Source organism: Pseudomonas sp. F-14 TE3482, from assembly GCF_053629455.1.
On sequence record NZ_JBRJII010000001.1, the window covers coordinates 5,693,385 to 5,750,320 of the forward strand.

At 58.6% G+C, this 56,936-nt stretch carries 53 protein-coding genes, 1 tRNA gene and 1 pseudogene (2 of these 55 cut by a window edge); 14 read left to right on the top strand and 41 right to left on the bottom strand.

What is annotated here, in order from left to right; genetic code table 11:
• The 8 genes from AB7M26_RS25660 to ppsA all read right to left on the bottom strand — a co-directional run.
• A protein-coding gene (locus tag AB7M26_RS25660; RefSeq protein WP_123496403.1) for an OmpA family protein crosses the window boundary here: on the bottom strand, window positions 1–916 show its 5' portion. It extends 119 nt beyond the left edge of the window; the window shows 916 of its 1,035 coding nt (coding positions 1–916); its start codon is at window positions 914–916; the stop codon falls past the left edge of the window.
• 107 nt (window positions 917–1,023) lie between these two features.
• Complete coding sequence (sigX, locus tag AB7M26_RS25665) at window positions 1,024–1,614, bottom strand: RNA polymerase sigma factor SigX (protein WP_032830573.1); 591 nt, start codon at window positions 1,612–1,614, stop codon at window positions 1,024–1,026.
• A gap of 86 nt (window positions 1,615–1,700) precedes the next feature.
• A complete protein-coding gene (locus tag AB7M26_RS25670; RefSeq protein ID WP_007902078.1) occupies window positions 1,701–2,525 on the bottom strand; it encodes a mechanosensitive ion channel family protein in 825 nt (274 codons plus the stop codon).
• 2 nt (window positions 2,526–2,527) lie between these two features.
• On the bottom strand, window positions 2,528–2,776 hold the full coding sequence (locus tag AB7M26_RS25675) for a hypothetical protein (RefSeq protein WP_007902080.1): 249 nt from the start codon (window positions 2,774–2,776) through the stop codon (window positions 2,528–2,530).
• A 63-nt stretch (window positions 2,777–2,839) separates the two neighbouring features.
• Entirely contained in the window at window positions 2,840–3,835 is a 996-nt protein-coding gene (locus AB7M26_RS25680; protein ID WP_123496401.1) for a zinc transporter ZntB, read from the bottom strand.
• Between the two features lie 25 nt (window positions 3,836–3,860).
• The gene (gene rraA / locus AB7M26_RS25685; RefSeq protein ID WP_123496399.1) at window positions 3,861–4,352 is read right to left on the bottom strand and encodes a ribonuclease E activity regulator RraA; all 492 of its coding nucleotides are present in this window, start codon (window positions 4,350–4,352) and stop codon (window positions 3,861–3,863) included.
• Between the two features lie 174 nt (window positions 4,353–4,526).
• Window positions 4,527–5,516 (bottom strand): alpha/beta fold hydrolase, encoded by a 990-nt coding sequence (locus AB7M26_RS25690; protein WP_123496397.1) that lies wholly within the window; start codon window positions 5,514–5,516, stop codon window positions 4,527–4,529.
• Window positions 5,517–5,709: 193 nt separating this feature from the next.
• Window positions 5,710–8,085, bottom strand: coding sequence for a phosphoenolpyruvate synthase (gene ppsA, locus AB7M26_RS25695; RefSeq protein ID WP_123496395.1), 2,376 nt, complete (start codon window positions 8,083–8,085; stop codon window positions 5,710–5,712).
• A gap of 174 nt (window positions 8,086–8,259) precedes the next feature.
• Here ppsA and ppsR point away from each other — a divergent pair, with 174 nt between their 5' ends.
• Window positions 8,260–9,078 carry a posphoenolpyruvate synthetase regulatory kinase/phosphorylase PpsR gene (gene ppsR, locus AB7M26_RS25700; RefSeq protein ID WP_123496393.1) on the top strand — a complete coding sequence of 273 codons (819 nt, stop codon included), beginning with the start codon at window positions 8,260–8,262 and terminating at the stop codon, window positions 9,076–9,078.
• Between the two features lie 134 nt (window positions 9,079–9,212).
• On the opposite strand, the gene prpD is transcribed toward ppsR, so the two are convergent.
• The 6 genes from prpD to AB7M26_RS25730 all read right to left on the bottom strand — a co-directional run bounded on the left by prpD (window position 9,213) and on the right by AB7M26_RS25730 (window position 17,886).
• Window positions 9,213–10,697, bottom strand: a complete 1,485-nt coding sequence (gene prpD / locus AB7M26_RS25705; protein ID WP_123496391.1) for a 2-methylcitrate dehydratase — start codon at window positions 10,695–10,697, stop codon at window positions 9,213–9,215.
• A 209-nt stretch (window positions 10,698–10,906) separates the two neighbouring features.
• Entirely contained in the window at window positions 10,907–12,097 is a 1,191-nt protein-coding gene (prpF, locus tag AB7M26_RS25710; protein ID WP_123496389.1) for a 2-methylaconitate cis-trans isomerase PrpF, read from the bottom strand.
• 70 nt (window positions 12,098–12,167) lie between these two features.
• Window positions 12,168–14,762: a Fe/S-dependent 2-methylisocitrate dehydratase AcnD gene (gene acnD / locus AB7M26_RS25715; RefSeq protein ID WP_123496387.1), complete on the bottom strand. Its 2,595-nt coding sequence runs from the start codon at window positions 14,760–14,762 to the stop codon at window positions 12,168–12,170.
• Between the two features lie 206 nt (window positions 14,763–14,968).
• Complete coding sequence (gene prpC / locus AB7M26_RS25720) at window positions 14,969–16,096, bottom strand: bifunctional 2-methylcitrate synthase/citrate synthase (RefSeq protein WP_123496385.1); 1,128 nt, start codon at window positions 16,094–16,096, stop codon at window positions 14,969–14,971.
• Window positions 16,097–16,279: 183 nt separating this feature from the next.
• Window positions 16,280–17,170: a methylisocitrate lyase gene (gene prpB / locus AB7M26_RS25725; RefSeq protein ID WP_063343005.1), complete on the bottom strand. Its 891-nt coding sequence runs from the start codon at window positions 17,168–17,170 to the stop codon at window positions 16,280–16,282.
• On the bottom strand, window positions 17,167–17,886 hold the full coding sequence (locus tag AB7M26_RS25730; protein WP_177319500.1) for a GntR family transcriptional regulator: 720 nt from the start codon (window positions 17,884–17,886) through the stop codon (window positions 17,167–17,169). The genes prpB and AB7M26_RS25730 overlap by 4 nt, the downstream gene beginning before the upstream one ends.
• A 301-nt stretch (window positions 17,887–18,187) precedes the next feature.
• Between AB7M26_RS25730 and rloA the strand changes: the two genes are divergently transcribed.
• The 4 genes from rloA to pabB all read left to right on the top strand — a co-directional run bounded on the left by rloA (window position 18,188) and on the right by pabB (window position 22,862).
• Window positions 18,188–18,724, top strand: a complete 537-nt coding sequence (gene rloA, locus AB7M26_RS25735; RefSeq protein WP_007902103.1) for a retropepsin-like aspartic peptidase RloA — start codon at window positions 18,188–18,190, stop codon at window positions 18,722–18,724.
• A gap of 5 nt (window positions 18,725–18,729) precedes the next feature.
• Entirely contained in the window at window positions 18,730–20,265 is a 1,536-nt protein-coding gene (gene rloB, locus AB7M26_RS25740; RefSeq protein WP_123496383.1) for an osmotic stress tolerance membrane protein RloB, read from the top strand.
• A complete protein-coding gene (locus AB7M26_RS25745; RefSeq protein ID WP_123496381.1) occupies window positions 20,265–21,251 on the top strand; it encodes an alpha-L-glutamate ligase-like protein in 987 nt (328 codons plus the stop codon). The genes rloB and AB7M26_RS25745 overlap by 1 nt, the downstream gene beginning before the upstream one ends.
• A 273-nt stretch (window positions 21,252–21,524) precedes the next feature.
• The gene (gene pabB / locus AB7M26_RS25750) at window positions 21,525–22,862 is read left to right on the top strand and encodes an aminodeoxychorismate synthase component I (RefSeq protein WP_123496379.1); all 1,338 of its coding nucleotides are present in this window, start codon (window positions 21,525–21,527) and stop codon (window positions 22,860–22,862) included.
• Between the two features lie 110 nt (window positions 22,863–22,972).
• Here the strand turns inward: pabB and thrH are convergent, their stop codons facing one another.
• Complete coding sequence (thrH, locus tag AB7M26_RS25755; protein ID WP_008074130.1) at window positions 22,973–23,590, bottom strand: bifunctional phosphoserine phosphatase/homoserine phosphotransferase ThrH; 618 nt, start codon at window positions 23,588–23,590, stop codon at window positions 22,973–22,975.
• 174 nt (window positions 23,591–23,764) lie between these two features.
• Between thrH and AB7M26_RS25760 the strand changes: the two genes are divergently transcribed.
• A complete protein-coding gene (locus AB7M26_RS25760; RefSeq protein ID WP_008074131.1) occupies window positions 23,765–24,505 on the top strand; it encodes a phosphoadenylyl-sulfate reductase in 741 nt (246 codons plus the stop codon).
• Window positions 24,506–24,625: 120 nt separating this feature from the next.
• Here the strand turns inward: AB7M26_RS25760 and AB7M26_RS25765 are convergent, their stop codons facing one another.
• On the bottom strand, window positions 24,626–25,549 hold the full coding sequence (locus tag AB7M26_RS25765; protein ID WP_123496377.1) for a LysR family transcriptional regulator: 924 nt from the start codon (window positions 25,547–25,549) through the stop codon (window positions 24,626–24,628).
• A gap of 124 nt (window positions 25,550–25,673) precedes the next feature.
• Between AB7M26_RS25765 and AB7M26_RS25770 the strand changes: the two genes are divergently transcribed.
• Window positions 25,674–26,420: a 3-oxoacyl-ACP reductase family protein gene (locus AB7M26_RS25770; RefSeq protein ID WP_123496375.1), complete on the top strand. Its 747-nt coding sequence runs from the start codon at window positions 25,674–25,676 to the stop codon at window positions 26,418–26,420.
• Window positions 26,421–26,531: 111 nt separating this feature from the next.
• Here the strand turns inward: AB7M26_RS25770 and AB7M26_RS25775 are convergent, their stop codons facing one another.
• Window positions 26,532–27,227, bottom strand: a complete 696-nt coding sequence (locus AB7M26_RS25775) for an HAD-IA family hydrolase (protein WP_123496373.1) — start codon at window positions 27,225–27,227, stop codon at window positions 26,532–26,534.
• 257 nt (window positions 27,228–27,484) lie between these two features.
• Between AB7M26_RS25775 and AB7M26_RS25780 the strand changes: the two genes are divergently transcribed.
• Both AB7M26_RS25780 and AB7M26_RS25785 read left to right on the top strand, forming a co-directional pair.
• Window positions 27,485–32,362 carry an RHS repeat-associated core domain-containing protein gene (locus AB7M26_RS25780; protein WP_123496371.1) on the top strand — a complete coding sequence of 1,626 codons (4,878 nt, stop codon included), beginning with the start codon at window positions 27,485–27,487 and terminating at the stop codon, window positions 32,360–32,362.
• Window positions 32,359–32,754 (top strand): hypothetical protein, encoded by a 396-nt coding sequence (locus tag AB7M26_RS25785; RefSeq protein WP_123496369.1) that lies wholly within the window; start codon window positions 32,359–32,361, stop codon window positions 32,752–32,754. Before AB7M26_RS25780 ends, AB7M26_RS25785 begins: the two co-directional genes overlap by 4 nt.
• A 38-nt stretch (window positions 32,755–32,792) precedes the next feature.
• On the opposite strand, the gene AB7M26_RS25790 is transcribed toward AB7M26_RS25785, so the two are convergent.
• From AB7M26_RS25790 to AB7M26_RS25825, 8 genes are all read right to left on the bottom strand, one after another.
• Window positions 32,793–33,140, bottom strand: a complete 348-nt coding sequence (locus tag AB7M26_RS25790; RefSeq protein WP_123496367.1) for a hypothetical protein — start codon at window positions 33,138–33,140, stop codon at window positions 32,793–32,795.
• A gap of 101 nt (window positions 33,141–33,241) precedes the next feature.
• Entirely contained in the window at window positions 33,242–33,466 is a 225-nt protein-coding gene (locus AB7M26_RS25795) for a hypothetical protein (RefSeq protein ID WP_063342996.1), read from the bottom strand.
• 108 nt (window positions 33,467–33,574) lie between these two features.
• Window positions 33,575–33,745, bottom strand: a complete 171-nt coding sequence (locus tag AB7M26_RS25800; RefSeq protein WP_007902135.1) for a hypothetical protein — start codon at window positions 33,743–33,745, stop codon at window positions 33,575–33,577.
• Window positions 33,746–33,873: 128 nt separating this feature from the next.
• The gene (locus AB7M26_RS25805; RefSeq protein ID WP_123496365.1) at window positions 33,874–34,299 is read right to left on the bottom strand and encodes a glycine zipper domain-containing protein; all 426 of its coding nucleotides are present in this window, start codon (window positions 34,297–34,299) and stop codon (window positions 33,874–33,876) included.
• A gap of 187 nt (window positions 34,300–34,486) precedes the next feature.
• Window positions 34,487–34,852 carry a hypothetical protein gene (locus AB7M26_RS25810; RefSeq protein ID WP_007902140.1) on the bottom strand — a complete coding sequence of 122 codons (366 nt, stop codon included), beginning with the start codon at window positions 34,850–34,852 and terminating at the stop codon, window positions 34,487–34,489.
• Between the two features lie 349 nt (window positions 34,853–35,201).
• Window positions 35,202–35,396 (bottom strand): hypothetical protein, encoded by a 195-nt coding sequence (locus AB7M26_RS25815; RefSeq protein WP_123496363.1) that lies wholly within the window; start codon window positions 35,394–35,396, stop codon window positions 35,202–35,204.
• A gap of 144 nt (window positions 35,397–35,540) precedes the next feature.
• Complete coding sequence (locus AB7M26_RS25820; protein ID WP_007902143.1) at window positions 35,541–35,861, bottom strand: YbjQ family protein; 321 nt, start codon at window positions 35,859–35,861, stop codon at window positions 35,541–35,543.
• Between the two features lie 254 nt (window positions 35,862–36,115).
• Window positions 36,116–36,205, bottom strand: a tRNA-Ser gene (locus AB7M26_RS25825).
• A gap of 308 nt (window positions 36,206–36,513) precedes the next feature.
• Here AB7M26_RS25825 and AB7M26_RS25830 point away from each other — a divergent pair.
• The 3 genes from AB7M26_RS25830 to AB7M26_RS25840 all read left to right on the top strand — a co-directional run bounded on the left by AB7M26_RS25830 (window position 36,514) and on the right by AB7M26_RS25840 (window position 39,258).
• Window positions 36,514–37,203, top strand: coding sequence for a crotonase/enoyl-CoA hydratase family protein (locus AB7M26_RS25830; protein ID WP_123496361.1), 690 nt, complete (start codon window positions 36,514–36,516; stop codon window positions 37,201–37,203).
• Between the two features lie 214 nt (window positions 37,204–37,417).
• The gene (locus AB7M26_RS25835) at window positions 37,418–38,140 is read left to right on the top strand and encodes a lysophospholipid acyltransferase family protein (RefSeq protein WP_008073003.1); all 723 of its coding nucleotides are present in this window, start codon (window positions 37,418–37,420) and stop codon (window positions 38,138–38,140) included.
• A 146-nt stretch (window positions 38,141–38,286) separates the two neighbouring features.
• Window positions 38,287–39,258, top strand: a complete 972-nt coding sequence (locus tag AB7M26_RS25840; protein ID WP_123496359.1) for a magnesium and cobalt transport protein CorA — start codon at window positions 38,287–38,289, stop codon at window positions 39,256–39,258.
• 91 nt (window positions 39,259–39,349) lie between these two features.
• Here the strand turns inward: AB7M26_RS25840 and AB7M26_RS25845 are convergent, their stop codons facing one another.
• The 3 genes from AB7M26_RS25845 to AB7M26_RS25855 form a co-directional block, all read right to left on the bottom strand.
• The gene (locus AB7M26_RS25845; RefSeq protein WP_123496357.1) at window positions 39,350–40,084 is read right to left on the bottom strand and encodes an amidotransferase; all 735 of its coding nucleotides are present in this window, start codon (window positions 40,082–40,084) and stop codon (window positions 39,350–39,352) included.
• Between the two features lie 107 nt (window positions 40,085–40,191).
• Window positions 40,192–42,336, bottom strand: coding sequence for a 3-hydroxyacyl-CoA dehydrogenase NAD-binding domain-containing protein (locus AB7M26_RS25850; protein ID WP_429386703.1), 2,145 nt, complete (start codon window positions 42,334–42,336; stop codon window positions 40,192–40,194).
• A gap of 24 nt (window positions 42,337–42,360) precedes the next feature.
• Window positions 42,361–43,566, bottom strand: coding sequence for an acetyl-CoA C-acetyltransferase (locus tag AB7M26_RS25855; RefSeq protein ID WP_429386706.1), 1,206 nt, complete (start codon window positions 43,564–43,566; stop codon window positions 42,361–42,363).
• A gap of 636 nt (window positions 43,567–44,202) precedes the next feature.
• Between AB7M26_RS25855 and AB7M26_RS25860 the strand changes: the two genes are divergently transcribed.
• Window positions 44,203–45,024, top strand: a complete 822-nt coding sequence (locus AB7M26_RS25860) for a c-type cytochrome (protein ID WP_429388953.1) — start codon at window positions 44,203–44,205, stop codon at window positions 45,022–45,024.
• A 122-nt stretch (window positions 45,025–45,146) separates the two neighbouring features.
• Here the strand turns inward: AB7M26_RS25860 and AB7M26_RS25865 are convergent, their stop codons facing one another.
• The 9 genes from AB7M26_RS25865 to AB7M26_RS25905 all read right to left on the bottom strand — a co-directional run bounded on the left by AB7M26_RS25865 (window position 45,147) and on the right by AB7M26_RS25905 (window position 53,307).
• Complete coding sequence (locus tag AB7M26_RS25865; RefSeq protein WP_123496349.1) at window positions 45,147–45,956, bottom strand: transglutaminase family protein; 810 nt, start codon at window positions 45,954–45,956, stop codon at window positions 45,147–45,149.
• Entirely contained in the window at window positions 45,953–46,903 is a 951-nt protein-coding gene (locus tag AB7M26_RS25870; protein WP_010456611.1) for an alpha-E domain-containing protein, read from the bottom strand. The genes AB7M26_RS25865 and AB7M26_RS25870 overlap by 4 nt, the downstream gene beginning before the upstream one ends.
• Before the next feature lie 12 nt (window positions 46,904–46,915).
• The gene (locus AB7M26_RS25875) at window positions 46,916–48,325 is read right to left on the bottom strand and encodes a circularly permuted type 2 ATP-grasp protein (RefSeq protein ID WP_007902187.1); all 1,410 of its coding nucleotides are present in this window, start codon (window positions 48,323–48,325) and stop codon (window positions 46,916–46,918) included.
• Window positions 48,326–48,712: 387 nt separating this feature from the next.
• Window positions 48,713–49,054 carry a ribonuclease E inhibitor RraB gene (locus AB7M26_RS25880; protein WP_007902188.1) on the bottom strand — a complete coding sequence of 114 codons (342 nt, stop codon included), beginning with the start codon at window positions 49,052–49,054 and terminating at the stop codon, window positions 48,713–48,715.
• Window positions 49,055–49,269: 215 nt separating this feature from the next.
• Window positions 49,270–49,503, bottom strand: coding sequence for a hypothetical protein (locus AB7M26_RS25885; protein ID WP_008073014.1), 234 nt, complete (start codon window positions 49,501–49,503; stop codon window positions 49,270–49,272).
• A gap of 305 nt (window positions 49,504–49,808) precedes the next feature.
• On the bottom strand, window positions 49,809–50,000 hold the full coding sequence (locus AB7M26_RS25890; RefSeq protein WP_007902193.1) for a PLDc N-terminal domain-containing protein: 192 nt from the start codon (window positions 49,998–50,000) through the stop codon (window positions 49,809–49,811).
• Window positions 50,001–50,083: 83 nt separating this feature from the next.
• Window positions 50,084–50,614, bottom strand: coding sequence for a hypothetical protein (locus AB7M26_RS25895; protein WP_008076371.1), 531 nt, complete (start codon window positions 50,612–50,614; stop codon window positions 50,084–50,086).
• Window positions 50,615–50,820: 206 nt separating this feature from the next.
• Window positions 50,821–51,339 (bottom strand): ankyrin repeat domain-containing protein, encoded by a 519-nt coding sequence (locus tag AB7M26_RS25900; protein ID WP_123496347.1) that lies wholly within the window; start codon window positions 51,337–51,339, stop codon window positions 50,821–50,823.
• Between the two features lie 129 nt (window positions 51,340–51,468).
• A complete protein-coding gene (locus tag AB7M26_RS25905) occupies window positions 51,469–53,307 on the bottom strand; it encodes a long-chain-acyl-CoA synthetase (RefSeq protein ID WP_429377302.1) in 1,839 nt (612 codons plus the stop codon).
• A gap of 322 nt (window positions 53,308–53,629) precedes the next feature.
• On the opposite strand from AB7M26_RS25905, the gene AB7M26_RS25910 reads away from it, so the two are divergent.
• Complete coding sequence (locus tag AB7M26_RS25910; RefSeq protein WP_007898807.1) at window positions 53,630–53,908, top strand: DUF3509 domain-containing protein; 279 nt, start codon at window positions 53,630–53,632, stop codon at window positions 53,906–53,908.
• Window positions 53,909–54,036: 128 nt separating this feature from the next.
• On the opposite strand, the gene AB7M26_RS25915 is transcribed toward AB7M26_RS25910, so the two are convergent.
• The 4 genes and pseudogenes from AB7M26_RS25915 to aroC form a co-directional block, all read right to left on the bottom strand.
• Window positions 54,037–54,582 (bottom strand): 1,2-dihydroxy-3-keto-5-methylthiopentene dioxygenase, encoded by a 546-nt coding sequence (locus AB7M26_RS25915; RefSeq protein ID WP_429377305.1) that lies wholly within the window; start codon window positions 54,580–54,582, stop codon window positions 54,037–54,039.
• 9 nt (window positions 54,583–54,591) lie between these two features.
• Window positions 54,592–54,684, bottom strand: a pseudogene (locus tag AB7M26_RS25920) (methylthioribulose 1-phosphate dehydratase); the annotation flags it as partial.
• 35 nt (window positions 54,685–54,719) lie between these two features.
• On the bottom strand, window positions 54,720–55,862 hold the full coding sequence (locus tag AB7M26_RS25925; protein ID WP_185022104.1) for an MFS transporter: 1,143 nt from the start codon (window positions 55,860–55,862) through the stop codon (window positions 54,720–54,722).
• An 84-nt stretch (window positions 55,863–55,946) separates the two neighbouring features.
• A protein-coding gene (gene aroC, locus AB7M26_RS25930) for a chorismate synthase (protein ID WP_123496340.1) crosses the window boundary here: on the bottom strand, window positions 55,947–56,936 show its 3' portion. Its footprint extends 102 nt past the window's final position; the window shows 990 of its 1,092 coding nt (coding positions 103–1,092); its start codon lies beyond the right edge, outside the window; it ends in the stop codon at window positions 55,947–55,949.

Consider the following 56,936-nt stretch of genomic DNA (forward strand, 5'->3'; position numbering starts at 1 on the left):
ATTCAACACCGTACTGGTTGGTCAGAACGTTCTTAACGGCGTTTGCACGACGCTCGGACAGTTTCTGGTTGTAAGCGTCAGGACCGACGGAGTCAGTGTGACCTTCAACAGTAGTAGTGGTGGATGGGTACTGCTTCATGAAGTCAGCCAGGTTCTTGATGTCGCCGTAGCTGTTAGGCTTGACTACCGACTTGTCGAAGTCGAACTTCACGTCCAGCTCAACACGAACAACTTCAGCAACTGCTGGGCAGCCATCAGCGTCAACAGTTACGTTGGCTGGGGTGTCCGGGCACTTGTCAACGTTGTCGCAAACGCCATCGTTGTCGCTGTCAGCGCAAACTTCAGCTGGTGCTGGGACTGGAGCAGCAGCAGGCTTGGAGCCGCCACCGAAGTTCACACCGATACCGACGCTAGGAGCCCACTCGGTGTCGCCCTGGTCGATGTTGTATTGAGCTTCAACGCCAGCACGGGCGTAGAAGTTGTCGGTGAAGTACAGCTTGGCACCGCCGCCAACGTTGGCGAAGGTGGAACCGTTACGACCACCGGAACCGTTCTGACCGATGCTCTGGTCGGAGAAGCCAGCCGATACGTATGGACGCAGCATGTCGCCCGGGTTGTTGAAGTGGTACAGAGCATCCAGAGCGGTGTTGGAGCCCTTGATGTTACGGCCATCTTCGGAACGTGCGTTGTGCACTTCGTCGTAGGCCAGACGCAGTTCAACGTCGTCGGTCAGGAAGTAACCGATCGAACCGCCGAACAGGTTGCCGTTGTTCTTGAAGTCACGAGCGCTATCGAACATTTCTTTCTTAGCGAAGCCTTCGATTTCAACTGCGCCTTGGCCTTGTGCCAGAGCGCCGAACGAAGTGGCAGCAATAAGAGAACCAATGGCCAAGCCCAAGGTGTTTTTCAGTTTCATCCGTTAAATCCCCATCTGGTGATTGTGAAGCAGTCCCGCAAACCGGGGGACAACTCGGCGGCAAGTCTATCAGAACTTGCCTACACGTAAGAGATATTTGCGCCGAACTAAGTTTCAGCAATGCCTGCAAATTTCTCACGCAATTTGTCTAGAGCGCGTTTGTAACGCATTTTTGTTGCACTCAAACCCATGTGCATTATGTCTGCGATCTCCTGAAATTCCAGCTCTGCGACAAATCGTAGCACCAGAATTTCCCGGTCGATCGGGTTCACATACACCAGCCAGCGATCAAGTCCGCCCTTCTCCTCGGGTTTCGGCATCTTTTCTTCAGATGCTTCCTCGAGGGGGTCCAGACTCAAAGCGTCCATCAAGCGACGCTTTCGCCGTTCTTTCCGATACTGCGTGATGCACTCGTTGTACGTGATGCTATATAGCCATGTCTTGAACTTCGATTTCCCCTCGAAGTTCTTCAGGCCGTAGAGCACCTTCAACATCACTTCCTGACAGACATCGTCTGCATCACGATCGTTCCCAAGATACCGTGCACAAACGTTAAATAATGTTCGCTGGTAACGCCGCATCAGTTCTTCATAAGCGCGCGTTACGTGAAACAGCTCGGTATGCGAGCGCGCGACCAACTCCTCATCAGAGAGCTCGCGGGGGTCGTAGCGCGTGGAGAGCGATTGAGCTTTATTCAAAACAAGTCTGGCCGACAGTCAGGTCAATGTCCGCCGCAGTCCTTCAGGACATTTTGCGGCGGCATACATTAGCAGGATTTGCCGGGTTAGCGGCTACTCACATGCTGCTCCAAGAGAATCCGATTCGAGAGAGAGACTAGCTCACCCTCATCGGTCAGCACGGTGGTTTTAACCGTGCCGATCTCTTCGATCTGACCTTCGACCTCGCCAACTCGCACTTGTTGCCCAACCTGATACAACTCACGCACATAGATTCCCGCAAGAATCTGACCGGCAATTTCCCGGCTTCCCAACCCCATGGCCAGCGCAACCGCCAGACCAACGGTAATCAAGACGATCACGATCACATGGTTGAGCAGGTCAGTCTTGACCTCCAACTGGCTGATCGCAACCGAAATACTGATGATGATCACCAGGCCCTGGGCAATTCGCCCCAGGCCCGCGGCGTAATCGAGCCCTACGCCTTCAGCCGCGCCACGCACCAGCCCATTGGCCAGTTGCGCCAGCAAGACACCCACCAGCAGTACCAGCGCAGCGCCGAATACTTTCGGCAAATACAGCGCCAACATGTCCAGCGTAGCCGAAACTCGCTCAAGTCCAAGGGATTCTGCGGCCGAAACCAGAAAAATCAGCAGAACGAACCAATACACGATTTTGCCGATCAACGTCGAGATAGGCACCTGAAGGCCTGCTCGGGACAGCAATTTGGTCAGCCCGGTGCCGCCCATCAGGCGATCGAGGCCCAGTTTGGCAAGCAATTTGGAGAGTAGTGTGTCCAGCAGTTTGGCCACGACAAAACCCAGCAGCAGCACAACCAGTGCGCCAAACAGGTTCGGAATGAAGTTTGCAACCTTGGTCCATAACGCAGTCATTGCAGTGACGAGGCTCTGAGTCCAGAGATCAAGTTCCATATTCAATCAGCCTTATCAGCAGTGCGAGCGGTAGGTTTACGAAGACGGGAAACCGGCGAGATATGGGCCGATCCGTTATTCAGGGCGATCATCAGCGCGGGCAACCAGCGGCCCAGCAGGCTGAACAGATCGCCGGCACCGACCTGGCGGTTGGCGGTTTTCAGCACGCGGCCCAGGCAGGCGTCGTCGTCACGGCTGGACGGCGAAGCTTTGAGCATGTCACGCAAAGACTGTTCAAACGGATCGTGCATACGCACCTCTCGTGATATCTGTGAAAGACGCGGTCAAATTTGGTCGGGTCACATGACTCATCATCAGAACCAGCGCAAACGTCGGAATAGCCACCACTGTCCCAGCGCTACCGAGCCTGCCAGCAAGCAGGCGATCAGGAAGCCATAAGGGCTGGTGGAGAACGGAATACCGCCGACGTTGATGCCCAAAAGACCGGTCAGAAAACTCATCGGCAAAAAGATCCCGGTGATGATCCCGAAGCGGTACATCGTGCGATTCATGCGCACGCTCAGACGCCGGTCTTCGGCCTCCAGGACCAGCCCCACGCGCTCTCGGGTCAATTCCAGCTCCTCGAGATAACGGGTAAGGCTGTTGTTCAATTCGTTCCAGTAATCGCCATCGTCTTCAACGAACCACGGTAGTTTTATTCGCGTCAACTGACCGAAAATATCCCGTTGCGGTGCCAGAAAACGTTTCAGTGCGGCCGCTCTGCGACGGATCTGCAAAACAGCCCCATGCTCCGGCGTATACCGTTCGTCGGTATCCAGCTTTTCTTCTTCCTCATCGACGATTTCCGAGAGGCAGCTGACCAGATCCTGCACTTTGTTAGTGAGGTACTGCGCCATATAAAGAATGAGTTCGGAGGCGGTTCTCGGCCCTTTGCCTTCAGCCAGTTGCGCCAGCAACTCATCGGTGGCGCGCAATGGCCGCAGACGCAGCGAGATCACCCGCTGGGCCGCCCCGAAGATCCGCACCGAGACCATGTCTTCCGGCTCGGCACCTGGATTGAGGTTGATTCCGCGCAGAAACAGCAACAGCTCGGAGTCCGGCAGCGGCAAAAGACGCGGCCGGGTGTTCTCTTCCAGCAACAAGTCGCAACTAAATTCACTCAGACCGCTGTATTTACGCAACCAGGTCTGGGTTTGCGGGTGACTGCGATCCCAGTGCAGCCACAGGCTTTCATGGGCCTGCAGCTGCAAGTCATCGAGTTCAGTCCGGGCTATCGAACGCGCACCGCCTTTACCATCCAGCACCAGGGCATGCACCAGCCCCCACTGCGCGTTTTCTTCCTCGAACATCCTCACCCCTTTAATGAAACGCGCTTTATTCAGGCATCTTCAGCGGGCTTGGCGAAATGATCACGCCGTTGTTATCCGCATAAACATAGTGACCCGGGTGGAAAGTCACACCCGCGAAGGTCACGGCAATATTGAGTTCACCCACACCGCGCCGGTCGGTTTTCATCGGGTGACTGGCCAGAGCCTGAACCCCCAGATCGGTTTGCGCGATGACGTCGACGTCGCGAATGCAACCGTAGACCACCAGCCCTTCCCAACCGTTACTGGCGGCTTTCTCGGCCAGCAGGTCGCCCAACAGCGCGCGGCGCAGGGAACCGCCACCGTCGACCACCAGCACTTTACCGTTACCCTTGAGCGCAACTTGCTCCTTGACCAGCGAATTATCTTCGAAACATTTGATGGTCACGATTTCGCCACCGAAAGAATCACGGCCCCCAAAATTGCTGAACATCGGTTCCAGCACCTGCACCAGCTCCGGGTAGGCATCGCAAAGATCAGGCGTGAGGTAATGGTTCATCGAGAAACTCCTGTGAAAAGGAAGACAATCGAGTAGGCAGCATACGCGGACCAAGGCTCAACGGCTGCAAACGCGCCGATCGAGTCAATCACTAAAAGTGACCAGAACCGCTTAATGCGTCATATCTTAGCCGCAAGCCGTTCCGAGCGAAATGCCCTTGTTAGAGCATCAGGCTCAAATTGCCGCAGCCAAATCCGGCTTTCCACCCAGCAAAGGCGTCTGTTGATCTGCCAGCCAACGCGCCACCAACGGCCAGACTTCCGTCTGCGCAGCCTTGCTGACAAGCATTTCCACATGACCGAAATTATCGCCAAAGCCTTGCTCGCGGCCAAGGGTGATGAATTGCTTGTGCTCGGAGCCGACCTGATCGAACAGCTTGCGGCAGGCCCAGGTCGGGTCCTGATGATCGCCCGCGGCACTCACGGCCAACACCGGTAACTGAACCTCGGCCAAACCCGCCCACCAGTCCTTGTCGGCATCGCCAAAACGCCCGAACAGCCCGTACCAGCGCATGCTTTCCAGGGCCAGGCCAATCGGCTCGTCCTCCGGGCCGCGCTTGAGGCGTGAACCTGACAGTTGAGCAAACCGCTTGAGGATGAAGCGCCCGCTCCACTCCACCGGTGGAAACTTCAACGGCCAGTAGGTACGGCTGACCTGCGTACCGAAGAACGCGGCAGACGCGACGACAGGCTCGCCGATGTATTCCCCACCCAGCGCCGCCGCCAGCGTAATGCCGCCCAGCGAATGACCGATCCAGTGTGGGACCTGGCCGCTTTGCTCGCGAACGAATGCGCCAATGGCCGGCAAATCGTAACGCGCGTAGTCGGCGACGCGGTTTTTGCGATAGTCCTGATTGCGCTGAGACAGACCATGACCGCGCATTTCCGGAATCCATACATCGAACCCCAGGCGCGTCAGATAAGCCCCCAACCCCAGACCTTTGGGAGAGAACCAGAACCGTCGATTGGAAAAGCTGCCGTGCAACAGAATCACCGGCACGCCACGCACCGTCGGCTCATCGGCCAGGCCGAGGCGCGTCACAGCCAGTTCGACGGTGCCGTCGGGGCTGTTGCCGGGTTTCAAACGATAGACGTCTTCGCTCAGATCACCGCGCCGCTCGGCGCTGATCAGGGCGACAGGAAATAGGTTGCTGCTGCTTTGCATAATGCTCTTGCACAAAAAAGGGCGGCATCCAGAGGAGCCCGCCCTACTTGAATATCTGAAAGAGCCGGCCAGTGTGGGAGCGAGCCTGCTCGCGAAGGACGTCAGGACAACGCGTTTATCCAGCAAGTACGCGTTATCGTTTACGACCATCGCGAGCAGGCTCGCTCCCACAGAGAGCGGCCCGTCCACACCATCAGGCCGAAGCCTGACCTTCAGCCAGGAAGAACCAGGTTTCCAGCACGGAATCGGGGTTCAGCGAAACACTTTCGATGCCCTGCTCCATCAGCCATTTGGCCAGATCAGGGTGGTCCGAAGGGCCCTGACCGCAGATGCCGATGTACTTGCCGGCCTTGTTGCAGGCCTGAATAGCATTGGCCAGCAACTTCTTGACCGCAGGATTACGCTCGTCGAACAGGTGCGCGATGATCCCGGAGTCACGGTCCAGACCCAGTGTCAGCTGGGTCAGGTCGTTGGAGCCGATGGAGAAGCCGTCGAAGAACTCGAGGAACTCTTCAGCCAGGATCGCGTTGGACGGCAGCTCGCACATCATGATGATGCGCAGACCATTCTCGCCGCGAGCCAGGCCATTTTCGGCCAACAGATCGATCACTTGGCTGGCTTCGCCGAGGGTACGAACGAATGGCACCATGATTTCAACGTTGGTCAGGCCCATCTCGTTGCGCACGCGCTTGAGAGCACGGCACTCGAGTTCGAAGCAGTCACGGAACGATTCGCTGATGTAACGCGAAGCGCCACGGAAGCCCAGCATCGGGTTTTCTTCTTCAGGCTCGTAGAGCTTGCCACCGATCAGGTTGGCGTATTCATTGGACTTGAAGTCCGACAGACGCACGATGACCTTTTTCGGGGTGAACGCAGCGGCCAGGGTGCTGATGCCTTCAACCAGTTTGTCGACATAGAAGCCAACCGGGTCGTCGTAGCCGGCAATGCGCTTGTCGACGCTGTCCTTGATGTCCTGTGGCAGACCGTCATAGTTCAACAGCGCCTTGGGGTGTACGCCGATCATGCGGTTGATGATGAATTCCAGACGGGCCAGGCCCACACCGGCGTTCGGCAGCTGCGCGAAGTCGAAGGCGCGGTCCGGGTTGCCGACGTTCATCATGATCTTGAACGGCAGATCCGGCATGGCATCCACGGAGTTTTTCTTGATGTCGAAGCCCAGCTCGCCTTCGAAGATGTAACCGGTGTCGCCTTCAGCGCAGGAAACGGTCACGCCCTGGCCGTCTTGCAACAGTTGGGTGGCGTTGCCGCAACCGACCACGGCCGGGATGCCCAGCTCACGGGCAATGATTGCCGCGTGGCAGGTACGACCGCCACGGTTGGTGACGATGGCGCTGGCGCGCTTCATCACCGGTTCCCAGTCCGGGTCGGTCATGTCGGAGACCAGTACGTCGCCGGGCTGGACTTTGTCCATCTCGGACACGTCCTTGATGATGCGGACCTTGCCGGCGCCGATGCGCTGGCCGATGGCGCGACCTTCCACCAGCACGGTGCCGGTTTCTTTCAGCAGGTAGCGTTCCATGACATTGGCCGAAGTGCGGCTCTTCACGGTTTCAGGACGGGCCTGAACGATGTAGAGCTTGCCGTCGTCGCCGTCTTTGGCCCATTCGATGTCCATCGGGCACTTGTAGTGCTTCTCGATGATCATCGCTTGTTTGGCCAGCTCGCTGACTTCAGCGTCGCTCAGACAGAAACGGGCACGATCGGCCTTGTCGACGTCGATGGTCTTGACCGATTTACCGGCCGTGGCGACTTCGCCGTAGATCATCTTGATGGCTTTGCTGCCCAGATTGCGACGCAGGATGGCCGGACGACCGGCTTCCAGCGTGCCTTTGTGGACGTAGAACTCATCCGGGTTCACCGCGCCTTGCACGACGGTTTCACCCAGGCCGTAAGCGCCGGTGATGAACACCACGTCACGGAAGCCCGATTCGGTATCGAGGGTGAACATCACGCCGGCGGTGCCGGTTTCGGAGCGGACCATGCGCTGCACGCCGGCCGACAGGGCAACCAGCTTGTGGTCGAAGCCCTGGTGGACGCGGTAGGAAATCGCACGATCGTTGAACAGGGAAGCGAACACCTCTTTAGCGGCGCGAATAACGTTTTCGACACCACGGATGTTCAGGAAGGTTTCCTGCTGACCGGCAAAGGAAGCGTCCGGCAAGTCTTCGGCGGTAGCGGAAGAGCGCACGGCAACGGCCATGTCAGGGTTACCGGCCGACAGCGTGGCGAACGCGGTGCGGATCTCGGTATTGAGCTTCTCTGGGAATTCGGCTTCCATGATCCATTGACGGATCTGGGCGCCGGTTTTGGCCAGGGCGTTGACATCGTCGACATCCAGCGCGTCGAGGGCTGCGTGGATCTGATCGTTCAGACCGCTCAGTTCCAGGAAATCACGATACGCCTGAGCTGTCGTGGCGAAGCCACCGGGCACCGATACACCGGCACCTGCAAGGTTACTGATCATCTCGCCCAGGGATGCGTTCTTGCCCCCCACATGCTCTACATCATGGACGCCGAGCTTATCGAGGGAAACTACGTACTCTACCAAGGTGATCTCTCCACTAACTGTGTTGGAAAAGCTCAGAAGCCGGCGACTCGGGGGAGCATTTGCCGGCTGTATGGCCTGGACCTGGAAAATAAGTGAGAATGCTGGCCACTGGCGGCCGACAAATCGCGCCTACTATATCCAAGAATCGAAACTAGCTTAAGGCCCAAGGTGCAAATGAAACGATCTGCTTTCTTTATCTCCGATGGCACGGGCATTACGGCCGAAACCCTCGGTCAAAGCTTGTTGGCGCAGTTCGAAAACATTGCCTTCAGCAAAATCACGCGGCCCTACATCGACAACGCGGATAAAGCGCGGGCCATGGTACAACAAATCAACAAAGCCGCCGAAAACGATGGTTTTCGTCCGATTATTTTCGACACCATCGTCAATCAGGACATTCGTGAGATCCTCGCGACATCGAATGGTTTCATGATCGACATTTTCTCGACCTTCCTGGCGCCACTGGAACAGGAACTGACCGAGCATTCTTCCTACACCGTCGGCAAATCCCACTCCATCGGTGGCAACTCCAATTACATGGAGCGCATCGAGGCGGTGAACTTCGCCCTCGACAACGACGACGGCGCCCGCACCCACTATTACGACAAAGCTGACCTGATACTAGTGGGTGTGTCGCGCTGTGGTAAAACCCCGACGTGTTTGTACATGGCCATGCAATTCGGCATCCGCGCGGCCAATTACCCGCTGACCGAAGACGACATGGAGCGCCTGCAACTGCCAACCGCCCTGCGCGCCCATCATCACAAGCTATTCGGCCTGACCATCGACCCGGACCGGCTTACAGCCATCCGCAATGAGCGCAAGCCCAACAGCCGCTATTCGAGCTACGCACAGTGCGAATTCGAAGTGCGCGAGGTGGAGAATCTGTTTCGCCGCGAGAACATTGCCCACATCAATTCCACGCATTTCTCGGTAGAAGAGATTTCGGCGAAGATTCTGGTGGAGAAAGGTGTGGAGCGGCGGTTCAAGTAAATTACCGGCGTCTGTTCTACCGCCATCGCGGGCAAGCCCGCTCCCACAGGGGGCTGTGCTGAATGCAAATTTTGCAAACAATGTAGAACCTGTGGGAGCGGGCTTGCCCGCGATTGAACGATGACGCGGTGTGACTAGATCACAAACAGGTCCACAAACCGGTTCACCGGAGTCGCTTCAAGCGCTGCCTGATCCTTGCACAACGCAAAAATCTCGGCACTGCGCTGAGCCGTGAAGCGCGTCGCCAGATTGGCTTTGAACTTGTCTTCCAGCAGCGGAATACCATCGATGCGGCGACGGCGATGGCCGATCGGGTACTCCACTATCACGTTCTCGGTGCTGGAGCCGTCCTTGAAGAACACCTGCACCGCATTAGCGATGGAGCGTTTATCCGGCTCCAGGTATTCGCGGGTGAAACGCGGGTCTTCGACGATGACCATTTTGTCGCGCAGCACGTCGATGATCGGATGTACGGCGTGGAAATCGTCTTCATATTGCTCGGCCACCAGATTACCGAACACCAAGGGTACGGCGATCATGTACTGGATGCAGTGGTCGCGGTCCGCAGCGTTGGCCAGCGGACCGACCTTGGAGATGATGCGGATCGCCGATTCGTGGGTGGTGATGACGATCTTGTCGATTTCGTGCAGGCGATTCCTGACCAAGGGGTGCAAGGTGACGGCGGCCTCGCAGGCCGTTTGCGCGTGAAACTCGGCAGGAAAGCTGATCTTGAACAGCACGTTTTCCATCACGTAGCTGCCGAACGGCCGGGAGAAGCTGAAGGCACGTTTGTCTTCAGGCTTGAGCGCCAGATCGTTGTTGGTGTGGCTGAACAACACGTCGTAGAACCCCCATTGTCTGGCGGTCAGCACACCGGGAATACCCATCTCCCCACGCATCGCAATGTCCGCCAGACGCACGCCACGACTGGATGCATCCCCCGCTGCCCAGGATTTACGCGACCCGGCATTGGGCGCATGCCGGTAAGTACGCAGCGCCTGGCCGTCGGCAAAGGCATGGGACAACGCCGACAGCAGTTGCTCGCGATTGGCGCCCATGAGCTTGGCGGTGACGGCGGTCGAGGCGACTTTCACCAGGATGACGTGATCGATGCCAACGCGATTGAAGGAGTTTTCCAGTGCAATCACGCCTTGAATCTCATGGGCCATGATCATCGCTTCCAACACCACGCGAATGGTCAGCGGTGCATCGCCATTGGCCAGGCGTTTTTGCGACAGGTGGTCGGCCACCGCAAGAATGGCGCCGAGGTTATCGGACGGATGACCCCATTCAGCAGCGAGCCAAGTGTCGTTGTAATCGAGCCAGCGGACGATGCAACCAATGTCCCACGCGGCTTTGACCGGATCGAGACGATAGCTGGTGCCAGGCACGCGAGCGCCAAAAGGGACGACCGTGCCTTCGACGATGGGTCCCAGGTGTTTGGTGCATTCGGGAAAACGCAGCGCCAGCAGACCGCAGCCGAGGGTGTCCATCAGGCAATTGCGGGCGGTATCAAGCGCCTCGGTAGAGTCGATTTTGAAGTTGAGGACGTAGTCAGCGATGTCCTGCAGGACCGTGTCGTAGTCGGGGCGGTTGTTCAGGTCGACGTTGGCGCTCATGTTCGATTCACTCGGTCAGTGGTTCGCTGATGGGACCTCGGTTCAGGATCAATCTTAGTTGGTGACGCCATTTTTGTTATTGAAATGCAATTAACTGTGGGAGCGGGCTTGCCCGCGATAGCGGTGTATCAGCCAACATAGATGTTGAATGTGAAGGCCTCATCGCGGACAAGTCCGCTCCCACAGGGTTTTGGGTGACTTCTAAATTGTCAGAAAGAGTCCCCCGGCACGCGGACATAACCTTCCATCAACACCCGCGCACTGCGGCTCATGATGGCTTTGTTCACGGTCCATTCACCGTTGACCTGACTGGCCTCGGCGCCCACGCGCAAGGTGCCGGAGGGATGACCGAAGCGCACGGCGTTGCGTTCGATGCCGCCTGCCGCCAGGTTCACCAACGTGCCGGAAATTGCCGCCGCCGTGCCGATGGCCACCGCTGCCGTGCCCATCATCGCGTGGTGCAGTTTGCCCATGGACAGCGCGCGCACCAGCAAATCAATATCGGTGGCGGCGATCTTTTTGCCGCTGGAGGCAATGTAATCCGCCGGTTTGGCGACGAACGCCACCTTCGGTGTGTGCTGACGCTTGGCCGCTTCGTCCAGATGCTCAATCAGACCCATGCGCAACGCGCCGTAAGCGCGGATGGTTTCGAACATCGCCAGGGCCTTCAGGTCGCCGTTGATCGCGCCCTGCAACTCGGTGCCGGTGTAGCCGATGTCTTCGGCGTTGATGAAAATGGTCGGGATGCCAGCGTTGATCAGAGTCGCCTTGAGCGTACCGACGCCCGGCACTTCGAGGTCATCCACCAGATTGCCAGTGGGGAACATCGAACCCCCGCCACCCTCTTCTTCCGCCGCTGGGTCGATGAATTCGAGCTGCACTTCGGCCGCCGGAAAGGTCACGCCATCGAGTTCGAAATCACCTGTTTCCTGCACCTCACCGTTGGTGATCGGTACGTGGGCGATGATGGTCTTGCCGATATTGGCCTGCCACACGCGCACCACCGCCACGCCGTTGTGCGGAATGCGGCTGGCGTCCACCAGGCCATTGCTGACCGCGAACGAACCGACTGCCGCCGACAAGTTGCCGCAGTTGCCACTCCAGTCGACGAAAGGCTTGTCGATGGAGACCTGACCGAACAGGTAATCGACGTCATGGTCGGCCTTGAGGCTTTTCGACAGGATCACGGTTTTGCTGGTGCTGGACGTCGCACCGCCCATGCCGTCGATTTGCTTGTCGTATGGGTCGGGACTGCCGATCACTCGCAGCAATAACGCATCGCGAGCCGGGCCCGGAATCTGTGCCGCTTCGGGCAGGTCTTTCAGGCTGAAGAACACGCCTTTGCTGGTGCCGCCACGCATATAGGTGGCGGGGATTTTAATTTGAGGTGCGTGAGCCATTGGTGCTCCTACTCCTTATCGTAAAGGCAGGCGGACACAGGCCTGAAACCCCATGTCCGCACTTCGTGATTTAGACGGCAACCGCCGATTCTTCGAGGAAGTCCTGAGCGAAACGCTGCAACACGCCGCCGGCCTCGTAGATCGACACTTCTTCGGCGGTGTCGAGGCGGCAGGTCACCGGCACTTCGACGCGTTCGCCATTCTTGCGATTGATCACCAGCGTCAGCGTCGCACGCGGAGTGCGGTCGCCGATCACGTCGTAGGTTTCGCTGCCGTCGATGGCCAGGGTGTGACGGTCGGTGCCCGACTGGAACTCCAGCGGCAACACGCCCATGCCGACCAGGTTGGTGCGGTGGATGCGCTCGAAACCTTCAGCGGCAATCGCTTCCACACCCGCCAGACGCACACCTTTGGCCGCCCAGTCCCGGGACGAACCCTGGCCGTAGTCGGCACCGGCGATGATGATCAGCGGCTGCTTGCGCTCCATGTAGGTTTCGATGGCTTCCCACATGCGCATCACCTGGCCTTCGGGCTCGACCCGCGCCAGGGAACCCTGCTTGACCTTGCCGTTTTCCCGGACCATTTCGTTGAACAGTTTCGGGTTGGCGAACGTCGCGCGCTGCGCGGTCAAGTGGTCGCCGCGGTGGGTGGCGTAGGAGTTGAAGTCTTCTTCCGGTAGGCCCATTTTCGCCAGGTATTCACCGGCGGCGCTGTCGAGCATGATCGCGTTGGAAGGCGACAGGTGATCGGTGGTGATGTTGTCCGGCAGCACCGCCAGCGGGCGCATGCCCTTGAGCGGACGCGCGCCGGCCAGCGCACCTTCCCAGTAAGGCGGACGACGGATGTAGGTGCTCATTTCGCGCCAGTCATACAGCGGCGTGACCTTCGGACCGGTGTCTTCGTGGATGGCGAACATCGGGATATACACCTGACGGAACTGCTCCGGTTTGACCGAAGCTTTCACCACCGCGTCGATTTCTTCGTCGCTCGGCCAGATGTCTTTCAGGCGGATTTCCTTGCCATCGACCACGCCCAGCACATCTTTTTCGATGTCGAAACGAATGGTCCCGGCGATGGCATAAGCCACCACCAATGGCGGCGAAGCGAGGAACGCGTTTTTCGCGTACGGGTGAATTCGGCCGTCGAAGTTGCGGTTACCGGACAGCACTGCGGTGGCATACAGATCGCGGTCGATGATTTCCTGCTGGATCACCGGGTCCAGCGCGCCGGACATGCCGTTGCACGTGGTGCAGGCGAAGGCCACGACGCCGAAGCCCAGTTGCTCCAGTTCTTTAGTCAGCCCGGCTTCATCCAGATACAGCGCCACGGTCTTCGAACCCGGCGCCAGCGAGGATTTGACCCATGGCTTGCGGGTCAGCCCGAGCTTGTTAGCGTTGCGCGCCAGCAGGCCGGCGGCAATCACGTTGCGTGGGTTGCTGGTGTTGGTGCAACTGGTGATCGCGGCGATGATCACCGCGCCATCCGGCATCTGGCCAGGCACGTCGTCCCACTGGCCGGAGATACCTTTGGCGGCCAGATCCGAAACCGCCACACGGGCATGCGGATTGCTCGGGCCGGCCATGTTGCGCACGACGGTGGACAGGTCAAACGTCAAGCCGCGCTCGTATTGCGCCCCCTTGAGGCTGTCAGCCCACAGGCCGGTGGTCTTGGCGTAATTCTCGACCAACTGCACTTGCTCGTCTTCACGGCCGGTGAGTTTCAGGTAGTCGATGGTCTGCTGGTCGATGTAGAACATTGCCGCCGTGGCGCCGTATTCCGGGGCCATGTTGGAAATGGTCGCGCGGTCGCCCAGGGTCAGCGCCGAAGCCCCTTCACCGAAGAATTCCAGCCACGCGCCGACAACTTTTTGTTTGCGCAGGTATTCAGTCAGCGCCAGCACCATGTCGGTGGCGGTGATGCCCGGTTGCAGCTTACCGGTCAGCTCGACACCGACGCTTTCCGGCAGACGCATCCACGATGCGCGACCCAGCATCACGCTCTCCGCTTCCAGGCCACCAACACCAATGGCGATCACGCCCAGCGCATCGACGTGCGGGGTGTGGCTGTCGGTGCCGACGCAAGTATCGGGGAAGGCCACGCCGTCGCGCACCTGAATCACCGGCGACATTTTCTCCAGGTTGATCTGGTGCATGATCCCGTTGCCCGGCGGGATCACGTCGACGTTCTTGAAGGCTTTTTTGGTCCAGTTGATGAAGTGGAAACGGTCTTCGTTGCGACGGTCTTCGATGGCGCGGTTCTTCTCGAACGCATCCGGGTCGAAGCCGCCGCGTTCAACGGCCAGAGAGTGGTCGACGATCAACTGAGTCGGCACCACCGGGTTCACTTGCGCCGGATCGCCGCCTTGCAGGGCGATGGCATCGCGCAGGCCGGCGAGGTCGACCAAGGCAGTCTGGCCAAGAATGTCATGGCACACCACGCGGGCGGGGAACCATGGAAAGTCGAGGTCGCGTTTGCGCTCGATGAATTGTTTGAGCGATTCGGTGAGCGTGGCCGGGTCGCAGCGACGCACAAGGTTTTCCGCCAGCACGCGGGAGGTGTACGGCAGGGTGTCATAGGCGCCAGGCGAAATGGCCTCGACCGCCGCGCGGACGTCGAAATAATCCAGATGGCTGCCGGGCAGCGGTTTGCGGAATTTTGTGTTCATCGTCAGGACTCGGTCACGGTGGTTTCAAAGGGTGGGCGCCTGGCGCAGCTATTGAAGCAAACACGACCCACTGTGGGAGCGGGCTTGCCCGCGATGACTGAGTCACATCCGACAGAGATGTCGACTGGACTCACCGCTATCGCGGGCAAGCCCGCTCCCACAGGGTTATTCGTTTCGCCCAGTAACCATTACCGGCGCCCTCCCGGTCAGCGTTGTTCGATTGGCACGAACTTGCGCTGTTCGACGCCGACGTATTCGGCGCTCGGGCGGATGATGCGGTTATTGGCGCGTTGTTCGAACACGTGTGCAGCCCAGCCGGTCAGGCGCGAGCAGACGAAGATTGGCGTGAACAACTTGGTCGGAATGCCCATGAAGTGGTAAGTCGACGCATGGTAGAAGTCGGCGTTCGGGAATAGTTTTTTCTGTTCCCACATGGTCTTGTCGATGGCTTCGGAGACCGGGAACAGCACCGTGTCACCCACTTCGTCAGCGAGCTTTTTCGACCAGGCCTTGATCACCTCGTTGCGCGGATCGTTGTCCTTATAGATCGCGTGGCCGAAGCCCATGATCTTGTCCTTGCGCTCGAGCATGCCGAGGGTGCCTTTGATCGCCTCTTCGGGCGATGAAAAGCGCTCGATCATTTCCATCGCCGCTTCGTTGGCGCCGCCATGCAGCGGGCCGCGCAGGGAGCCGATGGCCGCCGTGATGCAGGAATACAGATCCGACAGCGTCGAGGCGCACACACGGGCGGTGAAGGTCGAGGCGTTGAACTCGTGTTCGGCGTAGAGGATCAGCGAAACGTTCATCACCTTGACGTGCAACTCGCTCGGTTTCTTGTCGTGCAGCAGGTGCAGGAAATGGCCGCCGATGCAGGCTTCGTCGGTCACGCAATTGATGCGTTTGCCGTCGTGGCTGAAGCGATACCAGTAGCACATGATCGCCGGGAACGCGGCCAACAGGCGGTCGGTTTTGTCGTGCTGTTCGGAGAAGTCCTGCTCCGGCTCGATGTTACCCAGAAACGAGCAACCGGTGCGCATCACGTCCATCGGATGAGCGTCGGCGGGGATGCGTTCCAGCACTTCTTTCAGCGCTTGCGGCAGGTCGCGCAGCTTGCTCAGTTTTTGGGTATAGGCAGCGAGTTGTGCCTTGGTCGGCAGTTCGCCGTACAGCAGCAGGTAAGCCACTTCTTCGAATTGTGCGTCAGCCGCCAGTTCGCGAACGTCGTAGCCGCGATAGGTCAGGCCGGCGCCCGACTGGCCCACGGTGGACAGTGCGGTTTGCCCGGCCACCTGGCCACGGAGCCCGGCGCCACTGAGTACTTTTGCTTCGGCCATTGCTGTCTCCAGTTTTTCTTGAATTTGTCAGGGAATCGGCAAATTGTGTTTCATCAGGTTCTTTGTGATGCCGAAAGATCGCAGCCTCGCTTCGCTCGACAGCTCCTGCATTGACCGCGTTCACAACAGCCCTGTAGGAGCTGTCGAGTGAAACGAGGCTGCGATCTTTTGATCTTTTGTTCTTTATTTCTTCGCGGCAAACAACGCATCGAGCTTCTGCTCAAAGGTGTGGTAATCGATGCGATCGTAAAGCTCCATGCGCGTCTGCATGGTGTCGATCACGTTCTGTTGCGTGCCGTCGCGGCGGATCGCGGTGTAGACGTTTTCCGCGGCTTTGTTCATGGCGCGGAACGCCGACAGCGGGTACAGCACCAGCGACACGTCGGCGGCAGCGAGTTGCTCGGTGGTGTACAGCGGCGTCGCGCCGAATTCGGTGATGTTGGCCAGGATCGGCGCTTTCACGCGGCTGGCGAACAGCTTGTACATCTCAAGTTCGGTGATCGCTTCCGGGAACACCATGTCGGCGCCGGCTTCGATGCACGCCGCGGCGCGATCCAGCGCAGATTCAAGACCTTCCACCGCCAGCGCATCAGTGCGCGCCATGATCACGAAGCTGTCGTCGGTGCGGGCATCGACGGCCGCTTTGATGCGGTCGACCATTTCCTGCTGCGTGACGATCTCCTTATTAGGACGGTGACCGCAGCGCTTGGCGCCGACCTGGTCTTCGATGTGAATCGCCGCCGCGCCAAACTTGATCATCGACTTCACGGTACGGGCAACGTTGAACGCCGAGGAACCGAACCCGGTATCCACGTCCACCAACAGTGGCAAATCGCAAACGTCAGTGATGCGGCGCACGTCGGTCAGCACGTCATCCAGACCGGTAATCCCCAGGTCCGGCACGCCGAGGGAGCCGGCAGCCACCCCGCCACCCGACAGGTAAATAGCCTTGAAACCGGCGCGCTTGGCCAGCAATGCGTGGTTGGCGTTGATCGTGCCAACCACTTGCAGCGGATGTTCGCTGGCGACCGCATCGCGGAAACGCTGGCCTGGAGTGCTCTTGTTGGAACTCATGACTCACCTCGTTCAGTGGCTGTCGGGTTAGCGCCGTCCTGGTAGTGACGGGCGATATTGCGTTTGGAGGCGCCGATGTGACGGCGCATCAACAACTCGGCCAATTCACCGTCACGGTCGGCGATGGCATCGAGAATTCGGTGGTGTTCGGCAAACGCCTGGCGCGGCCGATTGGGCGTGGTGGAAAACTGGATGCGGTACATGCGCACCAGCTGATAGAGCTCACCGCACAGCATCTGGGTCAGGGTGCGGTTGCCGCTGCCCTGGATGATCCGGTAATGAAAGTCGAAATCGCCTTCCTGCTGGTAGTAACCGACACCGGCCTGAAACGCCGCATCGCGCTCGTGGGTTTCGAGCACCCGGCGCAGTTCGTCGATTTCTTCGACCGTCATGCGTTCAGCCGCCAGACGACACGCCATGCCTTCCAGGGATTCGCGAATTTCGTAGAGCTCCAGCAGTTCGGCGTGGCTCAGCGACACCACCCGCGCCCCGACGTGCGGCACGCGAACCAGCAGGCGCTGGCCTTCCAGACGGTGAATGGCCTCACGCAGCGGCCCGCGGCTAATGCCGTAGGTGCGCGCCAGCTCCGGCTCGGAGATCTTGCTGCCCGGGGCGATCTCGCCCTTGACGATGGCCGCCTGAATACGTCGGAAGACGTTTTCGGAAAGTGTTTCCGAGTCGTCCTGAATCGTGACCGGGGGATCGAGTTGATCCAGCATATTGTCGACACCTTGAAAACCAATGCCGCAAAAACTAGCGAATATGGCCGTTCACGTCAAAGGATAATTCGATATTGTCGACAATCGTCTAATAACCACGCTGCACCATAAGGAAGCAACACCTCAAGTTATAGCCGCCGGCCAGCGCTGGCGCCATAAACCCACCGTGCTAGAATGCCGCCCGCATTTGCTTGTCATCTGCATTGCCTGTCATAAAAAGCAGACAGGCATACGAGGGAGCTTGTGCAGCAATGCCAGGGCCTTGAATTGAAGAACGGACCGCTGCGCACCAGGATTTATGAGACTCAAGCCCTTCACCACATTCCTTTGTCTTTTTGGCCTGCCAGGTTTCGCCGCGGCAGGGGAAAAGACTGTGTACGGCCTCAATGAGTACGCTTCGCTGGATGGCATCAATCTGGAAGTCGCCGCCAAACTCGACACCGGGGCGAAAACCGCTTCGCTGAGTGCCCGCGACATCAAACGTTTCAAACGCAATGGCGAATCCTGGGTGCGCTTCTATCTGGCTATCGACGCCGCGCATTCGCACCCGATCGAACGACCGCTGGCCCGTGTCAGCAAGATCAAGCGCCGGGCCGGTGACTACGACCCGGAAGAAGGCAAGAAGTACACCGCCCGTCCGGTCATCGAGCTGGATATCTGCATGGGTTCGGCTTTACGCAGTATCGAAGTGAACTTGACCGACCGCAGTGCCTTCCAATACCCGCTCCTGATCGGCTCCGAAGCGCTCAAACGTTTCGATGCGCTGGTCGATCCCAGTCTTAAATACGCTGCTGGCAAACCCGCCTGCGCCACCGACGCACATACCGCAGAGTAATTCCAATGCGCTCTCTTACCCTCCATCTGAAACTGCTGATCGCCATCCTGGTGGTGCTGGGCATTTCAGTTACGGCCTATCAGATTTTCGTGCTCGGAATTCCGGTGACCGAAGACGCTACCGACGACTTGTGGAACATCGACGCCAAGGTCGAGTTCGTCGCCAATGCCAAGGATCCGATCAAGATTCAGATGTTCGTGCCACCGCTGAGCCGCGACTACGTGAGCCTCAACGAGAGTTTCATTTCCAATAATTACGGCGTGGCGGTGAACCGTGTCGACGGCAACCGCAAGGTCACCTGGTCGGCGCGCCGCGCCAAGGGCAACCAGACCCTTTATTACCGACTGGTGCTGACCAAGCGCTACAGCGGCGAAAAATCCAAGGTCAAAGGCCCGACTTTCCGTGACAGTATTGCCGTCGAAGGCCCGGAAAAAATCGCCGCCGAAGCCCTGCTCGCGCCGATCCGCCAACACTCGGCAGACGTTGAAACCTTCATCGGCGAAGCCATCAAGCGCGTCAACAACCTTAACGACGACAACGTGAAACTGCTGCTGGGCGGCGATCCGTCCACCGCGAACAAAGCCAAAATCGTCGAGCTGGTACTGTCCATCGCCCACGTGCCGATCGAAAAGGTTCACACCATCCGCCTGGTGGCCGACCAACCACAGATGCCTGAACTCTGGTTGCGCAGCTTCAACGGCACTGACTGGCTGTACTTCAACCCGGAAACCGGCGAACAGGGCCTGCCCACCGACCGCTTGCAGTGGTGGACCGGCGATGAAAACCTGATCACCGTCGATGGCGGCAAAAAAGCCACCGTCACCTTCAGCCTGAACAACAGCGAAATGAACGCCATTCGCCTGGCCAAGCTGACCGACGAAAATTCCGACGCCAACTTCCTCGAATACTCGCTGTACGGCTTGCCGCTGCAAACCCAACAGACGTTCATGATCATGGTGATGATCCCGATCGGCGTGCTGGTGATCCTGATTCTGCGCAACCTGATCGGCATTCAGACACTCGGCACCTTTACCCCGGTGCTGATCGCCCTCGCCTTCCGGGAAACCCAGCTCGGTTTCGGCATCGTGCTATTTACGATCATCACGACGCTGGGGCTGTCGCTGCGCTCCTACCTTGAACATTTGAAGCTGCAAATGCTGCCGAGGCTATCGGTGGTGCTGACCTTCGTGGTGGTGCTGATCGCGGCGATCAGCCTGTTCAGCCACAAACTTGGCCTGGAACGCGGCTTGTCGGTGGCGCTGTTCCCGATGGTGATTCTGACCATGACCATCGAACGCCTGTCGATCACTTGGGAAGAGCGCGGGGGCGGCCATGCCATGAAAGTGGCGATCGGTACCCTGTTCGCCGCCTCTTTGGCGCACCTGATCATGAGCGTGCCTGAGCTGGTGTACTTCGTGTTCACCTTCCCGGCGATCCTGCTGATTCTGGTGGGCTTCATGCTGGCCATGGGTCGCTATCGCGGTTACCGCCTGACCGAACTGGTGCGCTTCAAGGCTTTCCTCAAGAAGGCCGACGCCTGATGTTCGGTCTCTGGAAAACCTGGAAAGCCCTGGAGGCCCGGGGCATCATGGGGATCAATCGGCGCAACGCAGACTACGTGCTCAAGTACAACAAGCGCAGCCTGTACCCGATCGTCGATGACAAGATCATCACCAAGGAGCGCGCCATCGCCGCCGGCATCCACGTGCCGGAGCTGTACGGCGTGATCTCCACCGAGAAAGAAATCGACAACCTCAGCGAGATCATCGGCGGGCGCACCGATTTCGTGGTCAAACCGGCCCAGGGCGCCGGCGGTGACGGCATTCTGGTGATTGCCGACCGCTTCGAGGGCCGCTATCGCACGGTGTCGGGCAAGATCATCAGTCACGAGGAAATCGAGCATCAGATTTCCAGCATCCTGACCGGCCTGTACTCGCTCGGCGGTCACCGCGACCGCGCGCTGATCGAGTACCGCGTGACCCCGGACCAGATCTTCAAAAGCATCAGCTATGAAGGTGTGCCGGACATTCGCATCATCGTGCTGATGGGCTATCCGGTGATGGCCATGTTGCGCCTGCCGACTCGCCAGTCCGGCGGCAAGGCCAACCTGCACCAGGGCGCCATCGGCGTCGGTGTCGATCTGGCCACCGGCCTGACATTGCGCGGCACCTGGCTGAACAACATCATCAACAAACACCCGGACACCACCAACGCTGTGGACGGCGTGCAACTGCCCTACTGGGACGGTTTCATGAAGCTCGCGGCCGGCTGCTATGAGCTGTGCGGGTTGGGTTACATCGGTGTCGACATGGTGCTCGACCAGGAGAAAGGGCCGTTGATTCTTGAGCTTAACGCCCGGCCCGGCTTGAACATTCAGATCGCCAACGACTGTGGCTTGACGTTACGTACCCATGCGGTCGAAGCGCGGCTGGAAGAATTACAGGCCCGCGGGATAATCGAAACCGTGGAGGAACGCGTGGAATTCGTTCAGGAAATGTTTGGGCATATTCCTGCGGTTGAGGGCTGACCTGTGGCATCTTTGTGGCGAGGGAGCTTGCTCCCGCTTGGCTGCGCAGCAGTCATAAACCGGTCCCCTCGGTTTTTCTGAAAATCGAGGGATTGAGTTTGGGCCTGCTGCGCAGTCCGACGGGAGCAAGCTCCCTCGCCACAGGCAAGCCCCCCTCGCCACAGAGTGCAATCACCCGCTGCCAATGAATCTCTTGCCGACATCCCCTCTAGGAGCAAATCCTGCAGAGGACTACAATCGCTCCCCCGCCTCGATGGCTGATCTGCCCTGCCCATGCTGACCTGTTCCGTACACCCGCTGCCCTATCGCGCCAACCCCGCCGAGTACTTCGCGGCGATTCGTCATGCCCCCGGTGCCGTGCTGCTCGACAGCGGCCGGCCGAGCGCCGAGCGTGGGCGTTATGACCTGCTCAGCGCCTGGCCGCTGGAACAACTGGCTGTGTTACCGGATGAAAGCGGCAGCCATTTCCTGCAACGCCTTCGCGACACTCTGAAGCGACTCGGTAAAGCCTCTGTTCCTTTCGATCTGCCTTTCGCCGGTGGCCTGATCGGTTATCTGAGCTATGACTTCGGCCGGCATCTGGAAAACCTGCCGAGCCAGGCGCGGGACGACCTGCAATTGCCTGACGCACGTTTCGGGCTGTACGACTGGGCCCTGATCAGCGATCACCACTTGGCCACCAGCCAACTGGTGTTCCACCCGGCGCTGATCGACAGCGAGCGGCAGCGGCTGCTCGAATTGTTCACGCAACCTGCACCTCAGAAAATCGAGCCTTTCAAACTGGACAGCCCGATGAGCGCCGACCTGAGCGCCAACGACTATCGACAAGCCTTCGAACGCATTCAGCAGTACATTCAGGCCGGCGACTGCTATCAGGTCAACTTCGCCCAGCGCTTTCGTGCGCAATGCCAGGGCGATCCATGGGCCGCGTACTGCGCGCTGCGGGCGGCGTGCCCGACACCTTTTTCCGGTTTCCAGAGCCTGCCCGACGGCGACGCGGTGCTGAGCCTGTCGCCAGAGCGTTTCGTCAAAGTCAGTGAGCGCCACGTCGAAACCCGCCCGATCAAAGGCACACGCCCCCGCGGTCTGACTGCAGTTGAAGATGCGGCGAACGCCGCCGAACTGCTGGCCAGCCCCAAGGACCGCGCGGAAAACCTGATGATCGTCGATTTGCTGCGCAACGACCTCGGCCGTACCTGCCGCATCGGCTCGGTGCGGGTGCCGGAGTTGTTCAGTCTGGAAAGCTATCCGAACGTGCATCACCTGGTGAGCAGCGTGACCGGCGAGCTGGCGGATGACAAGGATGCGCTGGATTTGATCGCCGGTAGCTTCCCCGGCGGCTCGATTACCGGCGCGCCGAAGATTCGTGCCATGCAGATCATCGATGAGCTGGAACCGACCCGTCGTGGATTGTATTGCGGTTCATTGCTGTACCTGGACGTGCGCGGCGAGATGGACAGCTCCATCGCCATCCGTAGTTTGCTGGTCAAGGATGGACAGGTGTGCTGCTGGGGTGGCGGCGGGATCGTCGCGGATTCGGACTGGCAGGCGGAATATCAGGAATCGATAACCAAGGTGAAGGTGCTGCTCGATACACTGCAAAACCTTTAAAAGCATCGCGGGCAAGCCCGCTCCCACAGGTTATGTGTCGAACCACAATTATGCGATCAACACACATCCTGTGGGAGCGGGCTTGCCCGCGATGGGGCCCTCCCTGACAACTACAAACTCAACGCCCGATTCGAAGCCTTGATGAACTCCTGCTTCAACTCCGCAAAGCTGTGCACCGCCGGGAACTGTGGAAACTCGCGAATCACATTGTCCGGCGCATGGAACAGAATCCCGGCATCCGCCTCGCCCAGCATCGTCGTATCGTTGTAGGAATCCCCCGCCGCGATCACCCGATAATAGAGGCTCTTGAACGCCAACACTGACTGACGCTTGGGATCTTTCTGACGCAACTGATAGCCCGTGACCCGACCGGCATCGTCGGTAATCAGACGATGACAAAGCAAGGTCGGGAAGCCCAGCTGACGCATCAGCGGTTGGGAGAATTCGTAAAAGGTGTCCGACAGAATCACCACCTGAAAGCGCTCACGCAGCCAGTCGACGAATTCGCTGGCGCCTTCCAGCGGCTTGAGCGTGGCGATCACTTCCTGGATGTCGGAAAGCTTCAGGCCGTGCTCGTCGAGAATCCGCAGGCGCTGCTTCATCAACACGTCGTAGTCGGGAATGTCCCGAGTGGTGGCCCTGAGGGAGTCAATCCCGGTTTTTTCGGCAAAGGCGATCCAGATTTCCGGAACCAGCACACCTTCAAGATCCAGACAGGCAATTTCCACAAGACACTCCCATTTTGTACTGTTTATTGAGTCGAGCGAGCAAAAGGACTGCCGAACTCTAGCGACTCGCCCTCCTCTGTGCAACGCAGAGGGCGCACCAGCCGCCGCAGGATTTTGTTACCATCAGGCATATATAGAGCGCCCAGCGCCACCGACCTGTAGGAAGCCGCCCTGATGAGCCCATCGTTCGATGTCGTGGAACTCGCCACGACCTATGCCAACAAATCCGCCCAGGACATCCTGAAACTCGCGTTCGCCGAGTTCGGCGATGACCTGTGGATATCTTTCAGCGGCGCCGAGGATGTGGTGCTGGTGGACATGGCCTGGAAGCTGAACAAGAACGTCAAGGTGTTCAGCCTCGACACCGGCCGCTTGCACCCCGAGACCTACCGCTTTATCGAACAGGTGCGCGAGCACTACAAGATCGATATCGAAGTGGTATCGCCGGACTACACCAAGCTCGAACCTTTCGTGAAGGAAAAAGGCCTGTTCAGTTTCTACAAGGACGGTCATGGCGAGTGCTGCGGCATCCGCAAGATCGAGCCGTTGCGTCGCAAGCTGTCGGGCGTGACCGCTTGGGCCACCGGCCAGCGTCGGGACCAGAGCCCGGGTACCCGCAGCGCGGTCGCGGTGCTGGAAATCGATACCGCGTTCTCCACCCCGGAACGCACGCTGTACAAATTCAACCCGCTGGCGCAAATGACCAGCGAAGAGATCTGGGGCTACATTCGCATGCTGGAACTGCCGTACAACAGCCTGCATGAGCGTGGCTTCATCAGCATCGGCTGCGAGCCTTGCACCCGTCCGGTGTTGCCGAACCAGCATGAGCGCGAAGGTCGTTGGTGGTGGGAAGAAGCCACGCAGAAAGAATGCGGGCTGCATGCCGGGAACATCATCAGCAAATCCAAGGCTTAAAAATCACAGTCTTAAACCGCTTATCGTTCATCGCGGGCAAGCCTCGCTCCCACAGGTTTTGTGTCGTTCTGTGGAAGCGTGGCTTGCCCGCGATGGCCACACCTCGGTCCCAAGCCAGGCTCACAGCGCACTGAACCGCTGCCCCAACCCCTGCTCCGCAAACTGCTCAATGATGAAATCGACAAACGCCCGGGTCTTGCCCGGCAGCAGTTTGTGCTCGGCGTAATAAATGGAGATGTTGCCGTCATCGACGTACCAGTCAGGCAACACCCGCTGCAACGTCCCCGCCTCCAGATAACCCACGGCAAACGGCATGCTCACCAACGCAATGCCTAACCCCTGAGCCGCCGTGGCGCAGGCGGCTTCCGAATCGCTCATGGTCATCCGCGCCTTGAGCGTTAGCGGGCTGTGTTGCCGGGCGCGACTGGTCAACTGCCAGGAACGCACACGTCCCGTCTGCGGCGAGCGTATCAAGATGCCGTCGTGGTATTTGAGGTCGTCGGGGTCGACGATCGCCTCGTGCTTCGCGAGGTACTCGGCTGAAGCCACCAACACCCGATGGGCGGGCGTCAGCTTGCGCGCCACCACCCCTTGGGGCAGTTCGAACCCGCCACCAATCGCCGCATCGAAACCCTGGCCGATCAGGTCGACCTGGCGGTTATCGAAATGCCAGTCCGGGTTGATCGCCGGAAAGCGCTGCAGAAACTCGCCCAGCAACGGCACGATGTACAAGTGCCCGAACACTGTGCCCATGCTGACTTTCAATGTGCCGGCGGGACGTCCTTCGGCGCTGGCCAGGTTGGCCACGGCATTCTGGATTGTATACAGGCTGGCGCTGACTTCGCCGAGAAACAGCTGACCGGCTTCAGTCAGCGTCAGGCTGCGCGTGCTGCGCTGGAACAGCCGCACACCCAGTCGCGCCTCCAGCTTGGCAACGCTCTTGCCCACCGCCGCCGGCGTCAGGCTCAAGCGCCGCGCTGCTTCGGCGAAGCTGCCAACCTCGGCGCTACGCACGAAGCATTCGATACTGCTGAACGTTTCCATAAGCGTCACTATAAACTTCTGGTTTACACAGACTATAGCAATGACGGTCTACCCGCGAAGTAGTGCGAAGCCGATACTCGACTCCGACAACAAGGCAGCCCGCCTTGAATTTCTGGAGATCGACATGACCACTCAACACCTCAGCGGTAAAGTAGCTCTGATTCAAGGCGGTTCACGCGGCATCGGTGCTGCCATCGTCAAACGCCTGGCCGCCGAAGGCGCTACCGTCGCCTTCACTTACGTAAGCTCTACCGCCAAAGCCGAAGAGTTGCAAAACAGCATCACCAGCGCAGGCGGCAAAGCCTTGGCCATCAAGGCCGACAGCGCCGATGCCGTCGCGATTCGCAATGCCGTTAAGGTCACCGTCGAAGCCTTCGGTGGCCTGGACATCCTGGTCAACAACGCAGGCGTTCTGGCCATCGCACCGCTGGAAGACTTCAAGCTTGAAGACTTCGACCAGACCCTGGCGATCAATGTGCGCAGTGTGTTCATCGCCACTCAGGAAGCGGCCAAGCATATGACCGAAGGCGGTCGCATCATCAACATTGGCAGCACCAATGCCGAGCGCATGCCCTTCGCCGGTGGTGGCCCGTACGCCATGAGCAAATCGGCGCTGGTCGGCTTGACCAAAGGCCTGGCCCGCGACCTCGGCCCACGGGGTATCACCATCAACAACGTGCAACCGGGCCCGGTCGACACCGACATGAACCCCGCCAGCGGCGACTTTGCTGAAAGCCTGATCCCGCTGATGGCTGTGGGTCGTTACGGCAAAGTGGAAGAAATCGCCAGCTTCGTCGCTTATCTTGTTGGCCCCGAAGCCGGCTACATCACCGGTGCCAGCCTGACCATCGACGGCGGTTTCGGCGCCTGATACAGGTCACTGTGGGAGCGGGCTTGCTCGCGAAGGCGTCGTATCAGTCGACATTGATGTTGCCTGACACTCCCTCTTCGCGAGCAAGCCCGCTCCCACATCAGATAGGTGTTAAGCCCACTCAAGCGCCGGCAAACCACATGCACCGGGGTTGAACGCCTTCAACGTACGAAGAATGCCATCGGCGTGTGCGTACTTTTCGTCGGCCATCGCCGCATCCGGGATCGCAATCGCCGTCATCCCTGCCGCTTTCGCTGCGGTAACGCCGAACGGCGAATCCTCGAACACCAGGCAATCCTCGGGCGCGACACCCAGGCGCCGCGCCGCCGTCAGGAAGATATCCGGCGCCGGTTTGGCCGCGCCCACTTCCGGGTCGTCAGCGGTGACGATGAAATCGAACAGCGCAAACCACTCACGGTGCAAGGTGGTTTTCTCGCCGAACGACTGACGTGAAGAACTGGTGCCCACCGCAATAGGAATGTTGTTGGCCTTCAAGTGCCTAACCAGCTCCTCTGCGCCAGGCATCGCCAGCGCCGTCGGAAAACGTTCGCGCATCAGCGGTTCGCGAATCACCAGAAACTCTTCGGCTGTAATTGGCAGGTCCAGCGCCTCGACCACATAGCGCGCCAGATCACCTGCGCCACGACCGATGATGTTCTGTTTGACGCTCCAGTCGAAGGTCCGGCCATAACGCCCGGCAATAATGGACGTGACCTCGGTGTAAATGCCCTCGGTGTCCAGCAACAAGCCGTCCATGTCGAAAATCACGGCCTTGATCGGGCCGAACTCATCCAAGGGTGCATTCATCGCATCTGATCCGTTTTCTCATGACATCCCAGGAGCGGCTAAGGCACGCCGGGGATGGATTAAAGGGTTCAGCAGCATAGCGAGCGCGGTTGGCAGAGAGCAACGGGCAATGCCTGGCGGACACAAAAAACTGTGTCGGGACGCCCGCGATGATTTAGCGATTTCCCCTACACCAAACACCTCCTTTCCCGACTTCTTTTCTCGTTGATCCCCCGCAAAGTCCTGCGCTCCAGATTAATCAGCGCGAGGGACTGCGAATGTTCGAACCTGACAAGGTCCTGGCCTTGAACAATGCCATCGGCTTGCTGGTGGTCGCCGCCATGAACCCCGAGCAGCCGGACGTCGAAGCGTTGCTCGGTGATTTTCGACTCTGCCTCAACGACTACGAGGCCTGGGCGGAAAACTTCTGGACCGGTGGGGCACTGGATGTCGAGCAGGTGTTCAAGGTCGGTAACGAAGTCCGGCTCAGCGCCCCGAAGGACTCCACTACCCCTGTCAGTTCAACGCTCGCCATGTGCCCTGCCAGCGGTCCGTTGACCCTGGTTCATATGTTTGAGGCCGCGCGTTTCGTGCCGATCGGCGATACGCCGGTGATGCTCGAACCGGTTATCTCGCAGCGTAATGGTGAACTGACGTTCGGTGAGCCCGTCCACGAAACCATCGGCCCCAGCGGCATCCTCGAAATCCCCGACTGCTGGCGCGGCCAGCGTTATCGCATCACCTTCTTTCCCACTGTTTGCGCTGATCACGTCAAAGCGCTCTATGCCTCCTATCAAGGCGTGATCGGCGAGCTGGAAGGCTGGTTGCGCAATGAATGGTCGAGCGAATTCGAGCCTTTATGGGCAGGTTTCTCCGAGGCAACCTTCACTCAGCGCTACGGCCTGTTGCAACAGGCCGACTGGCGCGGCCTTGAGCGTGCGCTGCAGGGTTTGTGGGATGACGTAAAGCAGGTCTACGCCCTGGTGGCAGATCTGCAAGCCAATAGCGAAAAACTCCTTGAGTACCTGACCCAAGGCGAGCTCGAGACGCTGCTGAATGCCTCGGCTGAAGCCATCGCCAATGTGTTGCTGATGTTGAGCGATGAGCCATTGATGTTCATCCATCTCGCCGCCTTCATCAGTTGGATGAAGATGTTGCCGCCGCAGTACATCGCTGAAGTCGTGGCGCAAATTCGTACAGAACTATTGATCAGTTTCCTGCTGGTGCGCCTCACCGGCCCTACGGGCCTGAAGCTCGGCATGAGCGCCAAAGTACTGGACAAGATCAAGTCCCGGCAGGCGCGACAGTGGTTGGCGGCGGCCAGTTTGCGCCTGGCCGAACTAACGGCCAAATCTGACCTGACAGCCCACGCTGGCGCGCTCAAACCGCTCGTGGTCAGCGCGCGAAATGCACCGCTGAAACCTGCACCAACGGTTCCGCTACAGATCAGCGCCGGCGACTCACCGGTTGTGCAGGTGAACAATCCAGTCGCCATTGCTCGCGACAAGTCCAACGCCATGACCCGGCTGGGGCGTCACGAACCTCACGACGATGCATCGAGTCAGGCGAAAAACCCCAACGGCGACAGCGCCGATTGCGCGGCACTGACCTGCACCAACGGCTGCCCGGTGTCGATGGTCACCGGTGAAGAGCTGCTGACCCTCACCGACGGTTCGCTGGATGGGCTTCTGCCGTTTGCCTTTACCCGGTTGTACCGCACCAGCGCGGCGGAGATCGATTGCGGGCTGGGCTGGGGCTGGAGCCATTCGCTGGCACAGCGGTTGGAGCTGGATGATGAACAGGTCGTCTGGATCGACCATGAAAACCGTCGCACCACTTTTCCGTTGCCGAGCGTCGAGCGCCCGGCGATTCATAACAGCCTGTCGCGGGCAGCGATTTTCCTTGGGAATGAGTCGGAAGAGTTGATTCTCGCGTTGGCCGGCGAGACGAGCCGGTTCTATCACTTTCGAGAGGGTCGCCTGACGGCGATCAGTGATGCCTACAACAACCGTATCCACATCACTCGCGACCGTCAGGATCGCATTCAACGCCTCGATAACGGCGCCGGTCGTTCCCTGCTGTTGCGCTACGAGCGCAGGCACCTCGTCGCCATTGAATATCAGTCGTTTCATCCCACCGATGCCGTGGGTGAAGCCTGGCATACAGAGCAGACGCTGGTTTTCTATCGCTACGACGCCCGCCAACGCTTGATCGAAGCGACCAATGCCGCCGGTGAAAGCGAGCGTTACGATTACGACGACCAGCACGTGATTCTGCAGCGGCAACTGGCCGGTGGCGCGAGTTTCTTCTGGGAGTGGGAAAGGTCTGGCAAGGCCGCGCGATGTGTGCGGCATTGGGCGTCGTTTTCCCAGATGGACACGCGTTATGTCTGGGACGACCAGGGCGGCGTCACCGTCCAGAACCTCGATGGCAGCCAAGAGGTTTATGTCCACGATGATCGGGCGCGGCTGGTGCGCCGGGTCGAGCTGGATGGCGGCGAACACCTTAAGGCCTACGATGACAATGGCCGGTTGGTAGCCGAACAGGATCCGCTCGGGGCGATCACTGAATACCGTTACGACGAAGTCGGACGGTTGGTCGCGCTGGTTCCGCCGCAAGACGAGCCAACATCCTACGAATACCGCAATGGTTTCCTGCACGCGCGCTATCGCGGCAAAGCGGTGTGGAAGTATCAACGCAATGCCCAGGGGGATGTTACCGAAGCCACCGATCCGGACGGCCAGGTCACTCACTACCACCACGACGCTCAGGGGCGTTTGCTGTCGATCCGCTTCCCGGACAACAGCCGGCATGTCTTCATCTGGAACGGGCTGGGACAACTACTCGAAGAGACCTTGCCGGACGGTAGTCAGCGGCGCTTTTCCTACGATGCGTTAGGCCGACAGACGACCCGTCAGGACGAACACGGTGCGCTCACCCGGTATCAATGGGATGCCGTCGGGCGACTGGTTCAGACGACCCGTCCCACCGGCGCCAGTCGCGCCTTCAGTTACAACGCCTATGGCAAGATCACCGCCGAGCGCGATGAGCTGGGCCGCGTCACTCGCTATGAATATGCCGACGATTTGCACCTGGTCAGCCGTCGGATCAACCCCGATGGCACGCAACTGCGTTATCGCTACGATAACGCGCAGCTGCTGCTCACAGAGATCGAAAACGAAGCCGGCGAAAAATATCGCCTGGACTACACGCCCAACGGCCTGATCCGACAAGAAACCGGCTTCGACGGCCGCCGCACCGCTTACAGCTACGATCTCAACGGCCACCTGCAGGAGAAAACCGAGTTCGGTGATGACGACTCGCAGCTGATCACCGGCTATCAGCGGGACTCGGCTGGACGTCTGTTGGTCAAGACCCTGCCCGATGGCGTCAAGGTCAAGTACCGCTATAACCGCCTCGGTCGACTGGTCAGTGTCGATGACGGCCACGACCATCCGCTGGAGTTCGAATACGACGCCCAGGACAGGCTGATCACCGAGCATCAAAGTTGGGGCACATTGCGTTATTGCTACGACGCGTGCGGCCGACTCAATCACCTGCGCCTGCCGGACAACAGCAAACTCGATTACCACCACGCCAAGGGCGGCGCGCTGACGGCCATTGACCTCAATGGCACACGACTCACCACCCACCAGTTTGCATTCGGCCGCGAGCAGCAACGCCAACAAGGTCAGCTCACCAGCGAATACTCCTACGACGATCAGGGCCGACTGAAAGCGCATGCCGTCAGCCAACAGCAACAAGCGCTCTACCGTCGCGACTATGCCTACAGCCCCAGCGGCAATCTCGACCATATTGCCGACACCCGCCATGGCCAACGCAGCTACCAGTACAACTCGCTCGATCGACTGATCCGCGTCCGCCACTCTCGCGACCAACTACCGGAAAGCTTCGCCCACGACCCGGCCGGCAACCTGCTGATGCAGGACCGGCCCGGCCCGACCACCGTCAAAGGCAACCGCCTGTTGATGCAGGGCGACTGCCACTTCGATTACGACGCCTTCGGCAATCTGATCCGCGAACGCCGCGGCACCGCGCAAAAACTCGTCACCGAGTACCGCTACGACGGCCAGCACCGGCTGATCGGTGTCACCCAGCCCAATGGCAGTCAAGCCACTTACCGCTACGACGCCTTCGGTCGCCGTATCAGCAAATCCGTCGACGGCAAAACCACCGAGTTCTTCTGGCAAGGCGACCACCTCGTCGCCGAACACAGCCAGGACCACCATCGCAGCTATATCTACGAACCGGGCAGCTTCCGCCCACTGGCCATGCTCGACGGCAAAGGCCCGCGCCAGGCCTGCCCGTTCTACTACCAACTCGACCACCTCGGCACACCGCAAGAACTCACCGACTACAGCGGCGACATCATCTGGGCCGCCCGATACACCGCCTATGGCCGCCTCACCCGCCTCAACCGCGACACCCACCAGGTCCTCGATCAGCCGCTGCGCTTTCAAGGCCAGTATTTCGACGCGGAAACCGGTCTGCATTACAACCGGCACCGCTACTACAATCCGGACATCGGACGGTACCTGACGCCGGACCCGAGCAAGTTGGCGGGTGGGTTAAACGGGTATCAGTACACGCGCAATCCGACGGGCTGGGTTGATCCGTTGGGGTTGAGTGATTGTCCTGGAGGGGATGGGTGTAAGAAGCCGTCGTTTGGGGATGAGGATCCGGCGGGTAAGGTGGGGGTTGATGAGGGGGAGCCAACAACTCCTTCACCTAAAAAAGAAGAGGATTACTTATACCGCGGGGATGAACGAGAGCCCAATGATGTATTTCAAAACGGCTTTAAAAGCAAAGGGAAAAGTAATGATCTATTGCTCCACTCTATAGATAGTGAAAACCCACCCAGTAATTTCATCAGCACGTCGCCGTCGCGAGATGTTGGCAAACTTTTCGCGACCGGTTATCACACAAAAGTAGGTTACCTCTATACTCTTCAAAAAATAGATGGATATGATTTACAGAAAGAGCTTGGACAAGCCTACCTTTTCGGATCAGAAAAAGAGATTGCTATAGCTAACCGAATAGAAAATTCCGACGTACTTGGCGCCACCCTGATCATTGATGATGGCAGAGAGCTCGGTTACTCCATACCAAATCCGTATAGGATAATAAAAAAATGATATCTAAGGTTGAAATAACCATAAGCATTGACGATACAAAGGAAATCGCTAACCTTATATGCGATAACAAAGACGTAACCATAACTTTCACAATGAAAAATGGCTTTAACAAAACATATTCGGACAGTGACTTTTATAGGTGCTTTGCACGTGTTCGAGAGGACAACCCCAACATACAATTTCTCTGCAAGGGATCAAAAATCAACGTACATCCTTCCAGTATGTCATCACAAATGTCTCTTGGATTGAAAGCATATGAATTGACATTGGGTAAAGCCTCGTCGCTCACCGATGTAGTTTATATTTTTGATTATGATGACAACAACCTAACAAATGATCCAAATGAACAGCAATCTTTCTATAGATGCTGGATTGAATCAGAAAAGTTCTAATCATCAAAAGCCCGGCTCACGTCCGGGCTTAAGGATCTCTAACCTCCAGTACCACCATCTGTCCTATCCGTCCCACCACTCTCAGAACCACCTGACTCTCCAGACCCACTTCCAGAACCACTCCCCATCGAACTTCCACCGCTCATCGACCCACTTCCCTCCCCCGGGCTGGTGCTACTCCCGCTGGCATCACCACCATTCCCACCACCAATGGTGTCCGGTGGTGGCACCTTCCCATCCGAGACGCCCGCATTCATTTCCGAATATGGCGGCATCCCGCCCTTGTCGACCGGCGCATCGCGGCCAGAAGATTGAGCAAACGCCGCCAATGAACTGATCGACAGTAGGCCAACCACCGTCAGGGTCGTCAGTTTTGACCTGATCATGGCGCACCTCCTTTAAAGAGTGCTTTACCTGATGTCTGGCAGCGGTCGCTTTTTAAAGGTGCCGCGCAATCGATGAGCGGCGATGGATCGCTGCGCAGGTTTCAGCTCGGTTCTCCCGATAGATCGTCACCGGCAATGTCCGGGTCATCGGGATGGGCTTCCACATCCCCGCGCTTCACATCATCGGTATCGGTGGGCACCTGCTCCACGCCGGTGTCGTCATCGTCGGGCGGGCGCTGGTCGCGACTCAGGGAGTCGGTGGGTGAAGGCAGCGGATATTCGGGGGTATCGTCGTCGATATCGGAGTCTTTTGGATCAGCGTTCATAACGCACCTCTCAATGGACCTGAAAAGCAGATCCTGATATTTCGAGGACAACACGATAGATGCGGTTCGATCAGAAGGACGATCGGTCGGCCAGACCGCAAAGCACGATCACTCGTCGTCTTCCTCGTCGTATTCGTCGTATTCGCAATTGCCCACATCGCCTGCGTCATCGGCATCGTTGAGTGGCACCGTGGCGTCGTCCATCAGAGACCCCGGATCTTCGTTGCCAGGATCATTGATTGGACCTTCATCTTCCATGCCTTCTGTTTCCGGAGTCATGACATGCCTCACAACGTTCAGGGGTGTATGAAGTTCGAGGCGTCCTACGGGCAAACGTTCCAGAGTCCTGGTGACAGAAACGAAAAACCCGGCGCTGGGCCGGGTTTCTACTGTCACTCGATATCGAGTTAGCGATGCTTGTACTTATTTTTATGCTTGTGTTTGTGGTTGCCGCCACCGGAATGCGAGCTGCCGCTGTCATTACCCAGGTTGCTGCCCACCGCGCCACCGGCTGCACCGCCCACGCCAGCGCCAATGGTCGAACCGGTGGAGCCGCCCAGACTATTGCCGATCACCGAGCCGCCTGCCGCGCCGATACCGCCGCCAACAGCCGCTTCTGTTCGACTGCCCTTGCGCGCACCGACCGCGCTGCCCGCCGCACCACCGACGCCAGCGCCAACCGCTGCTCCTGTGCTGCCGCCTAGTTGACCGCCGACCACGTTACCCAACGCGCCGCCAAGACCACCGCCCACTGCAGCGGTGCCGTCGCCGGCAGCCATCGCACCCTGAGCAATCAAAAGTCCTAAAACCACCGTGGACAATGTCAAACGCATGATATGAACCTCTAATTTCCGCATCGGGGGAAGATCGTGCCGCGGATAGGCATCAGTCTGGCATCTGCGTCTGTTGAACAGCAAATCAGATACCGGCTGTAAGAGATTTGAGCCACATACTGCAGAAACGTTCCAAAACGAAGAAGCCCGGCATTGAGCCGGGCTTCTTCAGCGGATCATCTTGAGATCAGTGGCCTTTTTTGGACAGATTGCTGCCCACGCCGCCGCCCAACGCACCACCCAGGCCGGCACCGATGGTGGAGCCAGTCTTGCCGCCCAGGCTGTTGCCGATCACCGACCCGCCCGCCGCGCCGACACCGCCGCCGATGGCCGCTTTGGTGCGGCTGCCTTTGCGTGCTGCAACAGCACTGCCAGCTGCGCCCGCTACGCCGGCACCAATCGCTGCACCTGTGCTGCCGCCCATTTTCTGACCGACCACATTACCCAGCGCGCCACCCAGACCACCACCGAGCGCAGCAGTGCCATCACCGGCAGCCATCGCACCTTGAGCAACCAAAAGGCCCAGAACCAGAGCAGGCAGTGTCAAACGCATAACGAGAACCTCAAAAAAAGGGGGAAACCGAAAGGCCGGAGATTGAATGCTTTAGAGGAGGCAAAGTCCAGACACAAACACAGAACAACCTCGTCATTGGCGACGGTTGGACAGCATTTATGGAAAAGGTTTTACGACAGGCAAAAAAAAGCCCGCTGGGGAGACGGGCCAGGGTACTGCTTTCTAACGGATGAGCTGAGACTACGTAGGCAGGTGTGAAAAGTTTGTGAAAAAAACCTAGCGCTCGCAAAGTTTGTAGGACGTTTTCCCGCATTGCCGCCAAGCCACGCTTTCTACCCCTCAAAAACAAGAAACCCCGCTCAATGGCGGGGCTCGTACGAGTCACTGTTTACTTCTTGGAAGGCGCACCCAGCTTGGGCATGAATTTCGACTTCGGCCCTCGAGTTCGAGGCACTGTAGATTTGATTTTGTTGATTTTGATACGGTCTTCACCGAAGCTCGGCACATAGTCCGTCTGACCACACTGCACGCAATTATTGATTGGAAACTCCGCCCCGTCGTCTTCGATATACGGCTCAGTCATATCTTCGCTCCTCTCAACGGGTCGATACCGGCAAGCCCTATTTGCCTGAAAAATATCGACCACCCAGGATTTTGAGACTAGTCGGTCATTCCCGGACTTGTGATTCAGATTGTTACGTGCCCGACGAATGGCCAGCGCGGCGTCCTACCTCAGCTTGACCGCCGTCCCGGTCACAAACACCACCACCATTCCACCTTTACCGGCCGGCATGCTGATCTCATAGTCGAGCCCTACCACCGCATCCGCCTGAAGCGCCCGCGCCCGTTCCTTGATCTCGTCGGTCGCCTGAATCCGCGCATCTTTCAATGCTCGCTCCAACGTTTGAGAACGCCCACCGAAAAAATCCCGCATGCCAGCGAACAGATCGCGGATCACGTTGACGCCCTGCACCGACTCGGCGCTGACGATGTCCAGGTATGCGGTGATTTGCCGGCCTTCGATGGTGTGGGTTGTGGTGGTGATCATGAAATGTCCTTGTTCAGAGCTGCCGTCGATTGGGGGAAACGATGGGAAAACGGCGCGAGAATTGAGTATAGAGATCGATTCCCGTCGAGCGGGTTGCCAGTTTAACAGGGGGGCGGAACGCACCTGAAATGGGGCTTAGAGGGGGAGCTTGAAAAGGCGGCAGCCAGTGACAGCCATGATTGAATAATCCAGACACCAGAAACCACAAAACCCCTGACTTCTCTCGAAATCAGGGGTTTTGTGTACATCGAATTTGGCGGTGAAGGAGAGATTCGAACTCTCGATACAGTTTCCTGTATACACACTTTCCAGGCGTGCTCCTTAAGCCACTCGGACACTTCACCGTATCTCGTCAAACATGTTCTGTCTGTCGAGGCGCGCTAATGTAGTCGAAAGCTTTTCTGATGGCAAACTTTTTTTGCAGAATTTTCATGCGGTTAGCGATTTAGTCGTTCCGCTGGGTGCCGCGCCATGGCAAACCCGCCAATCTCTGGCTTCGCGCCCTCTCCTATATAGAGGGGAATGCGCGGCTGGCGTGGCCGGCAACGCTTGCCGGGCGGGGAAAAGGGTGACCGGGTGGTCAGTCACGGCGCTTTACCTGGCCTACGGCGGTGGGTAACGTCTGCCCTACTTTATTAGAAGGATTGGCGTCATGAGTGAGTTGATTTCTTACCATCTCGAAGACGGTATCGCGACCCTGACCTTGAGCAATGGCAAGGTCAATGCCATCTCACCGGATGTGATTGTTGCGTTTAATGCTGCGCTGGATCGGGCAGTGGCGGATCGGGCGGTGGTGATCATTACCAGTCAGCCGGGGATTTTTTCGGGTGGTTATGACTTGAAGGTGATGACGGCCGGCCCTAAAGAGGCGATTGCACTGGTGGCTGCCGGTTCGACGCTGGCTCGTCGCCTGCTGTCGCACCCGTTCCCGGTGGTCGTGGCGTGCCCTGGGCATGCGGTGGCCAAGGGTGCGTTTATTTTGTTGTCGGCCGACTACCGCATTGGTGTCGATGGTCCGTTCAGCATTGGTCTGAATGAAGTGCAGATCGGCATGACCATGCATCATGCCGGTATCGAGCTGGCGCGTGATCGTCTGCGCAAGTCGGCGTTTCATCGCGCGGTGATTAATGCCGAGATGTTCAATCCACAGAGTGCTGTGGATGCCGGTTTCCTTGATCTGGTGGTGTCGGCCGAAGAGCTGCAAGGCGCGGCGCTGGCGGCGGCTCGTCAGTTGAAGAAGCTCAACATGACCGCCCATAAAAACACCAAGCTCAAAGTGCGCAAGGCGTTGCTGGAGACGCTGGACAACGCGATCATCCTGGATCAGGAGCATATGGGTTAAGCCCGAACGCGCTGTACCGAAAAGCCCGACCGTCGTGTCGGGCTTTTTCTTGCGTGTCTGGTTTAAAACCTTACAACCGCTCTAGGCCGCATCTGACCCATAAGTCGGAAACAAGCGCTCAAACATCGGCTATCTCCCACTTCTATAGCGGCAATTGCCGAAAACAGTGCACATCCGTACACTGCGCCACCTTTTGTCCCGGTGGGCCCTTTAAATGCTGTTTGTGTTTCGTATGTTATTGATGGGCTTGCACTTTATTCTGGCCGGCATGCTTGGAGTGATTCTCGGTCTGTGCCGACCGTTCAACCCGGACAACAGCCGTTTATGCGCACGTCTGTATGCGTGGCCGGCGATGTGCATTCTGCGTTTGCGGGTGAAGGCCGACGTCGGGCCGTTAATGGATAAGCCTGACAGCTGCGTGATCATTGCCAATCACCAGTCCAACTACGATCTGTTTGTGTTCGGCAACGTGGTGCCCCGCCGCACCGTGTGCATTGGCAAGAAGAGCCTGAAGTGGGTGCCTTTGTTCGGGCAGTTGTTCTGGTTGGCCGGCAATGTGTTGATCGACCGCGGCAATGCGCACAAGGCACGCCAGTCGATGCTGACCACGACTCGCACCTTGCAACATGAAGACACCTCGATCTGGGTCTTCCCGGAAGGCACGCGCAACCTCGGCGAAGAACTGCTGCCATTCAAGAAAGGCGCGTTCCAGATGGCGATTGCCGCGGGCGTGCCGATTGTTCCGGTGTGTGTCAGCAGTTACGTCAAACACATGCGATTGAACCGCTGGCGCAGTGGGAAAATTCTGATCCGTTCGCTGCCGGCGATTCCTACGGCTGGATTGAGTCTGGATGACATGCCGATGCTGATCGCCCAGTGCCGTGAGCAGATGCGCGAGTGCATCGACTCGATGGATCGGCAACTGCAGGCCGCCTGAAAAAAACCCGCCCTGTGCGGGTTTTCTTTTGCCTGCGAACTCTACAGATTTTGCTGACTCTCAAGCAGCAGACAAGGTTAAGCTGAATCCTGCTTGCCACTGCATTTTTGCTAATACAAAGCGCTAATAAGAAGTGAACCAAAATCATGGGTAGAGTCGTTGCTGCTGCGGTTTACAGTGCCGGTAAGAAGGTCACCAATATCACGCTCGACGAAGGCGCTGCCTGGGCTGCCAAGCCCGGCCACTTTGTCTGGATTGGTCTGGAAGAGCCGAACGCCGAAGAGCTGTTCAACCTGCAACGTCAGTTCAACCTGCATGAACTGGCGATCGAAGATGCCCTGGAAAAACACAGCCGACCGAAGCTGGAGACGTTCGGCGACGCGCTGTTTATCGTCACGTATTCGCCAATCCGCAATGAAGGCAAACTGCAGTTCATCGAGACTCATATCTTCGCCGGCAAGGGTTACATCATTACCGCACGCAATGGACATTCGGCGTCCTACGCGTACGTCCGACAGCGCTGTGAGGCGCGGCCGCTGTTGTTGGAGCATGGGGAGGATTTCGTACTCTATGCCATTCTCGACTTCGTGATTGAAAACTACCAGCCGATGGGCGAAGCGATTCATGCCGAGATCGATGAGCTGGAGAGCAATGTCCTCTGCGGTTCACTGAACGAGCGCGATATCCAGAAACTCCACGGCCTTCGCCGCGATGTATTGCGCTTGCGCCGGTTTGCGGCACCCATGGTGGAGATCGGTGAGGAACTGCAAAAGCTGAGCTTTCCTTTCATCGACAAGAATATGCGTCCGTATTTCCGCGACGTGCAGATTCATGTCACGCGGCAGATGGAAGACCTGACGACCCTGGCGGACATCGCCAGCCAGACCATCGAGGTCGGGGTGTTGCTGGAGGCGTCACGCCAGAGTGTGGTGCAGCGCAAGTTTGCAGCGTGGGCGGCGATTCTGGCGTTCCCGACGGCGATAGCGGGGATTTACGGGATGAACTTCGAGGACATGCCAGAGTTGAGTTGGCATTACGGGTATTTCGGGGTGTTGGGGTTTATTACCGTTGGGTGCGTCGGTTTGTGGGCGAGTTTCAAGCGGTCGGGATGGTTGTAGTCAGGACTGAGGCGTCTGCGGAATTCGCGGGCAAGCCTCGCTCCTACAGGATTTCGGTTACCTGTGGGAGCGAGGCTTGCCCGCGAAGCTTTTAAGGCTTAACCGACTCACCCTCAGGCTTGTGCGCCACAAACCGCATCATCCACTCTGCGACGGTCGTGCCGTGATGCTCGTGTTCAAGACTGGCCATACCTTTCGAATAAATCTGCTCGCCCAGCGCTTCCTGACGAATATCCAACAACGCCCGTGAGTAATCGTGAATGAACTCCGGGTGCCCCTGGAAGCACAGCACTTGATCGTTAATGTGGTACGCAGCAAACGGGCAAAAATCGCTCGAAGCAATCACCGTAGCGTTTTCCGGTAGCGCGGTGACCTGATCCTGATGGCTGATCAGCAGCGTCAGCTCTTCCCTCAGTGGGCTCATCCACGGCGCCTTGGCCGCGAGTTTGTAGCTATGGGTGCCGACGCCCCAACCCTGGGTCGCCCGCTCGCTCTTGCCACCCAACAGCAGCGCCAGCAGTTGATGGCCGAAACACACGCCCAGCAGTTTGTCGCCGCGCTCGTAGCGGTTCAGCAGGTACGTCTTGAGGGTTTGAATCCACGGGTCGGTGCCGAAGGAGTCGGCCTTGCTACCGGTGACCAGATATGCATCAAAGATCTGATCATCGCTGGGATAATCGCCCTGCATCACGTTGTACACGGTGAACTCGGCAGCGATGGGTTGCTGCGAAAACAGACGCTGGAACATCTGCCCGTAACCCTGATATTGATCGACCAGTTCCGGACGCAGGATGTCGGTTTCCAGAATGCAGATGCGTAACGACATAAAAAATACCTGACACATGAAGGGAATAATGCACACCCCAGAGCCTGCCTTGAAACACCGTGGCAAGGCAAGCCCCGGAGCGCGTCATCGGTCCCTTGGAACGCCCCTTAGAACAACGCGTTTTTGGCGGCTTTCTCCAGCAGCAGTGCAGGTGGAGTGAAGCGCTCGCCGTACTGCTCGGCCAGGTACTGGGCGCGGGCGACGAAGTCTTTCACGCCGTACTGATTGATGAACTGCAGCGCACCGCCGGTCCAGGCCGCGAAGCCGATGCCGAAGATCGAGCCAACGTTGGCATCCGCCGTCGAGGTCAGCACGCCCTCTTCCATGCAGCGCACGGTTTCGATGGCTTGGACGAACAGCAGTCGATCGCGTATGTCCTTCGGTGAAATCTGCCCATCGGCTTTCTCGAAGCGGGTTTTCAGCTCTGGCCACAAATGCTTCTGCCCTGTGGCCGGGTAATCGTAGAAACCACCTCCAGCGGCCTTGCCCGGACGCTTGTATTCCTTGAACAGCAAGTCAATCACGGCGAACGCCGGGTGCTCAATCAGCAGTTTCCCTTCTGCTCGCAGGTCTTTGGCGGTTTGTTCGCGGATATGGCTCATGAGGCTGAGGGAAACTTCGTCGGAAATCGCCAGAGGTCCGACAGGCATGCCGGCCTTGCGCGCTTCGGTCTCGATCATCGGCGCGCTCACACCTTCGCCGAGCATGGCGATGCCTTCGTTGGTGAAGGTGCCGAACACCCGCGAGGTAAAGAAGCCGCGACTGTCGTTGACCACAATTGGGGTTTTCTTGATTTGCAGGACGAAATCGAAACCGCGAGCCAGGGTTTCATCGCTTGTATGGGCACCTTTGATGATTTCCACCAGCGGCATTTTCTCCACGGGACTGAAGAAATGCAGGCCGATGAATTTCGTCTGGTCCGGCACGGCGGTGGCCAGGCCACTGATCGGCAAGGTCGAGGTGTTGGAGGCGATGACCGCATCCGGCCCGACGACGGTTTGCGCGGCTGATGAGACCCTGGCCTTCAGTTTGCGATCTTCAAACACCGCTTCAATGATCAAATCGCAACCGGCCAGATCCGCATCGTTTTCGGTGACATGGATTCGCGCCAGAATCGCCTCGCGCTGCTCCCGGGTTAACTGACCCCGCGCAACCTTCTTGTCCAGCAACGCCGCCGAGTGCGCCTTACCCTTCTCTGCTGCGGCGAGATTGATGTCTTTGAGCACCACGTCGATGCCGGCTGATGCGCTGACAAACGCGATGCCCGCGCCCATCATCCCGGCGCCGAGCACGCCGACTTTCTTCGTCACGTAAGGCGCTATGCCTTGGGGCCGCGAGCCGCCGGCATTGATCTCATTGAGCTGAAACCAGAACGTGCCAATGAGGTTTTTTGACACCTGGCCGGTAGTCAGCTCGGTGAAGTAGCGGGTTTCGATCAGGTGCGCCGTATCGAAATCCACCTGGGCGCCTTCCACCGCAGCACAGAGAATTTTCTCCGGCGCGGGCAGGCAGCCCTGGGTTTTGCTGCGCAGAATCGATGGCGTGATGGCCAGCATCGGCGCGAGCTTGGGATCCGACGGCGTGCCGCCGGGAATCTGATAACCCTTCACGTCCCAGCGCTGCACAGCGACCGGGTGAGCGACAATCCACGCCCGCGCCTTGGCCATCAGTTCATCGCGATCGGCGGCCAACTCGTCGATCAACCGCGCCTGCAACGCCTGTTGCGGGCGGATTTTCTTGCCTTCAAGCAGATACGGCAGGGCTTTTTCGATGCCCAGCATGCGGACCATGCGCACTACCCCGCCGCCGCCCGGCAACAGGCCAAGAGTGACTTCCGGCAGACCCAGCAGCACCGACGGGTTGTCCAGCACGACGCGGTGATGACAGGCCAGACAGATTTCCCAACCGCCACCGAGCGCTGCGCCATTGATCGCAGCGACCACCGGTTTGCCGAGGGTTTCCAGGGTGCGCAGTTGGCCCTTGAGTGTCAGCACCATGTCGTAAAAGGCTTTGGCTTCGGGTTTGCCGACCTTGATCAGTTCATTGAGGTCGCCGCCGGCGAAGAAGGTCTTCTTGGCCGAGGTGATGATCACGCCGGCAATGGCGTCCTTGTCGGCGACCAGCCGGGCGACGCAGGTGGCCATGGCGTCGCGGTAGACCGCGTTCATGGTGTTGGCACTCTGGCCCGGCATGTCGATGGTCAGGACGACGATCTGGTCCTGGCCCTTTTCGTAACGGATGGCTTGGGTCATGGCAATGTTCCTTGAAGTCAGGGCTCAGAGGCGTTCGATGATGGTGGCAATGCCCATGCCGCCGCCGACACACAATGTCGCCAGGCCATAGCGCAGGCGCCGGGTTTCCAATTCATCGAGCAGCGTGCCGAGAATCGCGCAGCCGGTGGCGCCGAGCGGGTGGCCCATGGCGATGGAGCCGCCGTTGACGTTGACCTTGTCGGGGTCGATGGCCATGTCCTTGATGAACTTGAGCACCACCGAGGCGAACGCTTCGTTGACTTCGAACAGGTCAATGTCTTCGACCCGTAGCCCGGCCTTGGCCAGCGCCTTGCGCGTGGCCGGTGCCGGACCGGTGAGCATGATGGTCGGGTCGGTGCTGGTGACCGCCGTGGCGACGATTCGCGCCCGTGGCTGTAAGCCCAGCGCCCGGCCCTTCGCTTCGGAGCCGATCAGCATCAGCGCTGCGCCATCGACGATCCCGGAACTGTTGCCCGGCGTGTGAACGTGGTTGATCCGCTCGATCTGGCTGTAAACCCGCAATGCCGTAGCGTCGAAGCCCATTTGCCCGATCATTTCGAAACTCGGCTTGAGCTTGCCCAGGCCTTCCATCGTTGAGTCGGCACGAATGAATTCATCGTGATCGAGCAGGATGATGCCGTTCTGGTCTTGCACCGGCACCAGCGACTTGTTGAACGAACCGTCCGCCCGCGCCCGCGCCGCCTTCTGTTGGGAGTGCAACGCGAAGGCATCGACGTCCTGACGGCTGAAACCTTCAATCGTAGCGATCAGGTCCGCACCCACGCCTTGAGGCGTGAAGTGGTTGTGCAAGTTGGTTTCCGGGTCCAGCGCCCAAGCGCCGCCGTCGCTGCCCATGGCCACACGGGACATCGACTCGACACCACCGACCACCACCAGGTCTTCGAAGCCGGAACGCACTTTCATCGCACCGAGGTTCACCGCTTCCAGCCCCGACGCGCAGAAGCGATTGAGCTGCATACCGGCCACGCTGACGTCCCAATCGGCCACCTGCGTGGCGGTCTTGGCGATGTCGGAACCCTGATCGCCGATGGGCGTCACGCAGCCGAGCACCACATCATCGACCTGACTGGTGTCCAGGGACGTGCGCTGCTGAAGCGCCGTCAGCAGCCCGGCGACCAGATTCACTGGCTTGACGCTGTGCAAGGCGCCATTGGCCTTGCCTTTACCACGGGGCGTGCGTAACGCGTCGAATATCAAAGCCTGGGTCATGACGTCCTCGAACCTGGTGGTGAATGAATATCAAAAGATCGCAGCCTTCGGCGGCTCCTACAGGGACCGTGTGATCCTGATCTTTATGCACTCACCTTATGCCCAGCAGCCGTGGATTCAATGACCACAGTGCTCATTGGTGTTGACGCTCACGCTCAGACGAACGGTAGTCTGCTATCGGATAAACCGATTCAAGTCACCAAGCTGTCTAGCAAACGGGCGCCCAAGAAGCTGGCCATAAGCCTCATACCTTTTTAAAACCGATGAGTGCTCAGCACATACGAAATGGATCTAAGCCAATCGTGACGCGGGCCCTAAGGTAAACCTGTACGAAGTTGTTGTCGGGTTTTGCCGAGGCACTCGTCATACAAGGAAGTGCAGCGCTCTGCCGTCATGGAGATAGGCAGGCAGGCATCAGGAAATAACAAAAAAGGCGGTCAAGCCATGTTCAAGCATTCGAAAGTTCGTCAAGCCGGGCTCATTCTATTCGCCACTACACTGTTGTTGATTTTGCCGAACCTGACCAAGGTGATTGGCTGATCGAGCATCAGGGTTTTCATTTCGCCTGATAAAAACGTGATTGGCTCGCTATCCGAGCCGGCGTGGCTGTGCCAACCTTTGCGGCACATCCACGACATGGACGGCGATCACTTGAAAGCGCTCACTCTATTTGGGGCCTTGCTGCTCAGCATGCCTCTGTCTGCCGCACAGCTGAATCTGGAGCTAGGCGCGAGTTCTCGCACCTGGCAGACCGAGCAATTGCTCAAGCATCCTCAGGTTCAGACCATCACGATCACCAACGACGTTTCCTACAAACGGGACATGAGCTATCGCGCCGTGCCGTTGGCGGCGTTGTTGACGGGCATCAAGCCTGAGGATCATCTGCAAGCCGTTGCCCTGGACGGTTTTGCCGCCGAACTGGCCGCCGCGCCGTTACTCAATACCCAAGGCGCGCGGGCCTGGCTGGCGATTGAAGACCCGGCCAAGCCGTGGCCACCGTTGTCAGAGGGCAAGCACAGTGCGGGACCGTTTTATCTGGTCTGGACCGATCCGCAAACGGGCAATATCAGTCCCGAGCAATGGCCGTTCGAAGTAGCGAGCATCAAGCGCATGGCCCCGGTGGCCGAGCGCTTCCCTGCCCTGCTGCCCGATCCTGCGCTGAAGGCGGATGATCCGGTAAACAAGGGCTTTGCGCTGTTTCAGAAGAACTGCCTGGCATGTCATCGATTGAATGGCGCGGGGGATGCGCAGTTCGGGCCGGACCTGAATATTCCGTTCAACCCGACCGAGTACTTCGGCGCGGATTTCCTCAAGCGCTATATTCGTGATCCGCAGAGCTTGCGTCAGTGGCCACAGGCGAAGATGCCGGCGTTCGCGACGACGGTGTTGCCAGAGGGGGATCTGGAATTGTTGGTTGGGTATTTGAAGCATATGGCGGGGCGCAAGGTGAAGCCCTGAAGACATCCTCCCTGTGGGAGCGGGCTTGCCCGCGATAGCGTCATCTCAGACACCAATACGGTGACTGGAAGACCGCCATCGCGGGCAAGCCCGCTCCCACAGGGGATTTGTGAAATCCCAGATTACTGCTGTTGCACTGAAAAAACCGGCACAGGCGTCGGCGAGACAAACACCTTCGCATGCATCTGCTCGCACCCGCCACCACGACGCATGCCGCGTACCGGGCAGGCGTCCAGGTAGTCGAGGCCCACGGCCAGTTTCAGGTGACGCTCCGGGCGGGCCAGTTCGTTGGTCACGTCGAAGCTGTACCAGGCGTCATCCAGCCAGGCTTCCGCCCAGGCGTGACTGGCCAGGTGTTCGCTGTTCTCGCTGTACAAATAGCCCGACACATAACGCGAAGGAATGCCCAGGCTGCGAGCGCAGGCGAGAAACGCGTGGGTGTGGTCCTGGCAGACCCCGGAACGCCCGGCGAAAGCCTGGGCGGCGCTGGTGTCCACTTCGGTGGAACCCGGCGTGTAGGTCATGTGCTGGTTCAGGCCATGCATCAAATCGATCAGCGCCGTACGATCCCGGCGTTGTTTGCAGGCCTTCTCGGCGAATGCACGCAGCGCTTCGTCGGCCTCGGTCAGGCGCGTGAAGCGCAGGAACGGCAGCGCCGACTGGCTTTCATGTTCGGCTTCGCGCAGTTCGTCGATGTCCACCTGCCCTCGGGCGCCGATGATGATCGCCTCGTGGGGTTCGTCCAGGGTCAGCACATGCAGAATGTTGCCGAACGGATCGAGTTGCGCACGCACCGGGCGTGGCAGGTCGAGTTGCCAGCTGAGCACGTGTTGGCGCTCGCTGTCGTGAGGGGTCAGTCGCAGGTACTGGATGCTCGCCCGCACCTGATCTTCGTAGTGATAGGTGGTCTCGTGGCTAATGGAAAGTCTCATGCAGCCTCCAGGTAGGAACTGTGTATGGCGTTGCCCAACTGGCGCACCAGCGGGATGAACTCGGTCAGCCAGGCATGCAGGCCTTCGTCGAGGATTTCGTTGATACCGGTGTAGCGCAGGCGTGCGTCCATTTCTGCCGCCAAACGCTGGGCAGGACGGCCGTTGGCCCCAGGCAATTGGGCGAGAATCTGGTCGATTTCTTCGGTGCAGGCCCGCAAAGATCGCGGCACGTCGGCGCGCAGCAGCAACAATTCGGCCACATGCCGGGCGCCGGGGGCGTCGCGATAGATCTCGGTATAGGCCTCGAACGACGACAAGGCCCGCAGCAAGGCGCTCCACTGGTAATAGGCGTGAGCCGTGCCGTCGCTGACCGCTTCGGCCTGATCGCCGGCCATTTCGTAACGGGCGTCGAGCAGGCGCAAGGTGTTGTCAGCCCTTTCGATAAAGGTGCCCAGACGAATGAAGCGGAACGCGTCGTTACGCATGATGGTGCCGTAGGACGCGCCGCGGAACAGGTGGGAACGTTCCTTGATCCACTCACAGAAACGGCTCATGCCGTAGCGACTCAAGCCCTGTTCGGCGATCCCGCGAATCTCCAGCCAGGTGGCGTTGATGTTTTCCCACATGTCAGCGGTGATTCGCCCACGCACCGCATGGGCGCTGGCTCGCGCGGCACCGAGGCAGCTGTAGATGCTCGCCGGGTTGGCCGCATCCAGGGCGAAAAAATGCAGCAGCCGTTCGGCATGCAGATCGCCGTGGCGCTCCAGGTAATCGTCCAGAGTGCCGGTGATCAGCAACGGCATGGCGAGTTCGTGCAAGCCGTCGCCACGACCGTCCTGAGGCATCAGTGACAGCGAATAACTGATGTCGAGCATCCGTGCGAGGTTTTCGGCCCGCTCCAGGTAACGCGACATCCAATACAGATCCGAGGCAGTTCTACTTAACATGGCAGGCTTCCTTCAATCCTCGACCACCCAGGTGTCCTTGGTTCCGCCGCCCTGGGAGGAATTCACCACCAGGGAGCCTTCGCGCAAGGCGACACGGGTCAAACCGCCGGGCACAACCCGGGTTTCGCGGCCAGACAATACAAACGGACGCAGGTCGATATGGCGTGGAGCGATGCCGTTTTCGACAAAGGTCGGACAGGTCGATAAAGACAACGTCGGTTGGGCGATGTACGCGTGGGGCTTGGCTTTGATCCGCTCGCGGAAAGATTCGATTTCCGCCGCCGTCGCTGCCGGCCCCACCAGCATTCCGTAACCACCGGAACCCTGGGTTTCCTTGACCACCAGTTCTGGAAGATTGGCCAGCACGTGGGACAGCTCAGAGGGATTACGACACTGCCATGTCGGCACGTTCTTCAGGATCGGCTCTTCATCCAGATAAAAACGAATCATGTCCGTGACGAAGGGGTACACCGACTTGTCATCCGCGACCCCGGTGCCGATGGCATTCGCCAGCACCACGTTGCCGGAACGGTAGGACGACAGCAGACCTGGAACGCCGAGCATCGAATCCGGGTTGAACGCCAACGGATCGAGGAAGGCATCGTCGAGGCGACGGTAGATCACGTCGACAGCTTTCGGCCCGTCCGTGGTGCGCATGAACACCTTGTCATCACGCACGAACAGGTCCGCACCTTCCACCAGTTCGACACCCATTTCCCGGGCCAGAAACGCATGCTCGAAAAACGCGCTGTTGAAGCGACCCGGCGTCAGCACCACCACGCTCGGGTTGTCGATCGGGCTGGAGCTTTTCAAGGTGTCGAGCAACAGGTTCGGATAGTGGTCGATCGGCGCGATGCGCTGGGCTGCGAACAATTCGGGGAACAATCGCATCATCATCTTGCGATCTTCGAGCATGTAGCTCACGCCGCTGGGGGTACGAAGATTGTCTTCGAGCACGTAGTACGTGCCGTCGCCATCACGTACCAGGTCGACGCCGGAAATGTGCGAATAGATATCGCGGTGCAGATCCAGCCCCTGCATCGCCAACTGGTATTGCTCGTTGGCCAGCACTTGCTCGGCCGGGATGATGCCGGCCTTGATGATGCGCTGCTCGTGATAGAGGTCGGCAAGGAACATGTTCAATGCCTTGACCCGCTGAATGCAGCCGCGCTCGACGACCCGCCATTCACTGGCGGGGATACTGCGGGGAATGGTGTCGAAGGGAATCAGGCGCTCTGTCCCTTGCTCATCACCATAGAGTGTGAATGTAATCCCGGCACGATGAAATAACAGATCGGCCTCGCGTCGCCGTTGTGCCAAAAGCTCGTCAGGCGTTTCGGCCAGCCAACGGGCAAACTCCCGATAATGCGGGCGGACCTGGCCGCCGGCATCGTACATCTCATCAAAATAGGTGCGGATCATGCCGTACTCCTTGTCACCCGGACATCCAGGCCTTCGCAAGGCCCGTGCCATCGGCATAAACGCTTTGATATCAATCAGTTGGATAATGACGCCACACGCACCGCACCAATTCTGTGCGGTAAATGCCCCAACCAGATTGCCCCCGCTTCATGGCGAAGCAATGCTGTCGCCTATCAGCAGCATAGCCAGAGTTGATTTCACTGCCCGGGGGGCGATGCGGATAATCGGCGCATTCGCTGGAAAACCTGACCGAAACTTCCCTTTAGCCGCCTGCTCAGGCGGTTTTTTTGCGTGTTTGAAACGTTATGAATCAAAAACCACACCGCACAAACGAAAACGGCCAACCCAAAGGTCAGCCGTTGCTGAGTGTTGTCACTGTTCATAAAGTTATGCGAGTAGCCCTCGTACCTCCTGCTTGACGCCCCATCCTTCGATGATACCGCCCAGAGGCTCGACCACCGCCTCAAAGTCCTGCTCAAAGTCACCGATCCCGTCGTAGGTGGCGTACATCACTTTGCTCAGTTCCAGATGCCACGCGCCGTCATCGCGCACGCTGATCTGGGCATTCAAGGATTCACCACAAAAATGACCTGCCGCCCTGCGTGCCCGCTCCTCGTCCGGGAAAATGGCGTAGAACTCGATGGGATGGAATCGTGAAAAGTCGAAACCGCCTTCTTTCATGCGGCGCAACACGCTGCTGCTGATGTCTTCTTGATAGGCTGTGCTCATGAAACGTCCCCCTCAGACTGATGGATAGACTTTCCGTATTCCCTGCACTTTCAACCGATTGGTGAGAGCGATACGGCAACAGAGGTTGCCGACGGGAAACAAGCATGTAGCTGACAAGACCAGACCTTAGCGAGTCATTCGCTGATCTCGCTTGCAGAGTAGCCCCAAGATAGAGCTGCTGCCAAGGTCTGGTTGTGAATGTGACAAGAGGTGTATCAGATCGGGGTAATACTGATGATTTCAATGCTGTTCTGGGATTTCAGGCTTTTGACGGTCGGATCATCGGTACGACCCTCCAGATCATTGAGATCCAGTTCGGCAGCGATCGGCAGGCGTCGGGCGCGAATGAGTTTGGCGGCTTGCTCGCTATTCGGGCATTCCTCGCACTCGAAGAGTTCGTCCACTGTTTCACCGTGATCATCCACGAAAGTGATTTTCCACTTTTGCATCGGTGCCTCCTCGATAAAACCCATGAATGGGCTTACTTCTATCTGGACTTTAGCCCTGATTGATCGTTCAACGGATTACCGCGTGTCGGCATGAAAAAACACAGAACCTGAGCAAAGCTTGCTCGCGAAGTCGACATGTGGATTGACTGAATATGACAGGTCGAACCTCACGTCATGGCTCGGCCCAATCCTGTGGGAGCGTGGCTTGCCCGCGATAGGATCGCCACGTTGCAGCTGACAGACCGCAGCGCCTGCATCGCGGGCAAGCCACGCTCCCACAGGTTCAGTGTTGCAGGCGAAACCAGTCAGATCCGCACGTTACCTCGTGGCCCGGCGATGGCCCAGATGATCAGGCCCAGGACCGGCAGCAGCAGGATCAATAACACCCAGATGATTTTCATCCCGGTCTCGGCGCCACTTTTAAGCACGTTGATGATGGCCCAGATATCCAGGGCAAGAATAATCAGGCCAACCAGGCTGTTGAACGTGGAACCCATGGTGACGCTCCCTAAGAGTGATATGCCCTCTTAGGATAGTCGGGCCTTGCGAGGGTTCCGTTTTATTACCGTTCTGGACAGCTTCAGACGTGGATTGCCACTTTCAGGGCTTCCAGCGATGGCGCTGCGGCTATGCCGACTTCGGCGCACAACTCCAGCACCCGTGGCACGTCGTTACCGTAGACCAGCACCACTTGCAGCTCGTCGTCGAGCAACTGGCTGAAGTTCATCAGCGTGTAACCGCCGTTTTCCTTGTTCATGCTGCTCATCTGCACCTGAATGCGATTGAGCGCCGTCAGGGCTTCGGTCTTGGCCAGTTGCTTGGGTTTGATGTTGAAATCGACGCCGGGGCCGAACGAAGCGACGATCTGCGCAAACAGGTCCATGTAGGTGTCGGCCTGGAACAGCACGGTTTCCGGCAAGCTGCCGACGACCACCCACTCACCCAACGGGATCGGGAAGGTGTCGTCGTAGTTGATGTCCGGATTGGCCGTCAGAAAAGCTTCTGGATCGGCGTAGGCCTGAGCCGCTTCGTCAGCGACTTTCAGGATTTCGTCATCGCTCATGCACCCGGAGCTGATTTTGCTGATGAGTTCGACGAGTGCGGCTTTCATGAGGTGGATCCTGTAGCGAGGGAGATTTGAGGGCGCGAAGGATAGCGCATTTTGTGGCGAGGGAGCTTGCTCCCGCTGGGTTGCGAAGCAGCCCCAAAATCAGCCACCGCCGTCGTTCAGATAGACCGCATTCGCCGGGTTTACGACTGCTTCGCAGCCCAGCGGGAGCAAGCTCCCTCGCCACAAAAGCCCCACAGCCGCGAAGGTCAGGCCAGCAATTTCTGCAGCTGAGCCGTGGTATCCACCGCCCCCATGGTTTTGGCCGCGTCCAGCGCGGATACGCCGTTGGCATCCTTGGCTTTCGGATCGGCACCTTTACTGATCAGGTAGTCGATGATTTCGACGCGGTTGAACATTGCCGCCATCATCAATGCAGTGCGACCGTCGAAGGACGAACCTTCCACTTGCGCGCCACCTTCCACCAACGCCTTGACCACCGCCAGATCACCTTTGAATGCCGCGCCGGCAATCGGGCTCTGGCCGTTGTCGTTGCGGATTTCCGGGTCGGCCTTGTGCTCAAGCAGGACTTTTACCGTCTCGACATGGCCGTGGTACGCGGCGAGCATCAGCAAGGTGTCGCCCTTGTGGTTACGCAGGTTCGGCGGTAAGCCCTTGGTCAGCAGCGCAGCCATCATGGCCGCATCGCCCTCGCGCGCTTTGTTGAACACCTGTTCGGCAAATTCAGCAGCCTCTTCGGGCGTCATCTGGCGGCTTTTGTCTGACATTGGGGACTCCACATTCGGTCAATCGGAAAAGCCGATAGTTTCCCGAGCGGTCTGGAACCTGTCACTTCTTTTTTCTCATGAATGGCCATAGCTACATTTAATAAGAGCCGCATTCAATAAGAGCCACATTCAATAACGGTGCTTGCCGTCCTGGATATCCGCCAGCACCTGCTCGGTGACTTGCACGTAAGTCTGGGTACCCGGCAACCAGGCGTAGATGGGATCATCGCCGGTTTTGTTCGGGTCGAAGGCTTCGTCCTTGAGCCGGGTTTTCTGGTATTTGAAGGTCCCGGTGGTTTCCATTTTCACTTTCACCCGTAGGAAAAGTGGCACCGCATAGGCAGGCATTTGCTGCCTGGCGAAAGCCAGTAACTCGCTGAAATCCAGGGTCGCCAGGGATTCAGCCGGCGTGATTGCCGCCATCCCGGCACGCCCGTTGGTGTTGTGGATTTCCACGCCATAAGCCACGGCTTCGGCGATCTGCGGATGTTGCAACAGGATGTTTTCGACCTCGGTGGTCGAGACGTTTTCGCCCTTCCAGCGGTAGGTGTCGCCCAAACGGTCGACAAACTGCGCATGGCCAAAACCGATGTTGCGCAGCAGATCACCGGTATTGAAGTAGCGGTCGCCCTTCTTGAACACGTCGTGGAGCACGACTTTTGCGGTCTTCTGCGGATCGGTGTAGCCGTCCAGCGGCGCCTTGTCGTCGATCCTCGCCAGCAGCAAACCCTGCTCGCCCTTGGCCACTTTGCGCATGAAACCCTTGGTATCTCGCGTGGGGGCACCGCTGTCGTGGTCGTACGCCACCAGTTCCCAGGCCATCAGGGAAAAACCGATGGTGTTGTCGAAGTTGAGGATGTTGGTGAAGCCGATATTGCCATCGCTGGCGGCGTACAGCTCGCAGATATGGTCAACGGCAAAACGCGTCTTGAACTCGCTCCACGCGCCGGGGCGCAGACCATTGCCGATCATCTTCGTCACGCTGTGGCGACTGTCGTCGATGCTGCGCGGTTGATCCACCAGGTAGCGACACAACTCGCCGACGTAACCGAGGGTGGTCGCCCGGTATTTGCGCACGTCACTCCAGAACTGGCTGGCGCTGAACTTGCGGCGGATGGCAAACCCCGACGCCCCGCTGATTGCCGAGCCCCAGCACACGCAGAGCCCGGTGGCGTGGTACAGCGGCAAGGTGCAATAGACGACGTCCTGCGGCTGCATGTCCAGGGCAATCAGCCCGAAGCTGGCGGAGCTGCGCATCCAGCGGCCGTGCTTGAACACCCCGGCCTTTGGCAACCCTGTTGTGCCCGAGGTGTAAATGTAGAAACAAGGATCGTCGAGAAAAACCTGCTGGCTGCTGACGGGGTTATCGCTGCACGCTTGGGCGCTGACCGTCATCAGGTTGATGAAGCCATCGGGCGAATTGCCCGGATCACGATAAGTGTCTTGATCAGCGACAAACCAGGTGCGCGCCGCGTCGATGGACACCCGCTCGCGAACCACATTGAAGACCGGAACCAGCTCTTCTCCGACCACGATCGCTACCGGCGCCACCAGATTCAGGCTATGGGCCAGGGTATCGCGGGTCTGGGAGGTATTGAGCAAAGCGCTGATCGCGCCGACCTTGGCTACCGCCAATATCGTCACCAACAGTTCCGGACGGTTTTCGATAAAAATCGCCACCACATTGCCTTTGCCGATGCCTTGGGCAATCAGGTGATGGGCGATGCGATTGGCCCACTGATTGACCTGGGCATAAGTGAGCGCCACCTCGCCCTGCAGCAAGGCCGGGCCCTCGGGGTTGCGCAACGTCGCCTGCTCGAAGCTCCAGCCGAGGCCACACGGTTGGGTCGGGTCCTTGACGTTGGCGGCTTTCATGCCCTTCACCACGCGGGGAATGGCTTTGGCAATGGAAGGCAGCTTGCGGAGCATCATGCCCCAGGTAATCGTGTCGTTCAGCGTGCGGCTCATTGATGCTCCCGTTCGATTTTCTTATTGTCGGGTGGCGTTGTTTGAGGCCGAAAATACGTCAGCGGTTCTTGAGCTGTACACGCGGTTTTTGCAATGTTTTGTATCCGGAACCCTGGCCTAGCGATTGGTTCCATCGAATTCGCGACCGACCACGCAAAATGCAGGATGCACGATGGGCATTCATGCAGATTGCACGAAAGCATAAAAACGCTTAATAACTAACCTATTGATTTATATATATTTTTAAAAAATCAGGTGCTGGCACAATCACTGCAACTACCTCTCCATGTAGCCCTTCAAAGCACTCACGGAGCTGATAGACATGAGCCTGATCCAGGAAAAATTTTCGTCGCTATTCTCCAACTTCGAAGTGACCACCCAGCCACGGCCTGACGGCGGCATTCTGCTGACCCTGCGCAGTACGGACGGCAAAGTCTTCAAACGTTCGATTTCCTACCAGCAACTGCATGCCGGCGATCAGCTGTCGTGGGTGATCAGCGCGATACGTCGTGACGTCGCCGAACAGGCCAGCGAACTGCCGCAGATCTCCATGCTGCAAAGCCAGCAACGGTTCGCCTTGCCGACTTATCACTCGGTTTAAACGTTACATCGCTACAAACAAACAGGCCGTGAGCGCTTCTGCGTCACGGCCTGAGTTGTTTCTGGCTTTGCACAACCCACGTTACGTGGTTTACAGGGCAGAAGGCCGGAGCAACGATTGGCCTCTACTCAGTCCTCGAGACGCGGGAAACGGCTGGCGATGTCATCACCGGTGAAATTGGCCACCCAGCCTTCGGAGTTGTTGAACAGGCGGATGGCGACGAAATGCGGGTGCTCGCCCATGTCGAACCAATGCGGCGTACCGGCAGGCACCAGGATCAGGTCGTTTTTCTCGCAGAGCACGGCGTAGACGTAATCACCGATGTGCAGGGAGAACAGACCACGGCCAGCGACGAAAAATCGTACTTCGTCTTCAGCGTAACGGTGTTCATCGAGGAACTTGGCGCGCAGTTCGGCTTTTTGCGGGTGATCGCTGTTCAAACTGACGACGTCGACAGAGAGGTAACCGCGCTCGGTCATCAATTTATCGATTTGCTCCTGATACGCGGCGATCACTTCTTCCTGGCTGGCACCGGGCTGGATTTTCGCCGTGGCTTGCCAACGGTCGAAGCGCACGCCCTGTTCGGCCAGGGTCGAGGCGATGTCCTCGAGGTGGGTCAGGACTTTGTTTGGTATTTCAGGGCTGGAGACGTGATAAACGGACAGGCTGCTCATGGTAAATACTCAAAGGTTCAAGAGGGAGCGCGTCTTCAACTCGCACTCGAACAAAAATTCAAAAGCCTCGATCGGCCGCATTGCATTGCTCATGCGCGCCCCACATCGATGATTTCTCGGGTGTTCGCAGGTCAGGCTCATGGCCTGTCCTCTTGCATACGTGTGGCAATGATAACGGCAGCGGCGAAGGCTGCGAGACTGGCAATACTAAAGGTCAATGTGGCGCCCAGGGCATTCCAGCTGTAACCGGAATACAACGCGCCCAATGCGCCACCGGTACCGGCCAGCGCGGCATACAACGCCTGGCCCTGGCCTTGCTGACGCGCGCCGAAGCTACGCTGCACGAATTGGATGGCAGCCGCGTGAAAGCTGCCGAAGGTGGCTGCGTGTAGCACTTGGGCGAACAGCAACACCCAGAGGAATTCAGCAAACGAACCGAGCAACAACCAACGCAACGCCGCCAGCAGGAAACTCGCCAACAGCACCCGGCGCACCGAGAAGCGTGCAAGGATCTTGCTCATGGCCAGAAACATCAAGACTTCGGCAACCACGCCGACCGCCCAGAGCATGCCGATCAGCCCACGACTGTAACCAAGTTGCTCAAGGTGCAGGGTCACAAAGGTGTAATACGGCCCGTGACTCATCTGCATCAGCGCCACGCAACCATAGAATGCCAACACGCCGGGGTTGCGCAATTGCTGGAGGAATCCCTCCCCCGCCAACCGCTCACTCTGAATCGGTTGCGCGTTGGGCACCCATAAACTGCTGACCACGATCCCGGCCATGATCAGCACCAGTGCCAGCGGATAGATGTCCAGGCTAAGCCATTCGAACAACCGGCCGAGGGCGACCACGGTGATGATGAAACCGATGGAACCCCACAGGCGAATCTGACTGTAGCGGGATGTCTGCCCCTGCAAATGCGCCAGGGTGATGACTTCGAACTGCGGCAACACCGCATGCCAGAAGAACGCGTGCAAGGCCATGACCATTGCCAGCCACGCGTAGCTTTTGCTGACGAAAATCAGTGAGAAGGTCAGCAACGTACAGACCGCGCCGAACCGCACGATGGCCAGCCGTCGCCCGGTGTAGTCACCGAGCCAGCCCCAGATGTTCGGCGCCACGCAGCGCATCAGCATCGGGATCGCCACCAGTTCGCCAATGCGCGCACTGGAAAAGCCCAAGTGATCGAAGTACAGCGCCAGGAATGGCGCTGTCGAACCGAGCAACGCGAAATAGAACAGGTAGAAACTGGAAAGCCGCCAATACGGAAGCGCCATCACTTCGTCAGGCCCCGGCGGCTATGAGGCTCTGCACAAAAACTGCCTGCGCGACGAGTTTTCGTACAGACCCTGCGTCAGCCATTAAAGCTGACCCAGCACCGGAGTGCTCACGCGCACATCGACGTTCTGCCCGCGGTGACGCAGCAGATGATCCATCAGCACGATGGCCATCATAGCTTCGGCGATTGGCGTGGCGCGGATGCCGACGCACGGGTCGTGACGGCCCTTGGTGACAACCTCAACTGGGTTGCCATGGATGTCGATGGAACGGCCCGGTGTGGTGATGCTCGATGTCGGCTTAAGCGCCAGGTGCGCCACGATCGGCTGACCGGACGAGATGCCACCGAGAATGCCGCCGGCGTTGTTGCTGAGGAAACCTTCCGGGGTCATTTCATCACGGTGTTCGGTGCCGCGCTGGGCGATGCTGGCAAAACCGGCGCCGATCTCAACGCCTTTGACCGCGTTGATGCTCATCAGCGCGTGGGCCAGTTCGGCGTCGAGGCGGTCGAAGATCGGCTCGCCGAGGCCCGGCATCACGCCTTCGGCGACCACGGTGATTTTCGCGCCGACCGAATCCTGGTCGCGACGCAACTGGTCCATATAGGCTTCCAGCTCCGGCACTTTGTCCGGGTCGGGGCTGAAGAAGGCGTTTTCTTCCACCGAATCCCAGGTCTTGAACGGGATTTCAATCGGGCCAAGCTGGCTCATGTAGCCACGAATGATGATGCCTTGGGTGGCCAGGTACTTTTTCGCAATTGCCCCTGCCGCCACGCGCATGGCGGTTTCACGGGCCGAACTGCGACCGCCGCCGCGATAATCGCGCTCGCCGTATTTGTGGTGGTAGGTGTAGTCGGCGTGGGCCGGGCGGAACAGATCCTTGATCGCCGAATAGTCCTTGGACTTCTGGTCGGTGTTGCGGATCAACAGGCCTATGGCGCAACCGGTGGTGCGGCCTTCGAACACGCCAGAGAGGATTTCGACTTCGTCGGCTTCCTGGCGCTGGGTGGTGTGGCGGCTGGTGCCGGGCTTGCGGCGATCCAGGTCGCGCTGCAGATCCTCAAGGGAAATCTC

Coding starts and splice junctions, on each gene's coding strand:
- AB7M26_RS25795 (WP_063342996.1), bottom strand. CDS start 33,466: ATGAACGCTGATCCAAAAGACTCCGATATCGACGACGATACCCCCGAA.
- AB7M26_RS25835 (WP_008073003.1), top strand. CDS start 37,418: ATGCTGTTTGTGTTTCGTATGTTATTGATGGGCTTGCACTTTATTCTG.
- AB7M26_RS25885 (WP_008073014.1), bottom strand. CDS start 49,503: ATGCAAAAGTGGAAAATCACTTTCGTGGATGATCACGGTGAAACAGTG.
- AB7M26_RS25900 (WP_123496347.1), bottom strand. CDS start 51,339: ATGTCAGACAAAAGCCGCCAGATGACGCCCGAAGAGGCTGCTGAATTT.
- AB7M26_RS25890 (WP_007902193.1), bottom strand. CDS start 50,000: ATGGGTTCCACGTTCAACAGCCTGGTTGGCCTGATTATTCTTGCCCTG.
- prpC (WP_123496385.1), bottom strand. CDS start 16,096: ATGGCCGAAGCAAAAGTACTCAGTGGCGCCGGGCTCCGTGGCCAGGTG.
- AB7M26_RS25860 (WP_429388953.1), top strand. CDS start 44,203: ATGGACGGCGATCACTTGAAAGCGCTCACTCTATTTGGGGCCTTGCTG.
- AB7M26_RS25770 (WP_123496375.1), top strand. CDS start 25,674: ATGACCACTCAACACCTCAGCGGTAAAGTAGCTCTGATTCAAGGCGGT.
- rloB (WP_123496383.1), top strand. CDS start 18,730: ATGCGCTCTCTTACCCTCCATCTGAAACTGCTGATCGCCATCCTGGTG.
- prpB (WP_063343005.1), bottom strand. CDS start 17,170: ATGAGTTCCAACAAGAGCACTCCAGGCCAGCGTTTCCGCGATGCGGTC.
- acnD (WP_123496387.1), bottom strand. CDS start 14,762: ATGAACACAAAATTCCGCAAACCGCTGCCCGGCAGCCATCTGGATTAT.
- AB7M26_RS25760 (WP_008074131.1), top strand. CDS start 23,765: ATGAGCCCATCGTTCGATGTCGTGGAACTCGCCACGACCTATGCCAAC.
- AB7M26_RS25915 (WP_429377305.1), bottom strand. CDS start 54,582: ATGAGCAGCCTGTCCGTTTATCACGTCTCCAGCCCTGAAATACCAAAC.
- AB7M26_RS25745 (WP_123496381.1), top strand. CDS start 20,265: ATGTTCGGTCTCTGGAAAACCTGGAAAGCCCTGGAGGCCCGGGGCATC.
- AB7M26_RS25880 (WP_007902188.1), bottom strand. CDS start 49,054: ATGAGCACAGCCTATCAAGAAGACATCAGCAGCAGCGTGTTGCGCCGC.
- AB7M26_RS25855 (WP_429386706.1), bottom strand. CDS start 43,566: ATGACCCAGGCTTTGATATTCGACGCGTTACGCACGCCCCGTGGTAAA.
- prpD (WP_123496391.1), bottom strand. CDS start 10,697: ATGAGCGCCAACGTCGACCTGAACAACCGCCCCGACTACGACACGGTC.
- AB7M26_RS25670 (WP_007902078.1), bottom strand. CDS start 2,525: ATGGAACTTGATCTCTGGACTCAGAGCCTCGTCACTGCAATGACTGCG.
- AB7M26_RS25840 (WP_123496359.1), top strand. CDS start 38,287: ATGGGTAGAGTCGTTGCTGCTGCGGTTTACAGTGCCGGTAAGAAGGTC.
- AB7M26_RS25775 (WP_123496373.1), bottom strand. CDS start 27,227: ATGAATGCACCCTTGGATGAGTTCGGCCCGATCAAGGCCGTGATTTTC.
- rloA (WP_007902103.1), top strand. CDS start 18,188: ATGAGACTCAAGCCCTTCACCACATTCCTTTGTCTTTTTGGCCTGCCA.
- AB7M26_RS25910 (WP_007898807.1), top strand. CDS start 53,630: ATGAGCCTGATCCAGGAAAAATTTTCGTCGCTATTCTCCAACTTCGAA.
- prpF (WP_123496389.1), bottom strand. CDS start 12,097: ATGGCTCACGCACCTCAAATTAAAATCCCCGCCACCTATATGCGTGGC.
- rraA (WP_123496399.1), bottom strand. CDS start 4,352: ATGAACCATTACCTCACGCCTGATCTTTGCGATGCCTACCCGGAGCTG.
- AB7M26_RS25785 (WP_123496369.1), top strand. CDS start 32,359: ATGATATCTAAGGTTGAAATAACCATAAGCATTGACGATACAAAGGAA.
- AB7M26_RS25850 (WP_429386703.1), bottom strand. CDS start 42,336: ATGACCCAAGCCATCCGTTACGAAAAGGGCCAGGACCAGATCGTCGTC.
- AB7M26_RS25810 (WP_007902140.1), bottom strand. CDS start 34,852: ATGCGTTTGACACTGCCTGCTCTGGTTCTGGGCCTTTTGGTTGCTCAA.
- AB7M26_RS25865 (WP_123496349.1), bottom strand. CDS start 45,956: ATGAGACTTTCCATTAGCCACGAGACCACCTATCACTACGAAGATCAG.
- AB7M26_RS25805 (WP_123496365.1), bottom strand. CDS start 34,299: ATGCGTTTGACATTGTCCACGGTGGTTTTAGGACTTTTGATTGCTCAG.
- ppsR (WP_123496393.1), top strand. CDS start 8,260: ATGAAACGATCTGCTTTCTTTATCTCCGATGGCACGGGCATTACGGCC.
- AB7M26_RS25820 (WP_007902143.1), bottom strand. CDS start 35,861: ATGATCACCACCACAACCCACACCATCGAAGGCCGGCAAATCACCGCA.
- AB7M26_RS25830 (WP_123496361.1), top strand. CDS start 36,514: ATGAGTGAGTTGATTTCTTACCATCTCGAAGACGGTATCGCGACCCTG.
- AB7M26_RS25780 (WP_123496371.1), top strand. CDS start 27,485: ATGTTCGAACCTGACAAGGTCCTGGCCTTGAACAATGCCATCGGCTTG.
- AB7M26_RS25790 (WP_123496367.1), bottom strand. CDS start 33,140: ATGATCAGGTCAAAACTGACGACCCTGACGGTGGTTGGCCTACTGTCG.
- AB7M26_RS25870 (WP_010456611.1), bottom strand. CDS start 46,903: ATGTTAAGTAGAACTGCCTCGGATCTGTATTGGATGTCGCGTTACCTG.
- AB7M26_RS25800 (WP_007902135.1), bottom strand. CDS start 33,745: ATGACTCCGGAAACAGAAGGCATGGAAGATGAAGGTCCAATCAATGAT.
- AB7M26_RS25925 (WP_185022104.1), bottom strand. CDS start 55,862: ATGGCGCTTCCGTATTGGCGGCTTTCCAGTTTCTACCTGTTCTATTTC.
- AB7M26_RS25895 (WP_008076371.1), bottom strand. CDS start 50,614: ATGAAAGCCGCACTCGTCGAACTCATCAGCAAAATCAGCTCCGGGTGC.
- AB7M26_RS25815 (WP_123496363.1), bottom strand. CDS start 35,396: ATGACTGAGCCGTATATCGAAGACGACGGGGCGGAGTTTCCAATCAAT.
- AB7M26_RS25690 (WP_123496397.1), bottom strand. CDS start 5,516: ATGCAAAGCAGCAGCAACCTATTTCCTGTCGCCCTGATCAGCGCCGAG.
- AB7M26_RS25680 (WP_123496401.1), bottom strand. CDS start 3,835: ATGTTCGAGGAAGAAAACGCGCAGTGGGGGCTGGTGCATGCCCTGGTG.
- AB7M26_RS25675 (WP_007902080.1), bottom strand. CDS start 2,776: ATGCACGATCCGTTTGAACAGTCTTTGCGTGACATGCTCAAAGCTTCG.
- pabB (WP_123496379.1), top strand. CDS start 21,525: ATGCTGACCTGTTCCGTACACCCGCTGCCCTATCGCGCCAACCCCGCC.
- AB7M26_RS25765 (WP_123496377.1), bottom strand. CDS start 25,549: ATGGAAACGTTCAGCAGTATCGAATGCTTCGTGCGTAGCGCCGAGGTT.
- AB7M26_RS25875 (WP_007902187.1), bottom strand. CDS start 48,325: ATGATCCGCACCTATTTTGATGAGATGTACGATGCCGGCGGCCAGGTC.
- AB7M26_RS25845 (WP_123496357.1), bottom strand. CDS start 40,084: ATGTCGTTACGCATCTGCATTCTGGAAACCGACATCCTGCGTCCGGAA.
- AB7M26_RS25905 (WP_429377302.1), bottom strand. CDS start 53,307: ATGAGCCGCACGCTGAACGACACGATTACCTGGGGCATGATGCTCCGC.